This window comes from Pseudoduganella ginsengisoli, from assembly GCF_009720865.1.
Taxonomy (GTDB): Bacteria; Pseudomonadota; Gammaproteobacteria; order Burkholderiales; family Burkholderiaceae_D; genus Rugamonas; species Rugamonas ginsengisoli.
In genome coordinates this window covers 57672-113967 of sequence record NZ_WNLA01000006.1, presented here as the reverse complement: position 1 = coordinate 113967, position 56296 = coordinate 57672, and the positions used below count along the sequence as shown (strand labels likewise).

Sequence of the window (56296 nt, the reverse complement as noted above, 5' to 3'; positions counted from 1 at the left end):
TGGCGGCATCCACCACTGCTGGCACATGCACGGGCGCTTTAGGCACGGCGGCAGGCTTGTCGCCGCCGTCAAGGCTGGCACGGCCATGCGGCGGCGGGTCCGCGGGAATACTGTCCGGCGCCACGCGCGCCGTCACGGGCGGCGGATTGTTTGGCTGCTGCACATTGTCCGGCATGGGCGGCACCACGATGTCAGGCCGCACCAGCGGATCCATCGGCAATTCCACGTAATCCACCTTGGGCGGTGGCGGCGGTTCGCTTGGCAGGACGTCGACCGCCACTTCGGGCGCACGGAAGATGGTCACCTTGTTGTGGGTCGCCGCGTACAGGCCGAGCGCCAGGTGGACGGCGGCAACGAGCGTCAGGCCGGTGTAGTTTTTGCGGGTATTCATGGTCGCTCCTGGTGGTTGATGGAAGTCCGAATTGCTTTGGTGTAGAAGAAATATATTCCATTGAATGGAAATTTAAAAGTAATTTTGTTGGTAATGGTGCGTATGTTAAGATTCCATCCCATGGAAACGAATTTTGCTGACAGGTGGAATATGACTATCCGGGTAATGCTGGCCGACGACCATCCGATCGTCATGACGGGATTTGCAATGTCGCTGGAAGGGCAGGGCATGGACGTGGTGGCGCAAGTCAAGACGCCAGCCGACGCCATCGCCCAGTACCGGGCGCTGCAGCCGGACGTGCTGGTGCTGGATATGCGCTTTGGTGAAGAATTGACTGGCATGGATGTGGCGCGGCAAGTGCTGGCGCACGACCCTGCCGCGAAGATCATTTTCCTGAGCCAGTTCGATCAGGACAGCCTGATCAAGGAAACCTACCGGCTCGGCGCGCGCGCCTTCATGACCAAGGATTGCGATCCCGATGAACTGGCCGCTGCCGTGCGCCGCGCCTATGAGGGCGGGCTGTATTTCATGCCGCAGATTGCCCAGCGGCTGGCGCAGATTTCCGTGCAGGGCGAGTTGTCGCCGCAAGCGCAACTCGATGACCGTTCGCTGGCCATCTTCACGATGATGGCGGAAGGGCTGACCAACGCGGAAATCGCGGAAAAGCTCAACGTGTCGACCAAGACCATCAGCAATATCAGCCAGGCCGTGAAAGAAAAGCTGGGCGTGGAGCGGCCCGCGCTGATTACGCGGCTGGCCGTGCGGCATGGCTTGATTGAACCTTGAACGTGCCGGCCTGGATGGCGCCGTGGCGGCGCTGGAGCCTGCCGCATTGGAGTCTCCGGTTTCGGCTGCTGTCCATCATCATTGTTCCGCTGGCGTACATGTTCGCCACGTTTGTCGTTTACCTGTATGCGTCGGGGATTGCCGACGTGGGCGACGAACTGGCGGAGCGTGGGCCGCTGGTGGCAAAAGTGCTGGCCGACAGCAGCGAATACCACCTTGCCACGGGGCGCGTGGCGGAATTGCGGCAGGGTGTCGAGCGCGTGGTGCAGGCCGACAGGGGGATTTACCAGGTCGACGTGCTCGATACGGCGCGCAAGGCCGTGGTCACCGTGGCGGCGCGGCGCGGCGGCTCGCCGGACGTGCGTCCGTATGAGGCGCCTATTGTGCGGCGGCTGGTGTGGGTCCACACAGGACAGGCAACCGGACAGCCTGGCTTCAGCACGGAGACGGTCGGCTATGTGCGCGTGACGATGTCGCCCACGGCGGCCATGCGCCGCCACATGAACCAGTTTTACGTGGCGCTGCTGGTGGCAGCGCTGGGCCTGGTTGCGTGCGCCGCGCTGGCCTGGCAATTCGCCCGCCACTTCAACGATTCACTGCAATCGACCATGCGCGCATTGCGTACCGCCGATGCGGAAAAGCGGCTGTTGCTGCGCCGCGTGAATACTGCCGTGGAAGAAGAACGCAAAAGCATCGCGCTGGAAATCCACGATGAATTGAATGCGACCTTGATTGCCGTGCGGCTGGAATCGCAGCGCATTGCAGCGCTGGCGCACAAGGAGAATGCGGCGGATGAAATCAGCCAGCGTGCACAGGGCATCACGAAGCTGGCGCTGGGTTTGTACAACAGTGGCCGCTCGCTGGTGCGGCGCTTGCGGCCGGAAGTGCTGGACATGCTGGGCTTGCAGGGCGCGGTGGAGGAAATGGTGCGCCACCACGACAGCATGGGGCAAGGCTGCCGCTACCTGTTCCGCGCCGAAGGGGAGTTTTCCAAGCTCGATAGCGCCGTGGCGATTTCCGCTTACCGCATCGTGCAGGAAGCCTTGTCGAATGTGGCCAAGCATGCGCGCGCCACGGAAGTTACCGTGGCGCTGGCGCGGGAAAGCAAGGAGGGAGGAGACGCATTGCGCATCACCGTAACGGATAACGGCAAGGGCTTTGATCCCGCCCTGGCAGCGGGCGGGATCGGCATTGCCGGCATGCGCGAGCGCGTGGCAGCTTATGCCGGGACGTTCGATGTGGCCAGCATGCAGGGGGCGGGAACGTCCATTACGATCCGTTTGCCCCTGGCTGCTTCAGCAGACGCACCGTGAGGTAGGCCAGCGCGCCCACGCCCGCCAGCAGCACGCCCCACAGCAAGCCGTTGTCGGACAGGTTGACGATTTTGCCCGCAGCGTTGGCGGCTTTCCCGCCTGGTGAACGGGGCGGCGTTGCTGTGCCGGGGGCGCTGGATGCGGGGGCTGCAGCGGGGAGGCTTGCCGCAGGCGCCGCGATGGCAGGCCGTGCCGGTCCCGCTTCTGCCTGCGGCAGCGCGCGCAATTCCTTTTCCGAGTAGCCGGGAGCGATATGCCCCAGATCATGTTCCATGCCCGGCGCGCCCGCGCGGCCGTATGACAGCGTGTACGGACCGTTGCCGTTGGCGAGGAACAGCAGGGTGGCCGGGGTCCACGACAATTGCAGTTTGGGCGCCTGCGACAGCGGCAGCGCTGCTGCCTGCGGGCTATAGGGCCGCGCCACCCATTGCGCCAATTGCGTGGGGGCCAAGGGCAAGCCATCGGACCGTTTGCGCTTGCCGTCTTGCGTAATGTCGTAAAACGTTGCGCTGGTCATGGGAATGAAGGGATCGGCCGTGGCGGGATCCGGCGGCGCCGCTACTCCCGGATCTTCCCGGTAGTGCCGGTGCAGGTGCAGGTGGCCGTGCAAATGGTGGTGGCGGATCGGCTGGGGCGCCGGCTGGTATGGCGCAGGCGGTGCGGCTTCGCGGTAGCGGCCCAGCATGGCTGCATACACCGCGTTCGGGGTGGAAAATTGCATGCCGACCCTTTCCGCCGGAATGCCGATGCCTGCCGCATAGACCAGGTCTCCCGGCACGCGGCCCGCCGCGGGCGCCAGCACGGCGCTGTCCATGGCCGGCGCCATTTGCCGCCGGTTGAACGACAGCGCCGTGATCCCGGCAAAGATGGCCGGCGTGCCGCTGCGCCACGTCAGGCGCGCATAGCGGAATTGCGATGGCTCGAACGTGAGCAGGTCGCAGGCCAGCACGGCGCCATCGGTGGCGGACAGCCATTGCAAATCCGCCGCGCCCAGTGGCCGCCAGTTGCGCAGATCATCGCTGGCTTCCAGCCACACCTGCGCCGTATAGCCAGGCTTGCCGGCGGGCGGTGTGAAGCGCAGCGCCGTCACAGTGGGCGGCGTGGCGCGGGACGCCACGCCCAGGTCGAGGACCAGCGTTTCCACCTGTGACGCTGGCGCCTGCGGGCGCGGCGGCGGCCCTCCGCTGGTGACGGACAACAGCCTGCCATCGCTGTCCGTGCGCAATTCCAGCTTGAAGTCGCCTCCGGTGTTCACCGATGCGCGGGCGCCTTCTTGCCGGTACAGTGGAAAGATGCGCAGCGGCAGTTCCCGCGCATCCGTGTACGTATCGGTGGGGGGCTGGCGCAGCGCATAGGGTACCGGCAAGCCGCGCCGGTCGAACAGGCGGACGTCGGCCAGCCCGGCCGATTGCGCGTGCAGGTAGACCGCGGCCGGCATGCGCAGCGCGTGTACACCGTTGTCGTCCGCGACAGAAACGGGAATCGACCACGCATACGCGGACGGCGTGTCGGCATACAGCGCGCTGCCCGCCCGCGCAGGCCATGGCGCAGCCAGCAGCACGGCGCAGCCAAAGGCCATCAGGGTGCGCCGTTTCATGCGGCACCATTCGTGCGGCGTGGCAGGGGCGCCGCGTAGCCGATGATGACCATCAGCAGGCCGACGCCGATAAAGGCAGCAATACCGTCGGGGCCCGTGCGGTTATGCACGTCCAGCAGGAACAGCTTGGCCACCACGGCGGCTAGCAGCGCCGCGCCCACACCCCACTGGCGCGGGTGGATGCGCACGGCCGCATGCCGCATCAGCGCCAGCGCCGTGCCGGCCCACACCAGCGACAGCATGGCTTGCGTGAATTTCGACGCCATCAGCGCATCGAACGTATAGTCGATGCCCAGGTAATGCGATACGCTGCGCAACAGCACCAGGTTGAACCACAGCCACGCGCCGCCGGCGCCTGCCAGTTGCATGCGGCTGGCCCAGCGGGACCGTACTTCCGGCGCGGAAGCGCGCCAGTAGGCGATGGCCAGCAAGGCGGCAAAGCCGGTCGTCAAATCCAGCGGGTTCAGCAGCGGCACAAACGGCAGCGGCGCCATGCTGCCATCGAACGTGAAGTTCCACACCACTGCCACCGTCAGCGACCAGGCGACGGCAATGCGCAAGGTCACGCGGCGGTGCCACAGCGCCAGCGGCGCCAGCGGCCAGGCGCCAAGGCTGGCGCGGCGCAGCAGCCATGCCATGGCCGCCATCGTGCCCCACGCCGGAACATACAGCAGCCATTGCGAATCGCGCGGCAGCGTATCCGCCAGCAACAGGCGCAGTGCGGGCCAGATCATCAGCAGCGGCAGCGCCACCAGTTGCAAGTGCAGCAGGGTAGGCGTGGCGCCGTGCGTGATCCACCCAGTGCGCCGCCACAGCGCCAGCGCATAGCTTGCCGCCACCCACGCCAGCACGCCTGCCGCGCACAGCGCCGCATCCGGCAGCATATCGAACAGGTAGAGCCAGGCCAGCATTGCGCCGCCGGCAAACAATTGCGCGCCAAACGCTGGAGCGGACAGCCACATCAGCTGTGGCCATACGCGCCGCTGCGCAATGAACAGCACCACGGCCGATAGCGCGGCCACCAGCATCAGGTAGAGCGACCAGCTGAATGGCAGCGTTTCAAACGGCAATTGAACGGCCGCCACGCCGCTGCCCCACGCCGCCAGCGCAGGCAGCGCGACGATAAACCACGCGGCGCCGGCAATCGCCAGCAATGTGCGGTTGCCGCCGGCATCGGGATTGGCCGTGTGGCGGCGTTCACACACGTACGACAGGCTGACCGCCAGCATCAGCGCGGCGGGAATCGCGCTGTCGATGAACGAACCGGTATCGTATGCCCATGACAGGTTGGTCATCAGGAGGAACGTGACGCCAGACATGACCAGCGCCACTTGCGCCAGCCATGCGGCGCTGGGCCATTGCCAGCGCAGGTAAATCTGGTACAGCAGCGCCGCCACGGCCAGCGCGCTGGCCACCATCCAATTCAATTCCGCATAACCTTCCGCTTGCACGAACACTTCCAGCCACGCCCCGGCCAGCAGCCACACGGCAGCGATGGGCAACAGCATTTCAGCCAAGCCTTTGCCGGTGTCGGCGGAGCAGGGCTGCAAGGCCGCGGCGTCGGCAGCGCGCAATTGCAGCGCGATGAAAAATGCCGCAACGGCCAGCACGGCAAACCCGATCGCCATGTGCGTGCGCGCGATGTCTTCCTGGCTCATCAGGCTTACTGCGCGCAGGAATGAAACCCATGACGCCAGCTGTACCAGCAAGCCGAAGCCCCACGCCAGCGGACGGCGCTGGCGCAGACCGGTCCAGATCACGCCGGCTGCTTCCAGCGCCCACGCGGCCGACATCCAATGGTCGTCGACGCCGTAGGGAATGGCCAAGGTGGCGGACACGATGCCCAGGGCAAGGAATGCTTCGCCCAGCAGCCGGCAATTTTCTCCCATGCGGCGTTTCACGAAAATGGCCAGGCACAGATACAGCGCAGCCAGCGCCAGCGCGGAATACGCCATTCCGTATCGCATGTCGGCGACGAGGCCGTATTGCAGCCCCATGGCCGCCAACGGGGCGCCGAAGACCAGCGTGCCGTCAACGTAGTGCGTGAGGCGTGGCGCCTGCTGCCGCGCATAGAAAATCGCGACAGCGATATACATCAGCAGGAACAGGACGAGGAAGCTTTGCGACGCCGGGTAATCGCTGGGATCGTAGTGCAGCACGCCCCACGACGTGGCCAGCGTGAACGTGCAGATGAAACCCAGCACGTTCAGCGGCCGCCATGACTTCAGGGCCGCAATGGCGATAATGCCGGCATTCAGGACGGCGCACCACGTGAACAGTGCGATCTGGCTGCCGCCGCCGCTGGACAGGATCACCGGGGTGGCAAAACCGCCGATGATGCCGAACACGGCCAGCCAGACGGAATCCTGCAGCACTGCCAGCAGGCAGGTGAAGGCCACGAAGATACCCAGCAGCGCGATGGCCGTCAGGTCAGGGATCAGTTGAAACGTCTTGGAAGCGGCAAAGGTCACCACCATGAGCAGGGACAGCGCCGTGCCCTGTACCGGCAGGCTGATGGAAGGCCGCTTGGCGCGGATACTCCACCCCCACGCCAGCAGCGCCAGCGCGCCGGCCGCGACACCGGCCACCAGGTATTCATTAGGGATTACATACGTCCCCGCCAGGTATTTCAGCAGGAAGCACAACCCCATGAACAGGATCAGCAAGCCCAGTTTGGCCACCACATTGCCGCCGAATAGCCACTCGCGCAGCCGTTCATTGAAGTCCGCTGGCGGCGGACGGCCGCCGCCGGAACCGGTACTGAATGCGGGCTGCGTATTACCCTGTTCCATGATGCATCCTTTCAAAAAAGGGAAACTTCAGCGGACAACGAATTGACTGGCGCCAGGGTCCGCGCGGCGCACAAAACGCACCACCGCATCGACGGTGACGGTATCGATGTTGCCCGCCATGCGCTGGTCAAACGGATGGTCATCAAAGGCCACGTTGGCGCGGAACATGCGGGCGCCCAGGCGGGGGAGGGCGGGGATGTGAACCGTGACAGGGGTAAAACCGGCGCCTTTCAGCCACGCTTGCGCTTCATCGCGGGTTTCCACCTGGCCCGGCGTGGCGCCTGCCGCGGCCAGGGTTTCCAGCACCCACTGGTTGGAATTCTGGTAGCGCGTGCTGTACGCATACGACAGCATGTTGTATTGCGCCTGGTGCAGGCGGCGCGGCGTGTGCGACGCCAGCACTTGCACCAGGCGCTGCTGCACGGCTTCCGATGGAATGACGATCTGCGCTTCATACAGGAACATATCGTCGAGGAAGAAATTGCCCAGCCCTTCGTTGTACAGGCTTGAGCTGGCCGTGCCGCAGCCATTCAATTCATGCACGACCAGCCAGCGGCCTTTGGGGTGGTCGCGCCATGCGAAGGCCATGTGCGAGTAGCGCAAGCCGTAGGCGGATAAATCCTGCCCGGCGCGGGCCACCAGCGCCACCTGCGCGCCGCTGGCGTCGAGCGCGTCGCGCGTGCGCAGCGCCAGGTCCATTGCCTGCACGGCATTGCGCGCTTCCAGCGGGCGGTTTTCACAGCTGGCGCCGGCCCGTGCCGTCGAAACAACGCCGGTCAATGCGCAGGCCAGCAGTACGCCGGCAATCAGCGGGCGGGCGCGCATTATGCGTCCACCCGGCTGTGGTGCAGCAGCGACTTGCCCAGTTCATTCGGGATGAAGGCCAGCATCTTGCCCGACATGACCAGTATGTGGCCGGTCGACGTGGCCGTGACGGTAACGGCTTTGCCGGCCGCATCGGACAATCCCTGCGCAGCAGCGCCGCTCAACTGCACGGACGCTTCCACGCCGGCCGATGCGCCTTTCAGCACCACCACCACGCCGTCGGCCACGGTTTCCACGGCGGAGACGACCACGTAGCCGGACGCGGCCACGGCAGACATCGAGCCCAGTACTACGATGCCGCCCGCCATCGACAGTTCTTCCGACGCGTTCGACAGCCGCGAATCGCCTTGGCCTTTGGCCTGGGCAGGGGCAGTAAAAATAGTAAAGCAGAGCAACGAAATTAAGACGGGCAAGCGTTTCATGGCATCGATCTCCGGTGGTGAAAGTGCCTGCATCATTGTCTTAACTTACATGGCTGGCAACGAATATGCTACCGGTTACACAGATGATATGATCAGTATCAAATTCCGATACCCGATGATGGAAAACTGGCACCATGTCCCACACCAGCCTCATGATTGATGCACTGAAACGGCAGTTAAAGGCGAAGGCCGTCACGTATGCCGAATTAGGCCGGCGCATTGGTTTGTCCGAGCCCAGCGTGAAGCGCATGTTTGCGCAGCGCAGTTTTACGCTGGAGCGGCTGGAACAGGTGCTGGACGTGGTCGGCATGGATTTCGCGGAACTGGCGCTGGCGGCCACCAACGCGCCGCAGCTGATTTCGCAGCTGACCTATGCGCAGGAAGAGGAAATCATCGGCGACACGAAATTGCTGGTGGTGGCCGTGGCGGCGCTGAACCAGATCCCCGTCGAGGAAATCGTGGCGGTGTACCGGATCAGCGAAGCGGAAACCGTGAAGTATTTATTGAGGCTGGACCGCATTGGTTTTTTGACCCTGCTGCCGAATAACCGGGTCAAGCTGCTGGTATCGCGGACATTCAGCTGGATACCGAATGGCCCGATCCAGACTTGGTTCCGGCAAGAGGCTTCCGGCGATTACCTCGATACGCGGTTTGCCGGCAGCCATGAATTGATGCGGCTGGTGAGCGTGATGCTGTCGCCCCGTTCCACCAAGGCGCTGCTGGAACGCTTGAAGCAGGTGGCCGATGAATTCTCGCAGCAGCACCAGGACGATGCGCGGCTGCCGTATGACCAGCGGCACTCGATCACGTTCCTGCTGGCCGCACGGCCATGGCTGCCGGAAGCATTCAAGGCACTGATGCGCTGATACGTTAAATGGTTGAAGCAGTGTATATTTCGACAATTCCCAATCAGACTAAGCAATTATGAGCAAACCAAGCCAGTTCGCATTGATGTCCCAGCGGCGCTTCGCCCCGTTTTTCTGGGTGCAGTTCTTTGGCGCGTTCAACGACAACCTGTTCAAGACTGCGCTGGTGGTGGCGCTGGGCTTTGACGCCGCCAGCTGGACCACGATGTCCGCGTCCACCATCACCAACCTGATCCCCGGCCTGTTCATCTTGCCGTACGTGGTGTTTTCCGCCACGGCAGGCCAGATTGCCGACAAGTTTGAAAAGGCCGGCCTGTCGCGCCTCGTCAAATGGCTGGAAGTGGCGATCATGGCGATGACGGGCCTGGGCTGGATGACGCACACCCTGTGGCTGCTGATCCTCGGCGTGGTTGGCATGGGCGTGCATTCGACCTTGTTCGGCCCCGTCAAATATGCGTACTTGCCGCAGCAGCTGAAGCCCGAAGAACTGATGGGCGGGAATGGCATGATTGAAATGGGGACGTTTGTCGGCATCCTGCTGGGCCAGGTGCTGGGCGCCATCCTCGTGGCCACCAAGGGCATTGGCCTGGAACTGGTGGCAGGTGGGACGTTGCTGACAGCCGTAGTCGGCCTGGTGGCCAGCTATCGCGTGCCCAATACGCCGGCGCCTGCGCCGAATTTGCAAATCAACTGGAATTTCCTCACGGAGTCCATCCGCAATATCCGCCATTCAGCGGGCAACCGCACCGTGTTCCTGTCGATGCTGGGCAATTCGTGGTTCTGGTTTTACGGCGCGCTGGTGCTGGCGCAATTCCCCGTGTATGCGAAAGATTACCTGCATGGCGACTCCAGCGTCTTCGTACTGTTGCTGACGATGTTTTCCGTTGGCGTGGGCACGGGTTCGCTGCTGTGCGAACGCTTGTCCGGCCACAAGGTGGAAATCGGCCTGGTGCCGTTTGGCGCCATCGGCATGACGGTATTTGGCGCCGACCTGTATTTCGCCAGCACCGGCTATGCCAATACGGCGGCCGTCGTGTGGGACACGTTCCTGCAGCAGGACAGCGCGCTGCGCATCCTGTTTGACGTGGTGATGATCGGCGTGTTCGGCGGCTTCTTCATCGTGCCGTTGTTTGCGCTGATCCAGACCCGCTGCGATCCCGAACATTTGTCGCGCACCATCGCGGGCATGAACATCCTCAATGCGCTGTTCATGGTGGCGGCCACCGGCATGGCGATTGTGTTGCTGGGGCAGGGCTTGACGATCCCTGAACTGTTCTTGGCCACGGCCATCTTGAATGCCGTGGTGGCGATGTACATCTTCTCGCTGGTGCCGGAATTCCTCATGCGCTTCCTGGCATGGCTGCTGATTCACACCTTCCACCGCGTGAAGACGGTCGATGCGGACCGGATTCCTGAAGCCGGCCCGGCAGTCCTCGTGTGCAACCACGTCAGCTATGTCGATGCGATCGTCATCGGCGCGGCCAGCCCGCGTCCGATCCGCTTCGTAATGGACCACCGTATCTTCAAGATGCCGTTGCTGGGCTGGATTTTCCGTACCGCGAAAGCTATCCCTATTGCCCCGGCCAAGGAAGATCCATGGCTGATGGAAAAAGCGTTTGTCGATATCGCGCAGGCGCTGCATGAAGGGGACCTGGTGTGCATCTTCCCTGAAGGGAAACTGACGTCCACCGGCGAGATCAATGAATTCAAAGGCGGCATTGCGAAGATCGTCGAACGCAGCAAAGTGCCGGTCATTCCGATGGCGCTGCGCGGCTTGTGGGGGCATTTGCTGAGCCGCAGCCAGGACAATGTGTTCGAGCGGGCGTTCCGTAAAGGCTGGCGTTCCAGCCTGGCGCTGGCCGTGGGCCATCCGGTCGAGCCGCACAACGTGACGCCGGAGTTATTGCATACGCAAGTGGCGCAGTTGCGCGGCGACTGGAAATAACGCTATGCAGTTGTGTTGGCCATCCGTTCGGCGGCCAGGCGCAGCAATTCATTGAAATCCACGGGCTTCGTCAAATGGCAGTCGAAGCCCGCATCCAGCGTGCGCCGCCGCGCCTCGTTCTGCCCCCATCCCGTCAGCGCCACCATCACCATCCGCTCCGCACCCGGATGCTGCCGTATCAGGCGCGCTGCTTCATAGCCATCCATGCCCGGCATGCCCAGGTCCATGATGACCAGATCCGGCGACCGGCGGTTGACCGCCGCCACGGCGGCATACCCGTCATACGCCATCTCCACCTGGTAATTTTCCATCTCAAACAGCGCCGCCAGCGATTCCGCCGCATCGCGGTTATCGTCCACCACCAGTACCCGGGGCCGGGGCCCGGCAGCATCGATGCGCTGCGGCGCGGACGTTGGCGCCAGCACGGACGGCTGCTCCGGCAGCGGCAGCCGGATGACAAATTCACTGCCCTGGCCCACGCCCGGGCTGGATGCTTCCACCGTGCCGCCATGCATTTGCGCGAACTGCCGCGCCAGCGACAGGCCAATGCCCAGCCCACTGGAAATTTGCCCGCTGACGGTGCGGCTCTGTTCAAACAGGTTGAAGATTTTCGGAATCGCATCCGGATCCAGGCCGATGCCTGTATCGCGGATCGCCACGCAGATTTGCGCGGGCCTGGCCCCGGCGGCTTCCTCCTTCCATGCCCGCACACCGACACGTCCGCCTTGCGGGGTGAACTTGATGGCGTTCGACAGGATGTTGGAATAAATTTGCACCACGCGTGAATAATCAACGTCCAGCACGATGGGTTCCGTCGGCAAGTCCTGGTCCAGGTGGATGCGCTTGGCGATGGCGGACTGCATGCACAGTTCTATCACGTGGCGCATGATTTCACTGAATTTGAACGGGCGCCGCTGCAGCTGGATTTTACCGCTGGTGATGCGCGCCACGTCCAGCAAATCATCGACCAGCCGTGTCAGGTGCACGACCTGCCGCTCCACCACTTCCTTGATGCGGGCGGCTGGTTCCGACTGGGGGAATAAATGCGTCAGCAACGTGGCCGACGTGCGGATCGGGGCCAGCGGGTTGCGCAATTCGTGCCCCAGGCTGGCGAGGAATTCATCCTTGCGCTGGCTGGCTTCACGCATCTGGTATTGCTTGTCGCGGCCTCGCAGCAGTGCATGCACGGCCGTGATCAGGGTCACGGTGCGGACCGGCCGTTCCATCAAGGTCAGGTTGCCCAGGTTGGCGACAGCGCGCCGCACCAGCAGCGAATCCCCCCCTTTTTGCGCCAGCAGCAAGATGGGCAAGTCCGACCAGTGGGGCTGGTTTTGCACATAATCGCTGAGCACGCGAAAGCCGCTGGCCGACAGCGCTTCTTCCACGGTGACGACGGCGCCGACTCCCAGCTGCAACTGCTCGCGCAAGTCTGCCACGGTACGGCAGATGGCGGACTCGATGTGCGCCGTGGCCAGCACTTTTTCCGTCAGCGCGGCATTCTGGCCGCCGGGCGCATAGATCAGGATGCGCTTTTCCATGGCCGTTCAGTTGCCCGGGTTGTTGCCGGCCACCTGCGTCGGCACGCCTGTCAGGATGCCGTGGAAGCCGCTCAGTACAGTGCCCACACGGGGGCCCTGCGCCGTGATACAGAACCGCCGCAGCTTGCGCTCATGGCTGCTGCCCCGTTTCTTGAAGATGGAAATCGCCTGCAATACTTCGCCTGCCGATTCAAAGTAGCGCAGCATGACGACGTTGTCGGCAATGTAGCTGGCATCGGCGGATGACGACATATTGGTGCCAATAAGGCCGGGCTGGATACCCACCACGATGGTGACGACGCCGCGCTGGCCCAGGTAGGTCAGCAATTCGTGCAGGTAGGTGGCCATGAAGCGCTCATCCGGCACGGCGTTCATGTAGCCGTTCAGGCTGTCGATAACAATGACGCGCGCGCCCTGGTCCGCCGCATCGACGACGGCTTGCGTGAACTGGCCCGGCGTCAGTTCTGCGGGATCGACTTGCTGTACGGTCAGCAAGCCTTCTGCGATGGCATTGTTCAAGCCCAGCTGCATGCCTTCGCAGCGGTTCAGCATATTGTTGCGCGACTCTTCAAACAGGAACATGGCGCAGCGTTCGCCCCGTTTGGCGGCAGCGGAAATGCATTGCGCCGCCATGGTGGACTTGCCGGAACCTGGCGGTCCCGCCACCAGCGTACTGGTGCCTTCTTCAATGCCGCCGCCCAGCATGGCGTCAAGCTCCGGCAACCCGGTCGACAATTGCTGGCGGATTTTTCGTACGCGGCTGTCCGACGCCACCAGGCGGGGGAACACGCGCAAGCCGCCGTGGACGATGCGGTAATCATGGGCGCCGCCGCGGAACGCAATGCCCCGGTATTTCACGATGCGCAAGTGGCGCCGCTCATTGCCATAGGCCTGGTCGGCCACGCTCAACGTGATGACACCATGCGCCACGCTGCGCACTTGCAAATCCGTGTTGAGGGCAGTGCGGTCGTCAAGGAAGATGGTCGTGCAGTTGCGGCTGACCAGATACTGTTTCAGTGCCAGCACCTGGCGCCGGTAACGCAGTGCGCTTTCCGCCAGCAACTGCAGCTCGGACAGCGAATCCAGCACAGCACGCGTGGGCTGGTATTTTTCAATGGCCGCCAGGATGCGCTGTGTCGTCGTACCCAGTTCAATTTCCGACGGGTGGAAAATCGAATATTGCTGGTCGGGGTCGAGTGCGTTCTGGTCTGTGATGATTTCTTCCACGTGGATGCCGCTCAGGTCCCAGCCATGGGAATGGGCCACTGCCGCCAGTTCCGCCGATGATTCCGCCAGCGTGATGTACAGCACGGATTCACCCAGGCGCACGCCTTCCGTGAGAAATTGCAGGGCCAGCGTGGTCTTGCCGGTGCCGGGCTCGCCTTCCACGAGGTAGAGCCGGTCACGGGTAAAACCGCCTGACAAAATCGTATCCAGTCCGGGCACGCCGGATGACAAAAAGCGCCCGGTGTCGCTGTTCTGTTCCATGGTTGTTTTGCTGGGAATTGTGTCTTTACGATAATACCGCAACTCAAAAAACCGCCATGTCCGATACAAATGTTCAGAAAAATGTACTTAAATATCATGAACTTGTAGCGCTTTCCTACATATATGTGGTTACAAAACCACCGGTTTGACGGGGCCTGTGATTCTTACAATATGTGCTTTCCGGACAACTGGGGATTGAACCAACATGACTTACCTGATCAAGAGCGCCTTAGCCGTTTCCCTTCTCGCATCGCTGGCCGCCTGTGGCGGCGACAACGTTTCCACGCCGCCCCAGGGCGGACCCGTGCTGAAAGCCGTGCAAGTCACGGCGGACTTCAACCAGGGCATCGACGGCTGGAAGGGCGATTCCAGCGACTATTCGGCTGCCGACGCGCCGGAAAACGTCGTGTTTGAACAGCGCGCACTGGGCGCGCCGCTGAGCGGCAAGGGTTATTACGTGGCAGGCACCAACCGCAGCGATGACTTGTTCCTGTACGTGAAAAAACAGTTTGGCGGGTTCGTGCCATCGGCCAGCTACAAAGTCATGTTCACCGTGAAGTTCGCCACGGATGTGCCGACCGGCTGCATGGGCGTGGGCGGTTCGCCGGGCGAATCGGTGTGGGTGTTTGGCGCCGCATCGGATATTGAACCGAAAAATGTCGTCAACAATGGCCGCACTGCGTTGAATATCGACCGCGGCAACCAGGGCGGCGGCGGCAAGGCAGGGCAAATGCTGGGCACCATCGGCAACAGCGTGACGGATTGCGGCAAGCCCGTGATGGAATCGAAGACCCTGAAGAGCAAGGAACCGCTGACCGTAAAGGCCGATGCGGAAGGCAAGCTGTGGCTGCTGGTGGGGATCGACTCCGGCTTCGAGGCAGCGTCGAAGCTGACGTTCCAGTCGGTCGTGCTGGATGCGGAACCTGTCAAATAAGTTTCTTCAGCGGGGACGTCCGTTCCCTTACCCGTGGCCAGTCCCGACCACGGTTTCACCCGCCCCGTCACAGGGCGGGTTTTTTTTACGTTGACGCCGGTTTCCATTCCAGCGATGCGTGCCCGCCATCGATCCCCATAAACAGGAAATCACAGCGCTGGCACAGCCGCTGGCACGGGTTGCCCAGTGTGACTTGCAGCCTCACGGGCAGTCCCAGCCGTGCGCCATGCGCCTGCAAGCCGCGCAACAAGCCTTTGCCGATCCCCTGGCCCCGGAATTCCGGCAGCAGGCTCAAATCGACGAGGCGCACTTCATGTTCGCTGAAGTGCACATACAGGCGGCCGATGGGCTGGTCGTGCCGGACGATAATCGTGATCTCGGCGCCCGGATAGCGGCGCTGCCAATATGTTTGCTGCGCAAGGAATTGTGCACGCACCAGCAGCGCTTCGGCGTCCGTGTCGCAGCCGCGCAGGCTGGAGGGCGGACGGGTGCTGGTATATAAGCGGTGCAGGAAAGGCTGGTCGGCAGCGGTGGCCTGGCGCAGCTCTATGGTCTGGATGCTTGCGGTCTTGGCGATCATCTGGGCAGCCTCCTCGCATGAAACTGTCTTGTTTTTATGGTATCGCAAAAACGTGCGGAAAACCGGCTAAAATTGACAAATCGTGCCGCCTTGTCCACAGTGCGGGGAGGAAAGGGCACTCAGGTATGAGTCACAACGAAAAAAGACATAGCGACGCTGAGCGGGCGCAGGTGCGCCGCCAGCAGGTGCTCGATGCGGCGGCCATCTGCTTTAAACGCAGTGGTTTTCATGGCGCCAGCATGTCTGAAATTTCGAAAGCTGCCGGCATGAGCGCCGGCCATATCTATAACTATTTCGACAGCAAGGATGCGATCATCGCTGCGTTTGTCGAACAAAATGTGGAGCGCGTGACGGCAATCCTGCGCGACCTGGAACAGCGCGCCGACCCGTTAATGGGGCTGGTCGATGACACGGAAAACAGTGTAACGGATCACGTGGAATCGGACCGCATTGCACTGCGCCTGGAAATCTGGGCCGAAGCGTCGCGCAATCCCGCCATTGCCGCCGTCGTGCGCGATGCCGACCTGCGCTCGCGCACGCATTTCCGCGCGGTGCTGAAAAACGCACGCGAGCTGCGCCAGCTCGATGCCAGCGATGCCACCGTGGACGGCTTGATGGAAGCCGTGATTGCCCTGTTCCATGGCTTGCACGTGCGCGCTATTCATAACCCTGACGCCGCCCGTCCGGCGATTGTCGCTTCGGTCCGCAATGCGTTGCGGGCCATGCTGTTTTCCTGACTTAGGATGAAATGATGAGTTCCAGTTATGTCTTCCCGGTGCGCCATGTGGTGGGTTTGCCTGTCGCTGGCAGCGAAGCGCAATTCCCCGTGCGCCGCGTGTATTGCGTCGGCCGCAATTACGCGGGCCATGCGCGTGAAATGGGCTCGGATCCGGACCGCGAGCCGCCATTCTTCTTTTGCAAACCGGGTGATGACGCCGCTATCGTGCCATCGAAACCGGGCGCCGTGACGGAGCTGCCATACCCGCCGCAAACCAGCAATTACCACTTCGAGTGCGAGCTGGTGGTGGCGATCGGCAAGGGCGGGCGCGATATCCCGGTGGAAGAAGCGCGCCAGCATATCTTTGGCTATGCAGTGGGCTTTGACATGACGCGCCGTGATTTGCAGGGGCAGATGAAAGATGCGGGCCGCCCGTGGGAAGTGGGCAAGGCGTTCGATTATTCCGCACCGATCGGCATGTTGCACCGTGCGGAAGACGTGCCGGGCATCGAGCAGGCATCGATTGCGTTGTCGGTGGATGGGCAGGTGCGCCAGTCCAGCAGCATTTCGCACTTGATCTGGTCGCTGTCGGAAACCATCGCGAATTTGTCGACGCTGTGGGAATTGCAGCCGGGCGATTTGATTTTCAGCGGTACGCCGGAAGGCGTGGGTGCGGTGCAGCGCGGACAGACGCTGGTTGGCGAAATCGCGGGCTTGACGCCGCTGCTGGTGAAGATCGTTTGATCAGCGCGGCGGGTGCAGCAGCGCATCGATGGCCTGCAAACCCGCCAGCGCACCCAATGCAATGCCGCAGTCGCGCGGATCTGCCACACTTGGTTCGCGCGGGTTGACGCGCACCATGCGTCCGCCGCAGTCATGCAAGACGCGCTGGCCGAAATGGCGCACGGAAGGAATCGCCGTGCCCGCGCCCAGTTCCACCACGACAGGCCGGCGCGCACTGGCCAGCCAGCGCAGCAGCCGTCCCTGCTGGGCTTCCGACCGTTTTTCCAGCCATTCCCAGTCGCCAAACATCAAGATATTCGGCCGCGCCAGTCCGCCGCAATGGGGGCAGCAGGGCGGTTCGTTCGTCAGCCTGCACGCATCGGCATCGACTTGCGGCATGAAGGCATCGGCAGTCCAGATCTCGCTGGTGCACGGTTCCATGCATTGCAGGTGGTGGATGGAGCCATGGCATTCCGCGATGGCTTGCGTGTCGAAGCCGGCAGCGTGGAATTGGCCATCGACATTGCTGGTGAAGACGCCCAGTCCATGGTCCATGTGGTTGCCCCATTTGCGTAGTATTTGAAATCCCGCGTGAGGAACCGTGGCGCGGTACAGCGCCAGGCGGTGGCCATAAAAGCCCCAGGCCAGCGCCGGGTCGGTGCGGAAAGTGCTTGGCGACGCGACGCTGGAAAATTCCATCCGCGCCTTGCCCAGCGCCGGATAGGCTTTCCAGAAGCCTTGGTTGCCGCGGAAGTCGGGCAACCCGGAATCAACCCCCATGCCGGCGCCGGCGGTGACGAGGAGGGCGTCAGCATCGCGGATCAGTTCGGCAGCATGTTCGATGGTGGCGGTGGTCATCGCGGTAGGGGCGGTAGAAATGTCTTAAGGATAGCGGGAAAGCGTGACGCCATGCACTCCATGCAAGTACGCAGCTTGCAGGCGTGCTGTGCTCGTTCGGGCGCGCGTTCAGGCAGCGGGCGGCTATATCCGGAAAATCGGTTTTTACTAAAATTTACTATCGCATGCTACCTCCTGCTCTCCTGCGCTAACCTGCTCTGCGCGTCATGCCGGCATAACGGTGGCGCTGATTGGGATTTTAGTATTCGATAGTAGGGAATCGTGCGGGTGAGTAGGCGATAGCAGCCGGTAGTAAACTGCCGATTTATGAGGAACCGGTCCCCGATGTCCTGCCGCCATGGCCGTTCTGGGCTCACCATGCGATGCCGCGGCAAGGCGAAAAATTTGCAGCAATCTTGCCGTTCCCATTACATTTTTTGGGACGCCTGCTATAATGCGCCAGTCGTCGGGGCGTAGCGCAGCCTGGTAGCGTACTTGCATGGGGTGCAAGGGGTCGGAAGTTCGAATCTTCTCGCCCCGACCAATAGAATCAAAGACTTAGCGAAGGCCGGAGAAATCCGGCCTTTTCTATTTCCGGTCCGTGCCTTACCGGTGCCTTAAATATTGTCGGAACCAGCCGGCGTTTCCGGGACATTCCCGGACAATTGGCCGTCTCAAGAGAAGATGGTTTGGCTGCTCAATTCACAGTCATTGCCCGCCGAGTCGCCGGGTTCAATCGATCCTGGCAGCATGGGCAGGGTTTCTACTTTGCCGGCAATCTGATCGGCAAAAAAATCATCAGTCTGCCCGCGTATTTTTAATTTATCTCATTAAAATCATTGGCTTATGAGTGGCGCTGGACGGCAATTCGATCGGCAAATATGTCTAGTGAAACTCACCAATTCGAGCTCACGTTTTTGCGGTTTCTCGTATCGTTGCGGAGATGGGTTATGTTCGGATACACGGAGGCAGGAGTTCTCCGCGAGTTGGCGCCCGTATAGGTGGGGCCCAAGCCCGCATCAGCAGGCTTGGGGTTATCGGCGGCAATGCGCGTTCGGGCGCATATCGCTGGCAGCCATCACCGATTATCAGGCGCGTAATGGGCTACTTTGGACATACATTCTTGTTGCCATTTTGAGATCGATTCCGCATCCCAGGCGACCGCCCGTGCCCCGATGGGAATCGGGGGCGGAAACGTTCCGGCCTTGACTGCATCGTAGATCGTCGTCCGTGAACATCCCGTGGCTGCGATCACTTGCGGCAGACGCATGAATTTTCGTGGTTCGTTCATCATTTGCTCCTTGACGCTAGATTTCAGATTGAGAACAGCCACAGGCGCGCGCTGCGCTCGGCCGCATTCGCGTTGCCTTGGTTGCGCGGCCGTTGTGGCGGGATATCTGCCGACTGTAAGAACCAGTCCTTGGCGACTCAGGTGGGCGCCCCGTCATCGTGCAGCGGGCCGAAATTGCCGGCCCGACGAGATCAGGGCGAATCAAAAAATGAAGAATTCGAAAACGATGGCTGTTGCGTGCAGCTATCGCACACAATGCTCATGGAATGGCGACTGTATCCGCCGAGTTCCTAATCTAAGGCTTGCCTACTTCTGCAGGGCCAGCTGCTGCCCTTGCAATGTAGGTGGCGCGACGACTGTTGTCAAACGTTGTGCACCGGATTTCCGTGGATGTTACTGGGCAAGTCGGATTGGGCGGGGAACGCTTTCGTTCGGCCTTGGCATTGACTATCTGATGAGTTTTTATATGACCTGCAGCCCATCGTCCTTGTCATCGCGGCAGCGACGGTTTCCGTATGTGAGAAGGTATGAAATTTTCTACAGTGTAATTTGATATGCTGTAGCAATAACGGCATTCGACCAGAAGAAGGCGATCATTGGCGGTGAATTATGAATCGTTCAAGCTATCGGGAGTCCTCTAGGCGTTGTAAGGGATGCCAAATTGTTACGCAGCCTGCACATCCGCAGTGACAATTGCCAGAATTCAAGAAATGAATATCGATACTATAAAATCAATGGCTGATCGCACTAATCGACATGAACGGGCGTTGAAAGCGATTCTGAAGCGAAATAAGAAGTGGGGTTGCCTGTATCCCGGTTGTAATAGAAAAAGCATATTCTCCCATGCTATATCGAAGTCCATTTCGCTCGCGGCCATCGCAGAGGAAGGACATCTGTCGACCATCAGGTCTCTCAGGAAGGAAGACGTCAAGATGCTGCAGTTCGGTAGCATCAGTGTCCACGATGCTACGGCCTTCAATGGCTTCTGCGAAGCACATGACGCAATGTTCTTAACTCTGGATACCAAGGAAATTTCTGACGCGAAGAGCCTGTTCTTGCAAGCCTACAGGTCGGTCATATCCGAATGTGCCAACGAATCCAGAATCGCAGCATTGAGGCACGAGAACTTCAAGCAAATGGACATTGCTAGCATGCTGGACATGCACGTCGAAGAGTATCCATGGCTGGAAGAAGAGCGATTCAAAGCCCTCTTCATAATCGAATACCTGAAAATGGTTGAAGCCGAAAAACGACGTGCGAGCGAGTTGATGCAACTGCCAGGGCAGCTTTTGGAGAAGCTGGTGCTCTTAGAGGAAGTGCCGTTGGACGATTTCAGCGTTGTTTCCACAGAACAGCTCAGTCACTATATTCCCTTCAGACGCCTGAACTTTAAGATTCCGGTGGCATTGAACTGCATTCTGTCCGTTGTGGCAGACAACACTCGGTTGGACTTCTATTTCGCCGTCATTCCATACAAACAGTCCACACTGGTCATGGGCATCGTTCCGAAGTTGAGCAAACAGTGGTTGTTGGACAGACTGATGCAAAGTTTTTCCTGTGATATTGCAGCACTCAACCTTGTAGAGTCCATAATGGTTTGCAGTAACGAGTGGTATATGACCCCGTCGGTACTCGCCGAGATGTCCAGTGAAAAGCGCGACGTCTTCCTCCATGATTCTACTTTCATTAACGAACAGCGTTTCTACGAAGACTACGACATGACTCTGTTTGACAGTTTGCGAAGGGCAATTTCGCAACAATACCCGGACTGCGAAGCGCAACTGAAATTGGACATGATCGACGTGATCCCCCAGCGGGAAAGCTACCAGGTACGTCACAAGAGAATGATTGACAAACTGCTCTCAGAGTCGGTCAAGTTGCGCGACGTTGATTGAGCGCAACACCATGCCCGCGGGTTGCTCTGAACCTGCCAACGTGAAAAAAGACCGCTTCTGTTCTTGGCTAAGGCTATTGCGCATGCCCTCATTGGGGCGGTAGCGGCCACTCAACGGATAGTATTCGCCAAGCCGAAATCATTACTCTAAAGGTTCTGGCGATGTTACTCGTGGTGCTTGCGCTGGCGTCTCCACATCGGTGGAAGCGCCGGCTGTAGCGGCCGCCGACGCCGTGCCAGCATTGGCCTGACGCTGCAGCGTGGCCCGGGCAATGCGCACGGCCTTTGCCGCGCCGCGCACCATGTTCTTGAGCTTGGATTTCTCGATGACCAATTGGCTGGGCGTGATCGCCTCGTCGATACAGAGCGTTTCCAGCATCGGCATGAGCTGGTCCACCTTTTCAATGAGCTCCAGCAGCCGACGGTCCAGCATCGAGAAGACCTTGGTCTCAAGTAGTAATGGCTCCACATCGTAGGTCGCCAAACTGGCGACGTTCTGGGCCACGCATTGCGCTTCCATGTCCGCCAGTGCCTGGTTAACGCGGACCAGCCGATTTTCCAGCATGTTGCGAATTTCCTGTTCGATGCGCCCGACTTCCTGCTCGGACACCTTCATATGGGCGAACACTGTGATGTAGTGGAAGTTAACCTGCGTGATTTCAAAGCAGCGCAGATAGAGGCGCTTGCCTTCCGGGCTGCATAGGGTGATGGACACCTTGCGGCTGGCTGACTCGATATGGTCGGACTTCGCAATGACCTTGCGCGCGAGAAGTCTGCGGTTGGTGGCGTCATGGTTCGCATTGAAAACGGCGGTGGCTTCGGTAGGCGAGTTCATGGTGCACCTATAAAACAAGGCTATCGCCAGAGCGTAATCCAGTCCGGCACCAAGCTATACCCGAAAAACCGATAAAAAGCAGGCTGTTTCCGGGCCACCCCGCGTATTGCAGTGGTTCGACGACGAAAATTAATTTATATCGTTTGCTTGGCCGGTGGTTACTCGACCGGGTAACAGCCGACACACCCGCGGTAGTAATAGCTTGGATTTTCTTTTCCACGGAGCGGATAGCTGCTTCGAGGTTGCGTGCACGAACCACCATCGTGTAATGGTAGTTCCGTCCCCAGTTGCCATACTTGGAAAAGCACAAATGGAATTCGGTCATCACAGCCTCCCCCATCCAGAGCCAACACATCGTCGCCACCCACATATGATCGCGCCCTTTGGGGATAGTGCAAGCCGTCGCAACGCGGTGTTGCCGGTACTTGCTGGAGGCTTTGCGCCGCGCCTCAGGTTTTTGGGAGGGCACGCAAATGCGGTGAACGGCACTTGAAATTGCCGCCGGCGCCGCCTACAGTGCCTGTAGCGGATTTTCTGTGCATGCCTGCCGGAGCGGCTGGGCTTCCGAAGTCTGTGATGCAAACGAGCAGTTTTTTCCGATGGTAGCTGGCAGCCCATCGAAAGCGGTTCACACCGCCGCAGCATAGCCAGCCTGTCAATTAGGGGTATCCAACCCCGTCACCCCCCATGGGACAACCTCCCATGCGGGCGATTGTCCCGTCCATTTTTTGCACGGAGGCAATCGTGGAAGAGTTTTTCCTGATCGATATTTCCGACTCCACCGTCCAGTCTGCGGAATCCGACGACTGGTCCGATGATGAGCCGATTGAGGAGTTCACCGAGGAAGAAGTGGTGCGCCTGCATTGGTGGCTGCTTCAAAAGGTGCGGCTGCTGAGTATCGCCAGCACCCCGCTGGCGGAAAAGTTCGAGATCGTGCGCTGGGTCTTCACTGACCGCCAGCGCGATCTGCAGCCTTTCTCGTTCGTGAGTTGCATGCGCGTGGTTGCCTGCAGCCCGTTGTCCGGATTGCCCTTCATTGGGCGTTGCGATGCCGAAGAGGTACGCGACTGGATCGGCACGCATTTGCGGCGCTGGTTCGAGGCATCACTGGCGGCGTATCCGGAATGGGTACGGCGTACCGTATTCGCCAATCCTGGTTGGGTCGCGGATCGGCTGGCGGCCAATCCGCAATGGATCAACGAACAGATGCGCCGCGTCGAGGAGCGTGGCGATCTCTTCTCCCAGGCATGAGCCGTCCAACCTTTCGGAGGCGATATGACACCGGAACAAGAGGAGTTCGACCAGCGATTCCAGGCCGTGCGCGCCAGCGCGTATGGACGATGGACACCGTTGCTGCTCGCACTGGGCGTCGACGAGAAAGTACTGAACCGGCGTAACCAGCCATGCCCCATTGCGGCCTGTGGCGGGACGGACCGATTCCAGTACACCGACAAGTTTGGTGACGGCAACTATGTATGCCGCGCTTGTGGCGCCGGCGGCGGCTTCAAGCTGCTGATGGGCTACTTTGGTTGGAATGCCGGTACCGCGCTGCACCGGGTCGAGATGGCACTGGGCCTGCTGCCGGCGTCGCCGCGCGTTCCCGGCAAGGTGCAGGATGCCCGCAAGCTGATTTACCGCATCCTGTCCGAAACCCGGCCGATTACGCAGGGCGACGAAGTGGACCGTTATCTGCGCTTTCGTGGCCTTGGCATGGATGGCTATCCGGCCACCTTACGCTTCCACCCAGCGCTCGGGTACTACGAACCCGACCCGGGCACTGGCAAGTCAAAACTGGTGCGCAAGTACGCGGCGCTGGTGGCGGTGGTCCAGGACCAGGGCGGGCAGGTGGTGTCGTTGCATCGCACCTATTTGCAGGACGGCCGCAAGGCGCTGGGCGCGGAGTCGAAGAAGCTGCTATGCGGCGGCGTGAACGGCGCGGCCATCCGGTTGGGCGAACCTGCCGGTGAACTGTCGGTTTGCGAAGGTGTCGAGACAGCTCTGGCGATCTTCAAGCGCACCGGCCAGCCCGTTTGGGCAGGCATCTGCGCCGGCAACCTGGAGCGTATATGGGTGCCGGACGCGGTGACGCGACTGCGGATCTACGGCGACAACGACGCCGACGCGATGTACGACGGCCAGGCTGCCGCATATGGCCTGGCGCGGCGGTACATGAAATGTTGCCGTCACGGGGAGAACCGGCAGGCTGAAGTGTTCATTCCCCGGATTGCCGGCGCGGACTGGGCCAATGTGTTCGAACGCCATGCCGCCCAGGAGGAATTGGCAGCGTGAGTTGCCAAGTGCAGCGGTAGCAGTTAGGCGCAAGCCTTGATGTGGCGCGCAAGCGCCAGAGCGGTAGCAATACCTTGATTTTTAACCCTGCGGGGGCCTATCCCCGGCAGGGGCAGGCCGTCCGCGTTTTTTGACCGGAGGAAGCATCATGAAAACTGGACAGTCCTTGAATGCCCTGGCGGATGAAATCGCACGCCAGCATACGGCCAAGCACGACCTGATCGTGTCGGCCACGAAAATGCGCGGCGAAACCACGCCAGCGCACGAGTTTGGGTTGGTGATCGACGAACCCAAGGTCGGCGACGTGCGCTATCCGCTGAACGACTTCGTGTGCGGGCAGTTGGCGAAGAAGCTCGACATTCCGCTGACATACTTCAAGCGGATGCGCGAGTTCAACCCGGCCTTGCTGGACCTGAATGTCAACGGCTGGTTGAACCTCAACCATGCTGACAGTTACCTGGTCCGCACGCTCGATGGAAGGGCAAGGGCATTGCTGTCGACCCGTTATCGCCGGTTGGACAACTTCGACCTGGCGAAAAGCATCGTACCGGTCTTGCAGCAATTGCCGGGCGCGCGCTTCGAGTCGGTGGCGTTGACTGACAAGAAGCTGTACCTGAAGGTGGTCAGCTCGAAGATTGAATGCGAGGTGGCGCCGGGCGACATCGTGCATGCGGGCGTCGTGGTCAGCAATTCGGAAATCGGCTGCGGCACGCTGCGGGTGGAACCGTTGCTGTTTCGTCTCGTGTGCAGCAACGGCCTCATCGTCCAGGACCGCACCATGCGCAAGAATCACGCCGGGCGCAACCTGGTGTCCGACAACGACGAAGTGCTGGTCTACCAGAACGACACCCTTGAAGCGGATGACAAAGCCATCTTCCTCAAGGTTCGCGACCTGGTCCAGACCGCGGTGTCAGAGGCGACGTTCGATCTGATCTCGGAAAAGATGCGCAAGACCATGGGCATCAAGCTGACGGGCAATCCGGTCAGGGCGGTGGAAGTGCTGTCCAACCGCTATGCCTTGAACGAGGCCGAGTGCGCCGGCGTGCTGCGGCATCTGTTCCAGGAGCATGACCTGAGTGGCTATGGACTGCTCAACGCGGTCACTGGCTATGCCCAGGAAGTCGACGATTACGATCGTGCGACGGAGTTTGAGGAGTTGGGCGGCAAACTGCTGGAATTGTCAGCCGCTGACTGGCGGCCGATCGTCGAAGCGGTGTAATCCGCGGAGTTGAGGGGAGGGAGCCGTGACCGGTTGTGCCGAAGGGCAGCGGGAACGGACTCCCTTCTCCCCGACAGAGCAACGCTAGAGCGGGGTGACATGGAAGACCAGCAGCAAGCGTCCGTGCACGATCAGGGGGGCTGCGGCTTCGTCGGCATCCTTGAGCAGCGTGTCGGCATAGTCTTTGTTTGCGCAGCGCAGCAGCAGACCTTCGCCGATGCGCCGCTCCACTTGCCTGACCATCGTTTGTCCATTCTGGCCGAGCAGATAGACGCCGTTACAGGAGATTTGAGTTTGCGTGTCGTCGAAAAAGAAAGGTTCGCCGTCGCGTATCAGTGGGGCCATTTCTTGCCCGCGCATGATGCCGACCTTGAGCGAAGTATGTGCGTCGATGTGGCTCAGGAGCGCGCCTATCCAGTCGGCCGGTACCTTTCCGTCAGGATACAACGTATCGAGCAGGTGCTGAGGCAAGCGGGCGTAAGAGAAATTCGCGCGGTGGCGCTGTAAACCCAGCAGCCAGTTGGGGTCCAGGTTCAGTTGCATGCCAAGCAATGCCAGTGAAGCGAGATCCGGCAGTCCGGGGAGATTGGGCTTGAGCCAGCGCTTCACGGTTTGCGGTGCGCGGCCGGTGATTTTTGCGAGGTAGAGCGTGTATTGGCTTGGCGGGATGTCGCGTGCAGCCAACTCAGCGATTAGCCGGTTGCGTAGCCCCGGCACCAAGTTCGATTCAAGCTCGCGTGCAAGTTCGCGGGCAGGTGGGGCACTGCGCTGTTCTGGCTCCATGAGGCGCTTGAGTCCTGTTTACGGGGCATATTGGATTTGTTGGGAGCAGCTGCTCGGGCGGTGCTGGGTTTGGTATCAGGTTGCTACATGGCGCTAGCATCCATCGAACAGGACATTGTCGTCAAGAGGACAATGGTTTTGCGGTGAACAGGGGGAGCAGTTGCTCTTGACCGTGTAAATCGTGCGGTGTAGTTTCCGCAATTGGCAGTCGGTGCTTGTAAATGTAGCGATCGCGCATCGCTGTGCAGTGATATCACCCCGCACCATAGATGTAACCACGCCCCGCATCGGGGCAAAACGGAGTCACCCATCATGGACAGTGCCATTCACCTGACGGATGTGCAGCAACTGAACCTACAATTTCTGTTGACGATTCAGGCCGGACTCAGGCAGAACCGGATCGCCACCAGCTATAAGTTCCACCTCGATCCGGATTGCGCGGCCCTGCTCAGCACGATGTCGGTCAGCGATCTGGTCGCATTGGCGCCGAGTTTGCCGCATGAAAGCCTGTTCCTGCCAATCGGAAACTTGCCGGCTGTGCTGGCGGCGCCGGCGGGCCTGGCAGTCACCTTGTGCCGGGTAGGCGCCAGCCGGACGGTCGGCAAGGCCGATCAGCCGTTGCCGATCGTGCAGTCGAATTGATCCCAGCACCATGGCGGCCTCCGACGCCGATAGCTATATTCGCGCCCTGCAGATGGCCAGGGAATGCATCGCGCTGGGCGCGCGATTGGGCACGGTTGTGCATGTGACCGGCTTGCGCGCCTCGCTGCTGAAGGCCCATTTCTTTCGCAATAGCGCCTCTGTCAATGGTCGGCGGCCCGAATCCAGCGAGTGGCTCCATTGCGGGAACATTCTGACGCGTGCCGAGGCATCGGAATTTGCCAATATCTTTACCTCGCTGCGTGAGCAGCAGCGTTGCACGCCGGCCGAAGCGCTGGTGCTGGCGTACCGCATGTATGCGGACAGCAGTTCCGGCCGCCCCACGCTGTCGTTCGACCGGGCCTTTTCACTGGTATGCCAGTTGCTCGGCATCTGGCAGTGCCGCGAGCCGGCACTCGCCATGCACCGCTGTCCGCTATGCCGGGCACAATATCTAGGGGCGATAGGGACGCCGCCGCCCCTCACCGCCGGGTGCGTGTTCTGTCATCTGCTGCACCGCTATCCGCTCGACCCGCGCGTCAAGTCCCATTTCATGGGACGGCATGCCCAGTTGGCCGACATCCTCACCCCGAATAACGCCGAGGCGAAAAAACAGTCCTAATTGGCTTGTTTCCGCATGGACGCCGCGCCAGGACCACTCGACACTGGTAGCCCACAGAACTCCTGGGGTCTGCCATGTCTCTTGCGAACCTGTTGAAGCGGCTGCGCGCAGGCGCGACCGGTGACGTTGCCGCACCTGCGAGCCCGAAGGCCGCCCCGGCGACGGCGACGGCAGCCGGTATCCGCGCCAGCGGCGTCGAGGAATTACTGGCCAACCACCACGACGTGATTGCCCGCATCAAACTCTGCTATGGATGCGACAACGCCACGTTTACCGCTGATCTGCTGGAGCCCATCCGCAATTACGCTGGCTATGTCAACGCGCTGCCGGCGACCGCTGGCAGCTATCACTGCCAAGCGGGCGGCATGCTTCGTATCGGGCTGGAGGTGGCGTTCTATGCGCTCCAGGCCACCGATTCCCAGATCTTTGCCGGCCGGCAGACCATTTCAAACCGGGTGATCCTGGAGCCGCGCTGGCGCCGCGCCACCTTCATCGCCGGGCTGTGCAGCGAGCTTTACCGGTGTTTTGGCCAGGTACGGGTGCGCGATGTCCAGGGGCACTTGTGGCAGCCCTATGTCGCGCCTCTGAGCGCGTGGTTGCGGGAGCGGCGCTGCACGACCTTCCATGCGCAGTGGCTGGCGGGACCGGAACGGCGGGCGCCGGGACTGTTTGCCCTACCCATGATCGTTCCCGCAAAGACGTTGGCTGATCTTGCCTTAGGCAACGACGTGATCGTTCCCAACATGCTCGCCTCCATATCAGGGCTCGCCACCTACCACGAACATAACGTGATGGACCGCCTGGTCCGCCATGCTGCCGCGCTCGTGATCCATCGCCAGCGCAGCGCGGCGGGAGCGGCGGGAGCCGAGGAGTCGGTGCCGGTGCATCTCGCGCGTCACCTGGTCGAAGCCATGCGGGAACTGGTGCAGTCGGACCACAACTGGCTGCCGAATGCGCCCCGTTCGCGGTTGTGGTACGGCGCGGATGGCTTGTATCTGGTCTGGCCGAACGGCGCGTCGGACGTGATCCGGTTGCTTGCCGACGAACGTTTGCCCGGTGCACCCGACGATGCTTCCAAATCCCTGGAAATACTGGTTGCCGGCGGGATCGTGTCCGCCGGGAACAATGGCGCATGCGTGGTCCGGATACAACCGCCGGGCGCGCCTGAACCATTGGATGCGATCAGGATTGCACCGCCGAGCTTGCTGCTTGCCGACGTGGTGCCGCCGCCGGAGCCAATCCCGCAAGCGCTGGAGGTGGTGCAGGCAGAAAGGTGTAGTGAGCCGCGGCGCCCGGAGGACGGCGCCCATGTGCGAACAGAGAATGCTTCCCCACCGCAGGAGACTGCGCCCGTGCCAATGCCACAGCGTCGACGCCCGGCACGCACGCAGGCGCCCGAAGACGCGGACGCGGCGCAATTGCCGCTCCCTGAAGTGCCGCCACCGCCACCGGCCCGGTTGGACAAAAGTGGTGGCGTAAAGCCTGGCCAGGAGCTGGCCGCCCCCCAAGGCGCGCGGCCCCCTGATGACAGTGCCCGACAGGCCGAATCGCCGCGCCGCGCGGCCTTGCGTGCGCCGATGCGCTTGAACCGCACGGTGGCCCGGGCGCTGTCGGCCATCGTCAGTACGCTATGTGACGACAAGCCGCAATGTCATGTCATCGCTGGCGTGTTGTTCGTTCCGCTCGCTTCGCTGGATTGGCAGGGTGTCGACGCGCGCCAGGCGTGGCGCGCATTGTTTGACGCGGGCATGCTGGAGCCGGACGAGGACGGCGAGTGCGTGCAGTCGCAGGAGATCGACGGCGCGCGCGTTCCCGGAGTATTCATTGGTGCGCAGTTTGTCACCGGCCTGCCGGTTTCCGCTGCCAGTCCGGCTACGTAGTGGAGGGCCGTCATGCTGATGCGTAACTATGAAATGCCCTGGCGCAGCCCCCTGGAGCTGGTGGCGAGCACGACCTGGGCCGGCGCGGCGCTCGGGACGATTGCCGGGACCCCCGGTACGATTCCAGTGGCGCTGGGCGCCGCCATGCTGTCAGTGATGGTGCCGATGACGGTACTGCGCGCCCGGCAGGGGCTGCGCATCGTTGGCGTACGCGCAGCCTTGTCGGGGCGCGCCATGGAAATGATGACGACGAAACGCCTGGCGCGCCTGGCATCCGACCCGGACATGGTGGTGTTCGGGTTCGGTTTCGAATGGCAGCCGGTGCATTCGCAGCGGCTGTACGAGCTGGCCAAGGTGGATTACCGCGACCTGCGTATTCCGCCCACGGTGCTGAAATTGCTGGGCTATGTCGTCAATCCGCAGCCGGACGACGAAATCGGCCTGCCGTACATTCACGGGGTGGAGCAGCGTGAGAAGCTGCTGGCGCGGCCATTGCAGAATTTCGAGGGGGGCACCCTGGTGGTCGGGACCACCCAATCCGGCAAGGGCGTGTGCCTGGGCTGGCTGATCACCCAGGCGGTCAAGCGCGGCGACGTGGTGATCATCCTGGACCCGAAAAACTCCAAGCGCCTGAAGCGGCTGGTGGAGAAGGCCTGCGCCGATTACCGCGAGGATGACACCTTTCTATGGTTCCATCCGGCGTTTCCGGAGACCGGCGTGCGCCTGGACTTCACCTTCAACTGGCAAAAACCGACGGAGATCGCCTCGCGCATCCAGTCGATACTGCCGCCGGACACGGCCGGCGCGTTCTCGGCGTTCGGCTGGGATGCGGTGAACGTGGTCACGCAGGGCATGGTGCGCCTGGAGCGGCGTCCGAATTTGATGAAGCTGACCAAGTACATCGAGGCGGGCATCGATCCGATCCTGGAGGAAACGCTGAAACGTTTCTACGAGGAGCTGCTGGGACGGGGCTGGCGTACCGACCCGGACCTGGTTCGCCTGCTGGAAAAGGCCCGCAAAGGGACGCTGAAATCCCCATCGCCCGTGGCCAGCGCCGAACTGGTGGCCTTCGTCGAATACTATGAACGCCATGTGCACGAGTCGCGCCACGACAAGGTGATCGACTCGCAAGTGCGGGTGTTCCGGCACAATCGCGAGCACTACCAGAAAATCACGGCCAACCTGCTGCCGATCCTGTCCATGCTGACCTCGGGAGAGCTGGGCAAGACCCTCTCGCCGGAACCATTCGACGAGGCGGACGAACGCCCGATCATGAACCTGGAGAAAATCGAGCGCGGCGGCCACGTGCTGCTGATGTGTCTCGACTCGCTGCCCGATCCGGCGGTGGCGTCTGCCATCGGCGCGATGTGCCTGGCCGACCTGGCGGCGCGCTCGGGCATCCGCTACAACCTGGGTGGCCACCGGCGCATCTCGCTGTTCGTCGACGAGGTGTCCAATGTCATCAACCAGCCACTGATCGAAATCATGAACAAGGGCGCGGAAGGCGGCATCTACACCACCGTCGCGATGCAGACCATTGCCGACCTGGCCAAGCGCCTGGGCAGCCAGGAGGCGGCGCGCATGGCGCTGGGGAACCTGAACAACCTGATCGCGTTCCGCACCAAGGACCAGCCCACACAGGAATTCATCAACGAAACCTTTGGCCAGACCGCGATCCACAACATGAAGGTCGGCCGCAACACGGCAAGGGACGGCCACCTGGGCGACTTCACCATGGTGGAATCGACCCAGATCGCGGAGGAGTTCAATGAATTGGTGCCCACTTCGCTCTTGGGCAAGTTGCCGAACCTGCAGTTCTTTGCTTCGGTGTCCGGTGGCCGACTGTGTAAGGGACGCTTCACCTTACTTGACCCGGGTGCCGAATCGGACGCTGGCAAAGTCAAGGAGCCGGCATGACGATGATCCGGGCCGTCACTATCGCCTCGCTGGTGGGGCTGTTGCTGCTGGTGCTGTACCTGCCGGCGGTGGCGCCACCCTCGGCATTCTTTGGCCGTATCCGGGCCGAGCACGGCCAGCAGGGGGCGGCATGGGGGCAGGCGCATGCGCGGCAGGCGCTTGAACGCGCACTATCCATCGCCGAGCGGCCGGTGGCCGCGCCGATGATCGGCACCGATACTGGTGCGGGGAAGGGGATGGCCATGACGGCCGCGGGCCGGCAGTTCGATACCGTGGGTAGACGTCTCCTCGATAGTGATTACCTGCGCTCGGTGAACGCCTTGTTGCTGCTTGCTGCCTTCCGGCTGGCGGCGCTGGTGCAGTTGGCGCCGGGTTTCCTGCTGCTGGCGTGTGCGTGCGTTGCCGACGGGTTGGTGCGTCGACGCGTGAAAAGCCTGGAATTTTCCCGGCATCACCCGGAAGTGTGGACGGCCAGCGTCTGCGCCGGCTGTCTCGCGGTCTGTACGGTGGTTATTACGGCGGTGCTGCCGGCAGCGGTGCCTGTGGTGCTCGCGCCGTTGATGGTCGGATCGGCTTGTGTGTGTACCGCAATTGCGATTGCCAACTATCCTGCGGGGACCGACCGGGGCATTACTTTGGTTTGAATGCTTCCGAAGGCGCGTTGTACTACTAGACGGATCATCCCGCTTTTGCTAATAGCCCAAAGCGCCCATTCCCGTCGAGGCCAGTGAAGGTTTCGATATGCGCCAAATCTCGAATGGCATTCGGTGGGTCTGAGTTCTCGATAACGATAACTTGGACTTCACTTTTCAGACTAGCGAGATGCTTATAGAAGTGCTCTGCTACGCTGGTGGCCTTGAGCATTATTTCATCGTCCGAGAGCTCACCATGTCGCGAAGACATCGGCTCACGATAGGTCAAAAGAGGCGTATCGAGGACCAGGAAGCCAGGGTGCGGCAGTTTGTTCTCAATGCAATAAACGATTACCGCGACATTAAAGGCCGCATGTAGAATTGCGCGCACGCCTTTACCATTGGCCGCACGGCTCTTGCCGCCGACAGTAATGTCGTACGACCTTTCATCGAACTGAACCTTATTCGCATTAGGGAAATGCCACGCGGTTAAAACAGCCTTTACAGTTTCGCCGAACTTGAATGCTGTGGTGGAGTCCGGACCAGCAACGGGAGCCTTATCTTCGCGCTTCGTAGGTTCTGCCTCGATCGCAGCGCGGCGAGCGACCAGTTTCGCACGCTGCTGATAGAGGTCAATGAACTTGCTGACTTCTATTTTCTTGGTAGTGTACGCTTCGTAGCTTTCTCGCAACGAAGCTTCAAGTGGACGTTCTTCAAGAATAGTCTTGTCTAACCTGTCGATCTCGGTTTTTAGCTGGGTAAGAGTATGAGCGAGGTCGCTGGCATCAGCCTCGAGGGATGTGATCGTTTGATTAAGCTCTAGCTGTTCAAGTTCGATCTTGGCTGCTTCAGCTGACGCAGCCATGTGTGCCATTGAGATTTCCTCCGCAACATGAACGTGAGTTTGCGCTGCGGATGGTGCTCCACATACAGGACAATCCAACCCAGCCATAGCTAGTAGTACAAAGCCGCCTTCTTCAATGGACTGCAGGCGTTGCAGGTCCGAGTTGTAGACCGCTCTTAGTTTGGCGAAGCGTTGCAATGTTACGTCAAGCTCATTTGCCCGGCTTTGCAAATCACGGCGATGATCTGTAGCGTTGCGTCGTTCAATAACAAGGCTATCCAGCCGCGCTTGAGCATTCTGCAATTGCGTGGACAGATCTTCCGTACTTTGTTCGAGTCGGCGGAGCTGCTGTTCGGCTTCTTTCTCGTCGGGAGGATTTTCGCCTAGCTCACCGTCAAGCTGAGCTATTAGCTCGGTTACCAATTCAATTTTGGCCGTCTTAGCCACCTTTCGTTCGGCGAGCTTAGGGACAGTCACCGCGGCAGATCCGTCAGTTCCTGTGATCAAAAATTTGAAGAGATTTTGCTCGAATGTACGCTCGGCAGGGATGCCCGAGGCAAAAATCGGGCTCTTCTCAGCGATGATGTCCTCCTCGGATACGACGGCGTACGGTGACAGGAGAAAGATGGACAATACATCCTTTTTCCCGTTTCCATCACGGACGATCTGCTTGCCGGCAAACCCCATCACATCAAGTAGCATTTGCGAAACAGAATCGTTCCGTCTGGAGTCATGTTTTTGGCGGAGTACCACGCCATTCTCAATATCTACACTTACTACCAGTCCTTCAAGCAGCCTGAAGTGGCCGCCTTGGGTAGGGCGGTAAAGGGTTACATTACGACCATTGGGCAAAGTCAAGCCTAGCCAAGCGGCATCGTACGCCAGAATTTCCTCCGTCTCTGGCAAATTCTTGGATACGCCGAGCATAAACAGAATTGCTTTCGACGTGAACGATTTTCCTGTATTCGAAGCCCCATAGATAATGTTGAGCCCTTCATCGAACCACAGTTCAGCGGGTTTGATGTTGGGGCCGGAAAAGGCGAGATGTCGTAACCGTATACCGGTCATGTCGGAAATCCTACTGATGTCTTTGCTGCTCGGAATTCTGCAGTCCAGCGGCCGATTCTACTTTCGATTAGCGAGCGAATTTCAGCGGTAGTCTGCCCAGAAAAGTAGCCAGCCATCCAATTGGCTCGCTGCTTTAGGGCGAGTGAATATGGCGTTTGCAAGAGATCGAGATAGCTGGGCGCCGCATCACTTGCGCAGAACTCGATGCCAGTTTCGCACTCGAACACTTCGATGAGGTGCATCTGCTGCATCATACGCAAGCTTTGCTCAACCAGGGGACGGCGAATCAATAGCTCTCCAGTTCTGTTGGGTAGATCAGGGTGAAGGCTTTCGGGAACGTCGTGGCCATCAAGGTCCCCTGTGTGAACAACCAAGTGGTCAAACCAAGTCATCTCCGTCAGGTCACAACGGCGAGGATAGAACGCTTCAAGTACCACTAGCGCGCGAATACCTGTCTCAAGCTTGCTGTTGAATGGAGGAACTCGCCAATTTTTTTCCTCTAACGATGCCATGGTAAGCGCCCCTCGTTCGCAAATTGATGGCAAGTTCCCTGCTTGACTTGGGGGCCAGCATGTTTTCCTAAAATACCTGATGCTTGCAGGATGGCAGCCTGCCTCATTACTTGGCTAAGTCTTGTCAAACCGTCCGAATGATCGTCGCCATGAATTTCGACGACGCCATGGTAGACCTCATCTTTGAACGTACTCAAATATTCCTCGGGGGTAGAGTCGCGATAGAACCGATCAAATGCAACAGAGTCAAAGAAACGGGTGCGCTGGTCACGCAGATGCGTACCGTAATTTGCACTGGCCAATGCCGTCTCTGCATCAGGGTATGTGCCAGGCCCCTTTTCTGAATACAGCTTGAGCAGTTGTCCTATATACGCGGATTCATCAGCCTGTATTTCAGCGGGAACAACACCTCGGGGAGAAGGTCCAGGATCTTCATTGAACCATTTTACAAGCACGGGTTGGCAAGCCGGATCGTTTGCGAGTCGTGCAGCGTCAAGCCAATGGACCTGGGTGAAGTCGAACGCTTTGATTTTGGCCTCGATCTCTGGAGTAAATTGGATCATCTGCTTGTCGACGAGTCGACCAGCGATGCTGGTGTTCCAGCGGTCCAGAAAGGCTTGCCGGAACCGTTCAGGATGAGCGATAAACTGCTGTACTGCGCGGCCTACACCAAGGGGGGCGACAAAGATATATGCTCGTGGTAAGGAATAGGCACCGGACGCGGAGTGCATAAAAATCTTGCCAAGCTCAATAAAAGCGGAAGGCTCGGAAAGAGTCTTGTTGAGTTGCTTGCACTGGAAATTGTCCCAAGCGCCTTCCATGCGCCTATCCGTTACATAACCAGTTACGTCGCGCCCCATGTCTCCAGTGCCGCGCCAGAGTTCATGGCTATGGTAGTCCTTGCAACGCTGCGCCAACCAGTCGTTTACGAAGTCCTCCAGACGATCTGCAGGAAGGGCGCGGATTAGGATGGCGTGGTTAATGCGCAAGTCTAATTCTCCAGTTTACTAGCTGCAATTATGCCCCGGTATTGCTAGTACGGCAATTAAAGTTGCTGTTACTGATTTGACTGATTGGCGACAAACCATCAATGTTTTTGGCGTCTTACCCGGGCTGATCTTGAAACAGGCATGAAATTGGTGGCATTCCGAGGAGAGAAAAAATACAAGCGGTCCTACCATTGTCAAATCAAGCCGCCTTACCGGACTTCATGACGAGGTGCATAGAATGACTACCGCGCAAATTTCATTTCACCCCGCTCCAAAACTGGCGCAGTGTGAAACGGGCGTAATGCCACCGGCTGCGAACAACGCGGTGACGGTGGTCACACGCGTATGGCTGGACGAATATGCCTGGCTCGAAGCCTTGTACAACGACGTCGCCAACAGTTCGCCGAAGCTGCGCTACCCGGATCTGATCAGCGCCTGCGTGTCGCTGGTGTTCAACAGACCCGGCGCTGACCTGCGCATCTTCACCTTCCTGCATACGCGCCTCGTGCTGCGCGACCAGCATACCGCGCGCAGGCAGGAAGAAATGTGGCGTGAACAATATGAATTGCTGCTGGCATTGCAGAAGTCTGAGCAGAACCGGCACCCGCACCCGCAATTCAAGCTGGACCATTTTACGACCGCGTGCGTTGCGCTGGCGATGGAAGAGGATGGCGCAAAGAGCAAACTGTTCGAACACGCGCGCCGCAACATTGCCCGCCGCGCCGCAACGCAGTCTCGATAATTCGAAGTACGCGCCCTGAGGCGCACACCCGCAATCGACCCCGCCTGGCTACCGCCGGCTTACCCGAAGTCACCCAACTCCTCGCATGACGCGAGGGTGATTCCACATCGGGCTTAGCCGTGAGGTGCACATGCAACTCTCCATTCAATCATTCCTGCCGCTGCTGGCTGTCGTGCCGGGCGTCTCAAGCGCTTGCTGGGAGCAGGCGGCGGCGAAGCACAACGTTCCAGTCGTCTGGCTGCAAGCGATTGCCGACGTCGAGTCAGGCATGAACCCTGCGGCGATCAACGAAGACCACCGCCACCGCACCGGAACGGTCGATATCGGGCTCATGCAAATCAATTCCAGCGCGCGCATGTTGCGCAACCTGGGAGTCACGGAAAAAACGCTGCTGGACCCTTGCACGAATATCGACGCCGGCGCGCGCATCCTGGCCGAAAAGGTCACCCGCTACGGGCCAACTTGGGAGGCCATCGGCGCCTACAACGCTTCGTGCGTCACCTTGACCATGGAACAGTGTCTGCGCGTGCGCATCCGCTACGCATGGCGCTTCTATCGGGCGCTGTTGCGGCGCATGGGGCCAGCCAAGCCTGAACAATCCCCATCGCTCGTCGCAGCCCCGCTCATTGCAGTGAGGATGCGATGACGTCCGTGACATCGAATACGCGGCGGTATGCCGCGATGGCGGGCAGCCTGGCGCTGCCAGTGCTGCTTGCCGCCTGTTCAAGCCTGGACCGGCATGCGGTCGTGATGGAAGCGCGCCGCCACAGCCAAGTGTCAGGCTACCGTATTGCGCAGCTGGGCCATGGTGAGGGCAGTTATTACGGTTTTTGCCTGACTCCGGCCTGTCCGGGTGTGACAGCCAAGACTCCGGCCGATCAGGACAAGCCGATTGCGCAGATGCGCCAAAACGACAACACAAAAATACCGATGCCGGCCTTGGCTGCGCCGTCCACGCTGGTGGTGCATTTCCCTACCGGGTCTGCGGTCCTTGATACGCACGACGCGCAACGGATCTCGCAATGGTCCGTCCGCGCCGGGCGTCTTGGCACGATCGCAATAGCCGGACGTACGGACGATGTCGGCGCCGAAGCGCTGAACCATCGCCTGGCCGGCGCGCGAGCGCGCGCGGTTGCCGACTATCTTCGCGACCAATTGGGCGTCGCACCGGCGCGCCTGTCTTGGGAAGCGCGGGGCGTGTGCTGCTACGTGGGCGACAACACCACCGACTCCGGGCGCCAAGCTAACCGCCGCGCTGAAATCACCTTTCACTCATTGACGGAGGGACAGCCATGACAACTGGCGGCATTCGCCGGGAACAGCGCGTGAGGGCGCTCCCCTGGCCCTGGACACGGCCGCGCGGAAGCCGTCCGCCGCGCTGGAAGGCTCGCAGGCGGGCCGTGGCGCGAGGCCCGCCTGCGAGGCCAAGATGCCCCGGGAGCGCGTGGCGGGACGCGGACGAACAGCGCGCAATGGTTATCTTGAGGAGACTTGCATGAGTACGTTTAACACGTGGGCCCATGTGCCCACCGCGTGGCGCCTGCCACGGAAAGGCGGCGGCGCCCTCGCGCTGTTCACGGTAATGCTGCTGGGCCTGATATTGGCCGCGCCAGGCCAGGCGCTCGACCTGGTCACTTTTTCGGGCCTGACCGGCCCGTTGGTGTCGGCCCTGACGCAACTGGCCGACCTGGCGCCAGGCATCAAGGCGCTGGTGGGCTTTATCGGCTTCGTGGTGGCGCTGATCTCGCTCGCCGCGCTGCGCAACTTCGGTCCGGTGCTGTTCTATGTCGGGCTGGCCATCTTTGCCGCCGTCGGCCTCGTGATCGCGGGTGCGATCATGGGCGCGGTGATTTGAACAGGGTAGGGGAACGGGATGCTGGCCGATACCTACATTCCCCGCCGGCTGGACGACCAGTGGAAGATTGGCCTGTGGGATGTCGATGTGGCTGCCCCGTTCCTCTTCATGCTGTTCCTTGGTTACCTTGCCGGTTCGCTATGGGGATTTTGTGCAGCCAGTGCGCTGGGCATCTACCTGTCGCGCAAGATGGCGCGCGCCAAGGCCGACAAGCACGCGGCCTATCCCTTGCACTGGTTGTGCTGGCATTTGCCGACCAATCCGTTGAGTTCAATGCGGGCAACACCGCCTTCGCATATCCGCCGCATGGTGGGGTAAGGAGTGAACATGGACAACGTCCGGTACCAGGAAGACCTGCGTGAATTGCGTTTGCGCATCCGTCACAGAAGCATCGGCATGGGCATGCTGTGCGCATGCCTGTTCGTCGCGTTGCTGGTCATTTATAGATTGGTCGTCGAGGAGCGCGTCGTGGTGACACCGCCCCAAGTCACCAAGTCGTTCTGGGTTTCGGGGGAGCGCGTCTCGAGCGCCTATCTGGAACAGATGGGCGGCTACGTCGCTTGGCTGATGCTGGACCTCACACCTGCCTCGGCCGAATGGAAAAAGAACGCCTTGCTGAGCTTTGTCGCACCGGAAGACTACCAGGCGCTCAAGCTCCAGATGGAACTGGAGGCCGAGCGGCTGCGCAAGATGAACGGAAGTACCTACTTCCTGTTGCAACAACTTGAACCCGACGAGGATACTCAGACGGTCTTGTTGACCGGCAGGCTGCGCACGCTCGTCAACGGGCAGGAAACTTCGCTGTTGCAAAAACGCTTCCGGGCCGTCTTCCAGTATCGCGGCGGGCGCACCCAACTAAGAACATTTAAAGGGGTTGCGCCATGAGCGGCAAGCGCCTCATCTTGCCGCTTGGCCTCATGTGCTGGACGATATGCGCCTACGCAGGGCAGTCGCGCGACGTGCGCGATGGTGAAACCATGGAAGCGGCCATCGCCAGCGATGCCCCGACCCGCATCCGGCTGGTTGGGCAGCGGATCATCAATGTGGTCGGCAACATCCACTCGACCAGCAATTGCGATGGTACCGGGCAGGCCGCTGCGGGACCGCAGGCGACCGCGCAATTGGCCTCTCCCGCTGTGAACCCGCGCGGGGACGTCATGCTCAATTGTGACCTCGACAAGGGCGAGATCTACGTTCGCCCGGTAACGTCGAACCAATCCAAGCCGATCAACCTGTTTGTCTCCTCGCCGCGCGCGACCTACAACCTGCTGCTGCGTCCCGCGCAGATGACGTCCGAGACGCTGGTGCTGCGCGACCGCCGCCTGGACGCGGGCGAGGCGGCGCCGAAAGCGTCGCGGCAACGCGCGGCCGGCCATGTACGGGCCATGAAGGAGATGCTCGTCGCTATGGTGGGAGGCCGCGAGACCGCCAGCGTCCAGGTCGACCGCATGGACGTCGCGCGGCCGTTGTGGCAAGAGGCCGACCTGCGGCTGATCCGAAAACACCAGGGCAGCGCGCTGGTCGGAGAAACATACCGGCTGCGCAATACCGGCGCCACGACCATGGTGCTGGCCGAGCAGGAGTTTGACCGTGACGGCGTGATGGCGGTGGCCATCGAACAACATAACGTACGCCCGGGCGAATCCACGCTGGTGTACGTGATCCGTGGTGGGGAGGACACGCCATGAAGCTACAGGAAAAATGGCGCAAGCTAACCAGCCGCCTGGCGCCGCGCCAGCAGCAATTCCTCATGGCGGCGGGCATTCTAACTGGCGGGGTAGGCATCTTCTGGCTGGTCCTGGCATTGTCGGCAAGCGGCACGCCCCGGGCGGCGCCACGTCCCGACCGCGCCAAGGAAAAAACGGTGGTCAAGCCCGAGCAGGAAGGCATCACGCCCTTGCGCGTCGATCCGGTGGACCAGTGGGTGGGAACGGCGGGCAAGGCGCTGGCCCAGTACAAGGTGGACAAGGAAACGCAGGAGCGCATCAACGCCGAGCGCAAGGCCGGTGAACAGTCGCTCATGGAGCGTCTTGCCGAAGTCGAGCGCCGGCAGCAGGAACCACGGCAGGACGATTCTCCGGTGCCGCCTGTATCGATGGCGCAGGAGCGCGCACCGGCCGTGGCGCGATCACCGGTCGTGCCGCAGGCGGCGCAGGCCGCGCGCGTGCCGGTTTCCCCGTCGGACATGCAAGGCTTCCCTCCGGGGACGCCGGCTTCGCCGCTGCCCGCGCCAGGAATGGGAACAGCCCCGCAGGCCGAGCAGCCGCCAGCGCTGACCAGAGTCAACCTGGCCGCGCCGGGCGCCGCAGCCAAGGCGGCGAAAGGCGAGGATGGCAGCGATGGCGGGAGCGAGGGCGGACAAGACGATGACGGCACGCTGGAAACCTACCTGCCGGTGGGCTTCATCCGCGGCGAACTGCTCACTGGCCTTATGGCGCCGACCGGCGGGCAAGCGCAGGCCGATCCTCTGCCCGTGCAGATTCGGCTGCTGGATAACGCGATTTTGCCGAATCACTACCGCGCTGATGTCAAGGAATGCTTCGTGATCGCATCCGGTTACGGCAGGGTCAGCGATTCGCGGGCCTATATGCGCACCGTCAACCTGACCTGCATACGCCCCGGTGGCGTACCGCTGGAAGTGAAGATCGAGGGCAATGTACTTGGCGAGGACGGCATTCTCGGTGTGCGGGGTCAGTTGATCACCATGCAAGGACAGATGCTGGCGAATGCGCTGCGCGCCAGCATTGTGGGCGGCATTGGGCAAGGCTTTGCACAAGCCGGCTCAACCTTCACCGCGACGCCGTTCGGAACCTTGGCGACGAATCAGGAAGGATTGGGCGACCGGATGCAGCGCGGCATCGCAGGTGGTTTTGGGCGTTCACTTGATAACCTTGCCAATTATTACATCAAGCTGGCGGAGGCGACTTTCCCCGTGATCGAAGTGGGGGCCAAGCGCGAAGTGCACATCATCCTGACCAAGGGCGTCAAGTTGCCGCGGTTGCCGAGGGAGGCGCGCCATGCCGTCGATGATTAACTGGATGCCGCTCGTCTGGCTGGCACTGGCCCAACCCGCTTTGGCAGGCAGGACGGAAGATACGTTGCTTGCGCAGTTGCGCCAGGCGCATCCGGCCACCCGCTTTGACCGGGTGGCGGCAACACCGGTGCCGGGGCTGTACGAGGTATGGATGGGAGAGAACGTCGCCTACGTTGGCGGTGGCAACGTGCGCTACCTGCTGTTCGGCCACTTGTTCGATACACGCCAAATGCGGGACCTGACCGCGCTCAGCCAAGCCGGCGTGGCCAAGGCCAGCGCCAGTGCGGCGGAAGGAAACATACCTGGCCCTGTCGACTTGTCGGGATTGCCGGCCGGCGACGCCATTGCTGTGGTTCGCGGCAATGGTTCGCGCAAACTGGTGGTGTTCACCGATCCGGCTTGTGGCTTTTGCCGTCAGCTCGACACGACCTTGCGCCAATTGAACGATGTCACCGTATTGCATTTCCTGGTTCCGTTCCAGGGTACGCAATTACCGGAGGCGATCTGGTGCGATCAGGACCGCGGGACCGCCTATGCGCAGGTGATGGCCGGAAGTGCCTCGCCGGTAAACGACGCCAAAGCGTGCGCGAACCCGCTGGAGCGCAATCTCGCCCTGGCCGCCAGGCTGGGTGTGCAGGCCACGCCGACCCTATTTTTCGCCGACGGCAGTCGCGCAGCCGGTGCATTGAGCCGTGATGACGTCGAGGCCCGGTTGGCGCAAGCATCGACCAGCAAGACACCGGGCAAAAGCATCGCAAGGAGTGGACATGAAGCTGCCAAACACCGTTAAGCCGGCCGTCCTTGCGCTGTCAACCTGGGCTTCCAGCGTATTGCTGTTGTCCGCCTGCGGCAACCTTACCGGCCTGGATGGTTCGTCCAAGTTCAGTTGCAAGGCGCCGGAAGGCGTGCATTGCACGTCGGTGACGGCCAACTATTACAACCGTGGTCCTGTCGGCGCTGGTGAAGAGGCGCGCCGCCACGCTGCGGAGGGCAGCGCGCCCGCTTCCGCACCAAGGCCTGCCATGGCGCCTGGGCTTGATCCCGTCGCGTTGCGCTCCCCGGTGCGCGTGCTGCGCCTGTGGGTCAAGGCGTGGGAAGACAGCGACCGCGACCTGGTCGACCAGTCCTACGTGTACGTGCGGGTGGACGACGGGCGTTGGCAGGTGGCGCATGTGCAGCGCGAAGAGCGCGAGGTATACGCGCCGCTGCGCCCGCCTGCAGCCCCGTTATCCGGCCCGTCATCCGGCCCGTCCGTGGCGTCGCCGGGACCCGCTGCGGCAAAAGAGGGCGCCGACCTTGGCCATGGCGCCATGGGAATGCCGCCGGCCATCGAACCGCCGCGCCAATAACCGTCGAGGAGAAAACCGTGCTCGATATCGCAAGCGAGGAACTGCGCTCCGGTCCACGCCATATCCTGGACTGGCTCGGACTGCGTTCACCGGACGATGCGCCGGCCGAGCAGTTCGCGTCCTGGCTGCCGTACAGCGCCTACGTTCCTGATGAGCAGTTGTTCATCAACCGCAACGGCTGCCTTGGCTTCGTGCTGGAAGTGCTGCCGCAATGCGGCGCCGATGACCGCATGGTCGAGGTGCTGGCCAGCCTGTACACCAATTGCCCGGCGGGCACCGGTATCCAGTTCCACCTGTTTGGCTCGCCCCACGTGCGCGACGTGCTGCGCGACTACGCGAACCTGCGCACGGAGGACGCCGACCAATATGAGAAGGGCAGCGCCTACGGCCGCCCGGCACGTAACCGCAACCTGTACCGCGTGCTGGCGCGCCAGCGTGTCGAGCACCTGCTCGCTGGAACGCAGCGCTCTATGACGCCGGCGCACCATTTCACGCTGCGCGACTTTCGGCTGCTGGTATCGGTCACCCTGCCGGGGCGAGGCGGCGACGAGGCGCGGCTGAGCATGCTGTGCGCGCTGCGCGACTCGATGTCCGTCACGCTGGCGTCGGCGTCGCTGCCGAACCGGCGCTGTGACGCCGATGGCCTGATCAACTGGTGCGCCCAGTTCACCAATCCGGACCGCATGACCCGCACGGCCCTGTCTTCGCTGCACTACGACGAAGGGCGCGAGGTGCGCGACCAGATCGTCGACCTCGACACCATCCAGGACCAGGCGCCCGACGCGTTGCTGTTCTCCAAGCTCTCCGGCGGCGCGCCGCTTGCCGCCTACTTCCTGTCGATCAAGTCGTTCCCGAAGCATTTCCATTTGTCACAGATGGGTAGCCTGATCGGCGACCTGATGCAGCCGCCGCTGCAGTACAGCGCACCGTTCCTGCTGACCATGGGGGTGCACATCCTCGACCACGCGGACACGCGCAGCGCGTTGGCGGCCAACCATTTCCGCGCCAACCAGAACGCGGCGAGCAAACTGGCCGACGTGATGCCGGACGTGGAGCAAAAGCGGCAGGACTGGGAAGCGGCCGCCAGCGCCGCCGACGCCGGCGGCAGGCTGGTGTCGATGTACCACCAACTGGGCATTTTTTGTGCGAAGGAGCGTGGGGCGCAAGCCGTCGAGACCGCGCGTGCGATCTGGCGTGCACGCGGCTTCGAGCTGAACGTCGATATCTTCAAGCAGCGCCAGGCGCTGCTCGCCAGCCTGCCGATGACACTGTCGCCGACATTCCATGACGATTTGCGCAAGATGCGCCGGGTGACACGGAAAACCGACGCCAACGCGATCCACCTGGCGCCCCTGATCGCTGAATGGCGTGGCACCAGCACGCCGGCCCTGGTGCTGTCCGGGCGGCGCGGGCAGGTCACGACGCTTGACCTGTTCGACAACGACCTGGGCAACTACAACGGCGCCGTGGTCGGGGCGCCGGGCTCGGGCAAGTCGGTATGGCTCAATGAGCTGGCGTGGTCGTACCGCTCGGTTGGCGCGAAGGTCTGGATGATGGACCTGGGGCGTTCCTTTGAAAAACTGTGCCGCAAGGCCAACGGGGCCTATATCGAATTCGATGCGCGCAGCGCCATCAATATCAATCCGTTCTCGGTGATCAACGATATCTGCGAGGACATGGACATGCTGGTGCCCGCGATCGCCAAGATGTGCTCGATGAAGAGCCAGTTGGACGAAGTGCAGTACAAGGCGATCTCGGCGATCTTGCTGCGGCTGTGGCAGCAGTATGGCCGCGACATGACGATGACCGCCATGCGCGACGCCTTCAAGAGCGGCTCGATCCCGGACCTGGAGGTGCTGAATGACCAGCGTATCCGCGACCTGGCCATCATGCTCAATCCCTATTCGAAGGACGGACAATATGCGCGCTTCTTCGAAGGCCGCAACAACGTCGACTTTTCCAACGACCTGATCGTGCTGGAAAACGAGGAATTGAAGCGCCGCCCCGACCTGCACGCCGTGGTCAACATCCTGTTGATGTACCAGATCACGGCCGAGATGTATTTGACGCGCAACCGGCGTAAGTTGCTCATCATGGATGAGCTCAAGCAGCAACTGGGCGAGATCGGCAGCGACGATCCCGTCAAGGCGGCAGTGGTCGAAGAGGCGGCGCGCCGGGCGAGGAAGTATGGCGGGGCGCTGGTCACCGCCACGCAGGGCGCCGACGACTATTACGGTTCGGCGCAGATGGAGGCCGCCTTCAACTGCTCGGACTGGGTCTTCCTGCTGCGCCAGAAGCCCGAATCGATCGAACTGCTGGGCCGCAAGGGGCGGCTGCTGATGGACGAGAGTAAGAAACGCCTGCTCAACTCCCTGCGCACCGAGGCCGGCGCCTATGCCGAAATGTACGTGTCCTCGCCGGTGGGCGAAGGCGTGGTGCGCCTGGTGCTGGACCCCGCTACCCACCTGCTGTTTTCCAACAAGCTGGAGGACAACAAGCCGATCGATGCGCTGCGCGCCCAGGGCTACAGCATCGACGAGGCAATCAATCGCGTGCTAGCGGAAAGGGTCAAATCATGAAACCCATATTGGCTGGTATCGCGGTTGCGCTGTCAATCAACGCCGTCGCGCTGGCGGCGTATCACCACTGGGTGATCCAGCCCATCCCTGTCGTCGGGGTGGTCGATGCCTGGCTGGTTTTCCGGGAGGAGCAGACACGGCACCTGCAGGCCGTGTCAAGCGGCACCGACGACGTGGCGCGGAGCAAGGCGCTGGCGGCGGCGCGCGATTTCGCCGCCGGTTATCCCGCCCGCCTGGCCGAATTGCAACGCGATTGCGGTTGCCTGGTGGTGGACCGCTCCGCCATCGCGGCGCTGCCCGACGGCGTGCAGGACTTGACGCCGCTGTTGCGGCAGCGGGTGCGGCCATGAGGACGACGTTGATGCGTCACTTGCGCCGGATGTGGCGCGACTGGCCGTGCTATGCGCTGCTGGCGGTCGTCTGGCTGCTGGCGACGCTCCGGGTGCTGGTCGATCCCACCCCGAGATTGCCGATCCTCTTCAATGTCACGCCCAGCCTGCCGTATTGGGTCGCCATCGTGGACTATGGTGCACACGGCGTCGCGCGTGGTGACTACGTCATCTTCGCGTTCCGCGGCGACGCGGTAACGCACTTTCCAGGCCTGCGTGGCCAGCCGTTCTTCAAGCGGGTAGCCGGGGTGGCGGGGGACCTGGTGACAGTGCGCGAGCACAGGGTGTTCGTCAATGGCACCGATATGGGGATGGCCAAGCGCTTCGCCACCGTGTCGCGGCTGGCGCTGGAACCGATTGCGGCAACGGTGATCCCTGCCGGCTATCTGTACATGCAGGGCCTCAATGCGGACAGCTTCGATTCCCGCTATCGCCTGTGCGGCTTGGTGGCGCAGCGCGACGTCCTAGCCGTGGTGCGGCCGCTGTTTTGAGGGGCAAAAGATGAGCGAACGAACAATACAACTCCTGGCCCTGTGCCTGGCGCTGGCGATGGTGCCGGAAACACGCGCCGAATCGCTGGGAGTGATCGGGCCGGTCTACCGCATCGCGGAGGAGGATTTCCTGGCCATGGTTGAGCGGCGTTTGCGCGAGCGGGAAGCGAGCGGCGAGCTGGCCAGACTGCGCGGCCTGGCAATAGAGCGGGGGCGCATGGCGGTGCTGCAGCCCGCGCCGCTGCCGCTACAGGTGGCGCAAACGGCGCGCTCCTACCATTACGACCCGAGTTATGTGCTGGACCGCAACCTTCTGGACGCGTCCGGCAAGTTGCTGTTTCCGGCCGGGACACGGGCCAATCCACTCGACATCGTGTCCCTGTCGCGCCGCCTGCTCTTTCTCGACGCGCGCGACCCACGGCAGGTCGCCTTGGCCTCAAACCTGATTGGGAAGTACGCGGGGGCGGTCAAGCCCGTGCTGACGGGCGGCTCTTACCTCGACCTGATGCGCCGCTGGCGCATGCCCGTCTATTACGACCAGCACGGCCTGCTGGTGCGGCGCTTGGCGATCCGCCACGTGCCGGCGCTTGTGTCGCAAGAGGACAAGATGCTGCGCATCGATGAAATAGTGCCGCCTGCCATAACGTCACCCCGAGAGGAGGCAAGACGATGAATCCAATGGCGCAAAGGGCCAGGTCCGTGCGCAGGCATGCGCGGTTGGCCGTCGCATTCGTGCTGGCGGCGTTGCTGGCATGCCCCTGCACGATGGCCGCCAGCACGTGCACCGGGCGCTTTCCCAACCCGATCACCGACATCTGCTGGAGCTGCATCATGCCGATTTCCCTTGGCGGCCTGTCCCTGGCATCGATCGGCGGCCAGGAGGATATTCCGAATCCGGGTTCGCCACTGTGCTCGTGCGGCGTGAACCCGACGGTGGGCCTGTCGATCGGCTTTTGGGAGCCTGTACGCCACGTCGAGGTGGTCCGGCGTTCATTCTGCCTGGTGTCGCTGGGCGGCGTCGACCTCAATCCCGGCATCGCCGCGCCGGACGCCGGCCGTTCGGTGGACGCCGGTGGCGACCAGAACAGTTTTTACCAGGCCCACTTCTACGCCAACCCGGTGCTGTACTGGCTGAACGTGGTGGCCGACTTTCCCTGCCTCGAAAAAGGGTCGTTCGACCTGGCCTACCTGACCGAAGTCGATCCGCTTTGGAACGACGACGAATTGACGCTGATCTTGAATCCCGAGGCGACCCTGTTCGCCAATCCGGTGGCGCAGGCGGCCTGCGCGGCAGATTGTGTGGCGGCAACTACCGGCTTTCCGCGCCCTGAGCTGTTCTGGTGCGCCGGCTGCCAGGGGGCGATTCATCCGCTCGATGGCCATGTGCCGTACCACCTGGGTGGTGTGCGCACGGCCGAACTCCTGGCGCAGCGGCTGACCGCCAAGCTGCACCGTGAGCTGCTGGCCTGGGGCCGCCATGGCGCGCCCGGGCTGTGCGGTCCTTACTTCTTGCCAGTGATGGACAAGCGCGCCTACAAGAGCCAGTTGACCTATCCGATTCCTGCCACGGCCAAGGAGGCTGGCCGGTGCTGCCAGCCGCTGGGCCGCAGCACCGTGCTGTGGGGGGCCGGCAAGGAGTATCCCGTGCGTGGCGAAGATTTCGGGTTCATGTTGTTCCGGAAGGGGAATTGCTGTGTTGGCTACTAATTTTCGCATGTCATTGAGGCGCCTGGCCTGGCTGGGCGTGTTCGCCCCACTGGCGGTGGTGTGTGCCGGCGCAGTGGAACCTGCGGGAACCCATCACATCGAGCGGTTGCCGCAGCCATCGGCCGGCGCCGGGATTGACCTGGCGCAAGTGGCGCGCGGCTTTGATGCGGCCGGTGTGGGCGTTGCTCCGCCGTTGGCTGGCACGCGCCTGATCGTGTTCATCAGCCTTGCCATGCCGGAAGGCGCGCTGCGCCGCCTGCTCGCCGACGGGGCGCGTTCGGGCGCGGTACTGGTGCTGCGTGGACTGGAGGATGGCTCGATACGCAAGACGGTGGCGCACATCGGCCAGCTCGCTGGCGGCCGCACGGGGGCGATTCAGATCGATCCGCAGGCGTTTGCGCGCTATGGCGTTCAGCAGGTGCCGGTGGTCGTCCTGGCGCGCGGTGCGGGTACTACAACCGGTTGCGGGGAACCGGGTTGCGCCCCGGCGGACAGCTTCGTGTCGGTCGCGGGGGATGTCTCCATTGCCCATGCGCTGGACCATGTGGTGCGTAGCGCGCCGCAATTTCGCGCCGATGCCGAAAGGCTGCGCGCCCTGCTGGAGCCCTGACGTGCGCCGCGCCACCGCATGCCTGACGCTATGCGCACTGCTGACAGGGCAGGTGCGCATGGCCGTTGCGCAAGTGGACGACCTGGCGGCGGCGCGTGCCGCCAATACCGCCGCACGCGGTGCGGTCAACGCCACGTCGGCCGCCGCTGTGGTGCCGGGCTATGGCGTCAGCGCGCCGCAAAGCGCGCTGTATGGCCAGACCAACCTGGGAGCCCAGGCGCAATTGGCCGCGTGCGCGCTGGCGCTTGACCCTGCCGCCTGCGAAGCGGGGCGGCATGCGGTGTTATCGGCCGGCATCCCCCGGCCTGGCTTGTCGGCGGCCGATCCGCAAGTGGCGGGCGCGGCCGCCGTGGCGAGGGCGCCGCTTGCCGCCGCCCCCCTGCTGGCTGGCCTGTACGCTGGTTGTCCCGGCCCCGGTCCCTGCGCACCCAACACGTTTTGCGTAGGCGCCCAGTGCTTCAATACGGCGCAGGTGAATGATCCCGACTTCGCCCAGGCCATGAGCTACCTGGAAGCGGCGCGCGAGGCTGGTGTGTACCTGGACCCGGCCACCACGCAGGTGTTTGCGGGGGAGGACAACCGCTGCCGGCAACGCCTGCTGGCCAATTGTTGCAAGACCAACAGCGCCGGTGCCGGTTTCAGCAATGGCTCGATGTTCGGCACCGGGTCGCGGCTGGTGTTTGACGTCCTGATGAATTCGAACAACCGCAGTTTCATCGCCGCCGGCATCAAGTCCATGCTGACCAGCTACGGCTTCAGCGGCACCTTTACGACCTTTGGCGTGACGGTGGCCATCAACGGCGTGGCTTTGCCGGCCGGGTCCGTGACGGTCGCAACGGGAAGCAGCTACGCGGTGGCGTTCAATCCCTGGTCGCTGGCCATCACGGTGGTGTTCATGGTCGTGACGTCAATGATGTCTTGTAGTAGCGCGGAAGGCCAACTCTCTATGAAGGAAGGCGCACGTCTGTGCCGCAGCGTTGGCACCTGGTGCTCGAAGTGCATTAGGGTACTGGGACATTGCGTTTCCTGCATCGAGCACACGACGTCCAAGTGCTGCTTCAATTCGGTTCTGGCGCGGATCATCAATGAGCAGGGACGCGCGCAACTAGGAATGGACTGGGGGCAGCCGCAAAACCCCACCTGTGGCGGTTTCAGTATCGGCCAGTTGCAGGCGCTGGACTTTTCCAGGATGGACTTGTCGGAATTCTATGCATCCATTTCGCCTACGTTGCCCAACGTCCAGGCGCTCAAGGGGGCAGCGGCAGCCAAGGCGCCCCAATGTTATGCGGGGAGTGGAAAATGTTGAGAAACCGATTTTGGAAGGTCTGCCTGGCGGGCTTTGCTCTGGCCCACGCCATTGATGCCGGCGCGCAGACGGCGCGCAGGCCGGTGCAACAGTTCGCGCCGCTGCTGCTCGCCGCGCTGGACGCACCGGATGGCGCCGCGCATGGCGTATTGACGGGCGACATGGCGGAGGCGATCAGCAGGCAGTTCGGCACCAGTGCACCGATCGAGATCGACGTTGCCACCATCGTCCGCTATGCGCAGCCCGGCTGCGCACGCCTCGGTGTCGAAGTGTCGCAGCAGGGCGTGAAGTTCGGCGCCACGGCAATCCCGCTGCGGCAGGAAATCCGCTTCGAACTCAACTATTGCAGCGATGGATTGCCGCCGCGCAGCCTGGCGGTAAGGGGAACGCCGTGAAGCGGCCGATCCCGTTCCTGTTATGTCTGGCAATGGCAGCGGCCTGCCGGGCGGCTGGACCATCCGAGCCGGATGAAGGGGCCGATGCCTGGGCCGGACCGCCGTCCGATCCCCGAACCGGTTGGCACTTCTATGTCGATCCGCCGCCTGCGCCACGGCCCAGGGCCGCGCCGCATCCACGGAACGCGCAGGGCGACGAGCGCGATGCGCTGGCCCGGTTCCGGCAACTGCAAAAGGAAGTCGAGGAGCGCCGCGCGCTGGCCGTCATCCTGCCGACCGAGCCGAATGTCCGCCGATACATGGAACTGGAAGCGAAGGTGGTCAGGAACGCCTCCCTGTTTGCCGACATCGCGCAGCGTATCGCGTGGTCCCATCCTGAACTGGACCCGGCTACGCAGGGGCGGCCTGTCAACGCGACAGCGCTCGAAGTGTTCGAGCAGGAGCAGGCGCGTGCGCGCTCCGAAGTGCTGGCGCGGGCGGCACGCGAGCACGTGCTGATGTTTTTCTTTCGCGGCGACTGCGGCTACTGCCACGCGATGGCGCCGGTGCTGGACGCATTCCGCAGGCGCCACGGCATTCGCATCATTGCGGTCAGCGCCGACGGCGGCGCCCTGGCGGGTTTTCCGGATGCGCGTCGCGACAACGGCATCGTGCGCACGATGCACGTGCAGCAGTTTCCTGCGCTGTTCCTCGCGCAGCCGTTTTCCGGCCGGATTGACCCGGTCGGTGTTGGCGTGCTGTCCGAAGCTCAGTTGGCGGAGCGGATCGTCACGCTGTTCGATGGACGGGATGGCAAGGGCAGTCCGCAACCGGTATTCGGATTTGATCAACCGTAGGAGTCAAACATGATATTTACTCGCAAAACCATCGGCGCGGCATTCATGGCCTCCGCTTTGGCGGGGGCGGCGCAGGCGGGCGACCTGAACGCCGCTGTCGACTCCATGTTCAACGACCTGGGCACGATCGGCAACTACACGGCGCCTGGCGCCTTCAAGGGACAGGTCTTCAACACCTATAGCGGCGGCAGCCTGATGTTGCGCAGCCAGAACAAGACCTACCAGCTGATGGCGGTCAGCTTCCCCACCATGAAGGCTGGCTGTGGGGGGATTGATGCGTTCGGGGGATCGTTCTCGCATATTTCGGCGACCGAATTCAAGAACATGCTCAGGAACATTACCGCCGCGCTGCCGGGCGTGGCCTTCCAGTTGGCCCTGGAGTCGGTGTCGCCACTCCTCGGCGGTGTGACGAAATGGACCAAGAACCTGGAGAGCATGCTCACTAACGCCAACATCAGCACCTGCAACACCGCCAAGTCACTGGTCAATTCGGCCATGGAGGCGACCGGCGTCAGTACCGATAAGGTATGCGAAGACCTGGCCGTGACGCTCGGGCTGGAATCGGATTACGCGGCGGCCAGGGTCCGCTGCCAGACCGACAAGCCATCCGTGCTGGCGACGGCGCGCGGCTCGTCCGATCCGCTGGTGCGCAACAAGGCGCCGTTCGTGGGCAACCTGACGTGGAAAGCGCTGAAATTGGCGGGAACTAACCTGGATGACCAGGAACGCGAACTGATCATGAGCCTGGTAGGCACAGTGATCTTTCCTGAAGATGGGCGCGATCCGGAGCCATTTTCTCCTACGATAACTTCGATTGGTCGACTGCTTTACGGCAGCACTGATGCGCCCGGCGGAAAAGTAATTCAAGAGGTGTTACGTTGCAGCGACTACGTAGATTGTGCATCGGTCTCTATCGACCGGCACTACCAGCACACCCCGTTTACGCTGAAAGTCGAGGTGCTGATGCGTTCTATCGCGAACAAGATATTGACTCGTTCACCGATTCCCAATAATTCCGCTGAAATTGGGTTTGTAAATCAAACCACTGAGCCGGTGTTTCGCATGCTTTCTGTGGCGACAGCGGTTCCCTCCATCGATCTCAGTGAGCAAATGATTGGTCGTTTCCGCGATCTTATTGCAGCGGATTACGCCTACGTCTTCCTGGAAAGACATTTGCGTCAAGGAATTCACGCCTTGGACAAAGACTACATCCTTGATTCTCAGCAGCGGGAACGTGCCAAAGAATTGCGCCTGCGAGCTCAAGAGCTTCTCGCCCAGCTTTCGAGGGAAAAGTCGCTCATTCATCAGCGTGTGGGTTCCATCAACGCAATTGCAACGGCCGTCGAGCAGGTGGATCGGCAAATGCGTAGCAGCATGCCGCAGCATGTTCTTGATATGCTGGGCCGCCATGCGGCATGGATGAAGTAGAAGAAGACGTACGGGAGCGAGGCGATGTGGGAAATTTACGCTTACCAGAACAACGATAGCTTGTTCGGTATACTCAACGCGATCGCGGCGATTACGGGAGCTGCGTCATATGCCAGCGCCATTGGCCTCGTTGCAGTATGCGGCTTCTTTGCCGCGCTTCTTGCGTACGCGCTGGTGCCGCAGAAGCTGCAAGGCTGGTATTGGCTCGCTTCGGTGACGCTGGTGTTGTCGGTTCTGCTCGTGCCGAAGGTGACAGTCGGTATTGTCGACAAGACCGGCATGTCGGCGGTCACCGTTGTGGGCAACGTGCCTTTCGGGCTAGCCGTTTTTGGTTCGCTAACCAGTACGGTTGGGAACACCCTGACCGAGCTCTACGAAACGGCCATGCAGGCTCTGCCAGGAATCGCAGAGCTGCCGGCCGAACTGTCGTATCAGCGCAATGGCCTAATGTTCGGGAACCGCATGATCCGGGAAACCAGCAAGCTGGTCTTTCAGAATCCAGGATTCCGTTTGGACATGATCAACTTCATCAACAACTGCACCATGTATGACCTGGCGTCGGGGGACTTGTCACCGGAGGCGTTTGCCACATCGGATGATGTATGGTCCTTGATGGCGTCGCCTAATCCTGCACGGTTTACCCCGATTTCCGATTCGTCGGGCGCGATGACTGTCATGCCGTGCACTGATGCCTACGTCAATTTGAATGGAAGGCTTCCCACGCAACTGAACTTGTTGCAAGGGATATTGGCGCAGCGTATGAATCCGACGCTGCCGGGCACCGCCGCAGCCGCAGTGATCGCCGGGCAAATTCAGCAGGCGTACATCAAGAACGGCATTGCCGACGCGGCAGCAGATGCGGCCGGGATCATCCGTCAGAATGCAATGATCAATGCACTCAACGACACGTCGGTGGTAGTGGGGCAGAAAATCAATGATCCCGCTTCCATCCTACTGGCAGTGGGACGTGCGCAAGCGGTGGCACAGATCAATGCATCCTGGATCAATAACGGCAAAGTCGCGGAACAGGCGTTGCCGGTGCTGCGCAATTCCATCGAGGCCATCACGTATGCCATCTTCCCCGTCGTGATTCTCCTGCTGATGCTCACCAGCGGCCGCGAAACTATGGTCGGACTGAAAAACTATGTATCAGTGCTCATCTGGATTCAGCTCTGGCCGCCGCTATATGCCATCCTTAATTACATGGCCACGATCTACGCGGCGCGAGACCTCGCCGCCGCCGCTTCGGTAGGAGGAGGGGCGAGCGCATTGTCTATCTCCACCGCGTCGTCTATCTATTCCGGGGCCATATCCGGTGAGGCTGTGGTTGGCTGGATGACCATGAGTATTCCCATCATCGCCTGGGCCGCCCTGAAACGGATGGAAACGCTGGGAACCGCATTAATTTCGGGTGTTCAATCGTTGCAGTCTTCTATCAGCAGTACCTCGGCAGGGGCTGCACTAGGAAACCTCTCGATGGGCAACACCAGCATGGATCAGGTTTCGCTGGCGCCAATGCGAACCTCTGCGTTCTTCAAAAGCTGGCAGGATAATACAACCGGAACGAAGTACACCTCTAACGTCGCCAGCGGCCTCACTGCAGCCAAGGCGCTTGCCAATGAAGGCCCTGTATCCCGTGTCATCGATACGAAGGTAACCCAGCAGCATGTGGAGGCTGCCTCACGATCGATGGTTGCCGCGAAGGCAGAGTCATTAGCGGCATCTCGGGACAAGGCGGCTGCACTGAGCGATGCGTTGGTGTATGCGAACGGAAGGAGCAGTGCAAGAAATCGCACCGATGGTATAACGACTTCCAGCAGTGAAAGCGTCGGGGAGAAAATTGGCGAACTGATGCAAATTGCGAAGTCTGTGGCGGCTTCTACTGGTGCCAGTGAGCAGCAAGTGGCATCAGTAGCATTTGGTGGAAGTTCGACGTTAAGTGTCGGTCTGCCCGGCGCATTGAGAAAGCTATCTCCAGTCGATGTGAATGCCCAGATTTATGGAAGGAGTGGGAAGGAGTATTCCGCATCAGCACAAAAGCTCGACCAGCAAATTGACAGCGCCCTTAGCAGTGAAGATAAGGCCAAGTATAAGGCATTCTCAGATTCTGTTTCGCGCAATACAGGAGTGATTACTTCGATACTAAACGATGATCGGAATGGACGGGAAAAGGCCGCACGGCTCACTGAAAGTGTGACGCGAAGTGACCGCGCGGAAGCCAGCCTGCGTGAACAGGCTGAAGTCACCGAAAGCCTGGTTGCCGCCTATGCGCGAGGGGAATCCATTAGCAAGGATTTGGCCAAGGATCCACGTAATATTGAGCTGTTCGAGCAATTGCTTGCTGGCGGAAAAACGGGGAGCGCTGCAGAGTTGATACGCCTAGAATCATACCTCGGAAACATTGCACGGATGCCCGTCCATATCAATAGTCCAGGTGGTCTTCCAACGTCATTTATTGATGTGAAGGATGAGTATCTCCGGCTGAAATCCGAAAAGGATCTCAATCCAGATGTCGACAAGGTATGGAATTCCTATGGCGAGCGCATTAAGCCAACGCCTACACACAATCGATCTCCAATGGCCAGGCATGGAAGTCAGGCGAAAGGAACATCGGTCCGGCAAGAAATGGCTGAAAAGGGAGTTGAACTATCTCAACATATGAAGGAGTTGCAGGCTCGATTTGACGCGGAGCAAGTGCATCGCACCGCAGGAAACCATGTGGCGTCTGGGCAATCCCTATTTGGCAAAGTAAATGATCAAGTGAAAAATGACCCCGATGTTGTCGCCGAAAGGATGAAGGAATTGACGAAGAAGATCGAGAGCAAGTGGAAAAAATAAGTCTGTCTACTAATCACGTATTGGGTAGTCGCTTTCGATGCGTAGATCACCCCGTTCGTCAAAGCCGAAGAGTTTACTTTTCGGATAGTAATCTGATGTGTACTCCGTGTCGTAACTGAAATGTCGTGTGAGCCACACGAGCATTGCCAGCAGTAGGTACAGCAACATAAGGAATGCAGTCAATAATCCGGCCGCAATGTAGAGATCTGTTGCAAGTCCAGTTCGTACCATAGTCCAGCCGCTTGCAAAGCCAGCACTTGAAAGTAGGAGGAGGTGTCGTAGGATGTTCATGTCGCCTTTTCCTTGGGAGTGAAAAATGCCGATGCTATATGTCATGTTGATCGCGGCTTCTGTGATGTTCAGTGAGCGCGCGCAGGCTGTATCGCTTGCGGGGCGTGCGACTGATGAAAGTGTCTGTGATCTATCCCCGCTAACAAACTATCGGCTGACACGTAAAATATTTGTTCCCGCGCGAACTCGTGGGCTTTCGGAAATTTATGCGCGCCTCGCTTTGCAGTTTGTAACTACAGAGTGTAAGAACGGCCAACTGCTTATCCTGCACACTGAGTACGGCAATTCGGACGACGACGGCGCATTTCGGCTAGTCAGCCAGGAGCTCTGCAATGTCGCGGATATACAGCGCGAGGCCACGCCAACAGCCGATTACCCCAACTCGTTCCAGATTAAGTGCCGCATCCAGAAAATGCAAGCCGCCAAACAAAGGCTTGCAGCGGCTGAAGCCAAGGAGTCGACGGAAGAAATGATCAGGACCCGTTCGCCATGGATGACATCGAGCCAGCAGGCGCCGGACAGTAGCAGCGAACAGGACAAGAAGAAATGTCCCGCGACGATATCGTTCGGGCAGCTCCTCGGGATCGGTGGTGGAGGCTGCAGTCGAGATTAGTGCAAATGGAGGGGGAAATGGATGAGAAATCAGAGGCAAAAAACGTAGCCGATACGCAGGCGCTACTGGTGCAGATGTGCACCGACCTGCATGCGCAGCAGATCGCGTTACGCGAAGAGCAGCGCATCAGTGCGCGCGAACGGAAGTCGGAACGGCGATGGAATCTGGCAATCAAGGCCGTGCTGATTTTTGCACCGGTCGCGGCCGGGGCGGTGTTCATCGCCAACGCGTCCGGGTTCTCATTCGGGCCGTTTGGCGACGTGGTCGGCGTGGTGCACATCAAAGGCGAGATAGCGCAGGGAACGCTGGCCGGTGCGGAGAAGGTCGTGCCGGCCCTGGAAGACGCCTTTTCCAACCCGCACGTGAAGCAAGTGGTGCTAGCGATTGACAGTCCGGGCGGTGCACCGGCGGAGGCCGAGCGCATCACCAATGCGATCTCGCTGCTGAAGAAAAAATACCCCAAGCCGGTCACGGCGATCATCGGCAACCTGGGAGCGTCGGCCGCATACATGACCGCCATGTATGCGGATCGCATCGTGGCCGGAAAATACAGCCTGGTGGGATCGATCGGGGCCATCATCGCGCCATGGCAACTGGACAAGGCTATCGCCCAGTTTCATGTGTCGCAGCGGGTCTATGCATCCGGGAAATTGAAGGCATTCCT

55 protein-coding genes and 1 tRNA gene (2 of these 56 only partly in view) are annotated in these 56296 nt (G+C 61.1%); 40 read left to right on the top strand and 16 right to left on the bottom strand.

From position 1 onward, the window contains the following. On the bottom strand, positions 1-391 hold the 5' portion of the coding sequence (locus GM668_RS11835) for an energy transducer TonB (protein WP_155439164.1). It extends 251 nt beyond the left edge of the window; only the first 391 of its 642 coding nucleotides appear in the window; it begins with the start codon at positions 389-391; its stop codon lies off the left edge, out of view. Between the two features lie 150 nt (positions 392-541). Here GM668_RS11835 and GM668_RS11830 point away from each other — a divergent pair, with 150 nt between their 5' ends. Both GM668_RS11830 and GM668_RS11825 read left to right on the top strand, forming a co-directional pair. Continuing rightward, positions 542-1177, top strand: a complete 636-nt coding sequence (locus tag GM668_RS11830; RefSeq protein WP_229499216.1) for a response regulator — start codon at positions 542-544, stop codon at positions 1175-1177. A gap of 2 nt (positions 1178-1179) precedes the next feature. Continuing rightward, positions 1180-2490, top strand: a complete 1311-nt coding sequence (locus GM668_RS11825; RefSeq protein ID WP_371868689.1) for a sensor histidine kinase — start codon at positions 1180-1182, stop codon at positions 2488-2490. Here the strand turns inward: GM668_RS11825 and GM668_RS11820 are convergent. Genes GM668_RS11820 through GM668_RS11805 form a run of 4 tightly spaced genes read right to left on the bottom strand, consistent with a single transcriptional unit; the run spans position 2447 to position 8126 of the window. Next, positions 2447-4087, bottom strand: a complete 1641-nt coding sequence (locus GM668_RS11820) for a DUF3999 family protein (protein WP_155439161.1) — start codon at positions 4085-4087, stop codon at positions 2447-2449. The two genes, GM668_RS11825 and GM668_RS11820, sit on opposite strands and share 44 nt — an antisense overlap. Further along, on the bottom strand, positions 4084-6879 hold the full coding sequence (locus tag GM668_RS11815; RefSeq protein ID WP_155439160.1) for a DUF2339 domain-containing protein: 2796 nt from the start codon (positions 6877-6879) through the stop codon (positions 4084-4086). The genes GM668_RS11820 and GM668_RS11815 overlap by 4 nt, the downstream gene beginning before the upstream one ends. Before the next feature lie 27 nt (positions 6880-6906). Continuing rightward, positions 6907-7704 (bottom strand): DUF2145 domain-containing protein, encoded by a 798-nt coding sequence (locus GM668_RS11810; RefSeq protein WP_155439159.1) that lies wholly within the window; start codon positions 7702-7704, stop codon positions 6907-6909. Further along, on the bottom strand, positions 7704-8126 hold the full coding sequence (locus GM668_RS11805) for a hypothetical protein (protein WP_155439158.1): 423 nt from the start codon (positions 8124-8126) through the stop codon (positions 7704-7706). Before GM668_RS11805 ends, GM668_RS11810 begins: the two co-directional genes overlap by 1 nt. Positions 8127-8260: 134 nt before the next feature. Between GM668_RS11805 and GM668_RS11800 the strand changes: the two genes are divergently transcribed. Then, on the top strand, positions 8261-8992 hold the full coding sequence (locus tag GM668_RS11800) for a helix-turn-helix domain-containing protein (protein ID WP_155439157.1): 732 nt from the start codon (positions 8261-8263) through the stop codon (positions 8990-8992). 58 nt (positions 8993-9050) lie between these two features. Beyond that, positions 9051-10937, top strand: a complete 1887-nt coding sequence (locus GM668_RS11795) for an MFS transporter (protein ID WP_155439156.1) — start codon at positions 9051-9053, stop codon at positions 10935-10937. Between the two features lie 2 nt (positions 10938-10939). Here the strand turns inward: GM668_RS11795 and GM668_RS11790 are convergent, their stop codons facing one another. Continuing rightward, positions 10940-12475, bottom strand: a complete 1536-nt coding sequence (locus GM668_RS11790; RefSeq protein WP_155439155.1) for a hybrid sensor histidine kinase/response regulator — start codon at positions 12473-12475, stop codon at positions 10940-10942. 6 nt (positions 12476-12481) lie between these two features. Continuing rightward, positions 12482-13963, bottom strand: a complete 1482-nt coding sequence (locus GM668_RS11785; protein WP_155439154.1) for an ATPase domain-containing protein — start codon at positions 13961-13963, stop codon at positions 12482-12484. Positions 13964-14168: 205 nt separating this feature from the next. Between GM668_RS11785 and GM668_RS11780 the strand changes: the two genes are divergently transcribed. Further along, the gene (locus GM668_RS11780; protein ID WP_155439153.1) at positions 14169-14897 is read left to right on the top strand and encodes a hypothetical protein; all 729 of its coding nucleotides are present in this window, start codon (positions 14169-14171) and stop codon (positions 14895-14897) included. 85 nt (positions 14898-14982) lie between these two features. Here GM668_RS11780 and GM668_RS11775 read toward each other — a convergent pair whose 3' ends face one another. After that, positions 14983-15477 carry a GNAT family N-acetyltransferase gene (locus GM668_RS11775; protein WP_155439152.1) on the bottom strand — a complete coding sequence of 165 codons (495 nt, stop codon included), beginning with the start codon at positions 15475-15477 and terminating at the stop codon, positions 14983-14985. A gap of 125 nt (positions 15478-15602) precedes the next feature. Here GM668_RS11775 and GM668_RS11770 point away from each other — a divergent pair, with 125 nt between their 5' ends. Continuing rightward, positions 15603-16214, top strand: a complete 612-nt coding sequence (locus GM668_RS11770) for a TetR/AcrR family transcriptional regulator (protein WP_155439151.1) — start codon at positions 15603-15605, stop codon at positions 16212-16214. An 11-nt stretch (positions 16215-16225) separates the two neighbouring features. Further along, positions 16226-16939: a fumarylacetoacetate hydrolase family protein gene (locus GM668_RS11765; protein ID WP_371868686.1), complete on the top strand. Its 714-nt coding sequence runs from the start codon at positions 16226-16228 to the stop codon at positions 16937-16939. Here GM668_RS11765 and GM668_RS11760 read toward each other — a convergent pair whose 3' ends face one another. Then, positions 16940-17776: an SIR2 family NAD-dependent protein deacylase gene (locus GM668_RS11760; RefSeq protein ID WP_155439150.1), complete on the bottom strand. Its 837-nt coding sequence runs from the start codon at positions 17774-17776 to the stop codon at positions 16940-16942. Positions 17777-18222: 446 nt separating this feature from the next. Here GM668_RS11760 and GM668_RS11755 point away from each other — a divergent pair. Further along, positions 18223-18299, top strand: a tRNA-Pro gene (locus tag GM668_RS11755). Positions 18300-18833: 534 nt separating this feature from the next. Here GM668_RS11755 and GM668_RS11750 read toward each other — a convergent pair. After that, positions 18834-19025: a helix-turn-helix transcriptional regulator gene (locus GM668_RS11750; RefSeq protein WP_229499244.1), complete on the bottom strand. Its 192-nt coding sequence runs from the start codon at positions 19023-19025 to the stop codon at positions 18834-18836. Between the two features lie 731 nt (positions 19026-19756). Between GM668_RS11750 and GM668_RS11745 the strand changes: the two genes are divergently transcribed. Then, positions 19757-20941, top strand: coding sequence for a hypothetical protein (locus GM668_RS11745; protein WP_155439149.1), 1185 nt, complete (start codon positions 19757-19759; stop codon positions 20939-20941). A gap of 141 nt (positions 20942-21082) precedes the next feature. Here GM668_RS11745 and GM668_RS11740 read toward each other — a convergent pair whose 3' ends face one another. Beyond that, positions 21083-21775, bottom strand: a complete 693-nt coding sequence (locus tag GM668_RS11740; RefSeq protein ID WP_155439148.1) for a hypothetical protein — start codon at positions 21773-21775, stop codon at positions 21083-21085. A gap of 7 nt (positions 21776-21782) precedes the next feature. Next, positions 21783-22100 carry a hypothetical protein gene (locus tag GM668_RS11735; RefSeq protein WP_155439147.1) on the bottom strand — a complete coding sequence of 106 codons (318 nt, stop codon included), beginning with the start codon at positions 22098-22100 and terminating at the stop codon, positions 21783-21785. Between the two features lie 419 nt (positions 22101-22519). On the opposite strand from GM668_RS11735, the gene GM668_RS11730 reads away from it, so the two are divergent. The 3 genes from GM668_RS11730 to GM668_RS11720 all read left to right on the top strand — a co-directional run bounded on the left by GM668_RS11730 (position 22520) and on the right by GM668_RS11720 (position 25283). Further along, a complete protein-coding gene (locus GM668_RS11730) occupies positions 22520-23026 on the top strand; it encodes a hypothetical protein (RefSeq protein WP_155439146.1) in 507 nt (168 codons plus the stop codon). Between the two features lie 24 nt (positions 23027-23050). Beyond that, positions 23051-24064, top strand: coding sequence for a DUF7146 domain-containing protein (locus GM668_RS11725; RefSeq protein WP_155439145.1), 1014 nt, complete (start codon positions 23051-23053; stop codon positions 24062-24064). A 148-nt stretch (positions 24065-24212) separates the two neighbouring features. Further along, complete coding sequence (locus tag GM668_RS11720; RefSeq protein ID WP_155439144.1) at positions 24213-25283, top strand: DUF932 domain-containing protein; 1071 nt, start codon at positions 24213-24215, stop codon at positions 25281-25283. A gap of 84 nt (positions 25284-25367) precedes the next feature. On the opposite strand, the gene GM668_RS11715 is transcribed toward GM668_RS11720, so the two are convergent. Beyond that, positions 25368-26066: a S24 family peptidase gene (locus GM668_RS11715; protein WP_155439143.1), complete on the bottom strand. Its 699-nt coding sequence runs from the start codon at positions 26064-26066 to the stop codon at positions 25368-25370. 312 nt (positions 26067-26378) lie between these two features. Here GM668_RS11715 and GM668_RS11710 point away from each other — a divergent pair, with 312 nt between their 5' ends. The 5 genes from GM668_RS11710 to GM668_RS11690 all read left to right on the top strand — a co-directional run bounded on the left by GM668_RS11710 (position 26379) and on the right by GM668_RS11690 (position 31768). After that, positions 26379-26708: a flagellar transcriptional regulator FlhD gene (locus GM668_RS11710; protein ID WP_155439142.1), complete on the top strand. Its 330-nt coding sequence runs from the start codon at positions 26379-26381 to the stop codon at positions 26706-26708. A 10-nt stretch (positions 26709-26718) separates the two neighbouring features. Then, entirely contained in the window at positions 26719-27327 is a 609-nt protein-coding gene (locus GM668_RS11705; RefSeq protein ID WP_155439141.1) for a FlhC family transcriptional regulator, read from the top strand. Positions 27328-27401: 74 nt separating this feature from the next. Continuing rightward, positions 27402-29207 carry a MobH family relaxase gene (gene mobH / locus GM668_RS11700; protein ID WP_155439140.1) on the top strand — a complete coding sequence of 602 codons (1806 nt, stop codon included), beginning with the start codon at positions 27402-27404 and terminating at the stop codon, positions 29205-29207. A 12-nt stretch (positions 29208-29219) separates the two neighbouring features. Next, positions 29220-31124 (top strand): conjugative transfer system coupling protein TraD, encoded by a 1905-nt coding sequence (traD, locus tag GM668_RS11695; protein ID WP_155439139.1) that lies wholly within the window; start codon positions 29220-29222, stop codon positions 31122-31124. Continuing rightward, positions 31121-31768: an IncC plasmid conjugative DNA transfer DtrJ family protein gene (locus GM668_RS11690; protein ID WP_155439138.1), complete on the top strand. Its 648-nt coding sequence runs from the start codon at positions 31121-31123 to the stop codon at positions 31766-31768. The genes traD and GM668_RS11690 overlap by 4 nt, the downstream gene beginning before the upstream one ends. Positions 31769-31802: 34 nt before the next feature. Here GM668_RS11690 and GM668_RS11685 read toward each other — a convergent pair whose 3' ends face one another. From GM668_RS11685 to GM668_RS11675, 3 genes are read right to left on the bottom strand one after another with little or no spacing between them, the layout of a single operon-like run. Next, positions 31803-33668 (bottom strand): hypothetical protein, encoded by a 1866-nt coding sequence (locus tag GM668_RS11685; RefSeq protein ID WP_155439137.1) that lies wholly within the window; start codon positions 33666-33668, stop codon positions 31803-31805. Next, a complete protein-coding gene (locus GM668_RS11680) occupies positions 33665-34180 on the bottom strand; it encodes an ABC-three component system middle component 2 (protein ID WP_155439136.1) in 516 nt (171 codons plus the stop codon). Before GM668_RS11680 ends, GM668_RS11685 begins: the two co-directional genes overlap by 4 nt. Further along, positions 34168-35169 carry an ABC-three component system protein gene (locus tag GM668_RS11675; protein ID WP_155439135.1) on the bottom strand — a complete coding sequence of 334 codons (1002 nt, stop codon included), beginning with the start codon at positions 35167-35169 and terminating at the stop codon, positions 34168-34170. The genes GM668_RS11680 and GM668_RS11675 overlap by 13 nt, the downstream gene beginning before the upstream one ends. A gap of 238 nt (positions 35170-35407) precedes the next feature. Here GM668_RS11675 and GM668_RS11670 point away from each other — a divergent pair, with 238 nt between their 5' ends. The 23 genes from GM668_RS11670 to GM668_RS11560 all read left to right on the top strand — a co-directional run. Continuing rightward, a complete protein-coding gene (locus GM668_RS11670) occupies positions 35408-35911 on the top strand; it encodes a hypothetical protein (protein ID WP_229499214.1) in 504 nt (167 codons plus the stop codon). Positions 35912-36041: 130 nt separating this feature from the next. Further along, positions 36042-36557: a lytic transglycosylase domain-containing protein gene (locus GM668_RS11665; protein WP_155439134.1), complete on the top strand. Its 516-nt coding sequence runs from the start codon at positions 36042-36044 to the stop codon at positions 36555-36557. Beyond that, positions 36554-37207 carry an OmpA family protein gene (locus GM668_RS11660; RefSeq protein ID WP_155439133.1) on the top strand — a complete coding sequence of 218 codons (654 nt, stop codon included), beginning with the start codon at positions 36554-36556 and terminating at the stop codon, positions 37205-37207. Before GM668_RS11665 ends, GM668_RS11660 begins: the two co-directional genes overlap by 4 nt. A gap of 199 nt (positions 37208-37406) precedes the next feature. Then, positions 37407-37766: a hypothetical protein gene (locus GM668_RS11655; RefSeq protein WP_229499212.1), complete on the top strand. Its 360-nt coding sequence runs from the start codon at positions 37407-37409 to the stop codon at positions 37764-37766. An 18-nt stretch (positions 37767-37784) separates the two neighbouring features. Then, positions 37785-38084, top strand: coding sequence for a type IV conjugative transfer system protein TraL (gene traL, locus GM668_RS11650; RefSeq protein ID WP_155439132.1), 300 nt, complete (start codon positions 37785-37787; stop codon positions 38082-38084). 9 nt (positions 38085-38093) lie between these two features. Further along, positions 38094-38651 (top strand): type IV conjugative transfer system protein TraE, encoded by a 558-nt coding sequence (gene traE, locus GM668_RS11645; RefSeq protein ID WP_155439131.1) that lies wholly within the window; start codon positions 38094-38096, stop codon positions 38649-38651. After that, positions 38648-39454, top strand: a complete 807-nt coding sequence (locus GM668_RS11640) for a type-F conjugative transfer system secretin TraK (protein ID WP_155439130.1) — start codon at positions 38648-38650, stop codon at positions 39452-39454. Before traE ends, GM668_RS11640 begins: the two co-directional genes overlap by 4 nt. Further along, on the top strand, positions 39451-40800 hold the full coding sequence (locus GM668_RS11635; RefSeq protein WP_155439129.1) for a TraB/TrbI/VirB10 family type IV secretion system protein: 1350 nt from the start codon (positions 39451-39453) through the stop codon (positions 40798-40800). Before GM668_RS11640 ends, GM668_RS11635 begins: the two co-directional genes overlap by 4 nt. After that, entirely contained in the window at positions 40784-41590 is an 807-nt protein-coding gene (locus tag GM668_RS11630; RefSeq protein ID WP_155439128.1) for a DsbC family protein, read from the top strand. The genes GM668_RS11635 and GM668_RS11630 overlap by 17 nt, the downstream gene beginning before the upstream one ends. Beyond that, positions 41568-42149, top strand: coding sequence for a TraV family lipoprotein (locus GM668_RS11625; protein WP_170305606.1), 582 nt, complete (start codon positions 41568-41570; stop codon positions 42147-42149). The genes GM668_RS11630 and GM668_RS11625 overlap by 23 nt, the downstream gene beginning before the upstream one ends. A 17-nt stretch (positions 42150-42166) precedes the next feature. Then, complete coding sequence (gene traC, locus GM668_RS11620) at positions 42167-44728, top strand: type IV secretion system protein TraC (protein WP_371868685.1); 2562 nt, start codon at positions 42167-42169, stop codon at positions 44726-44728. Further along, positions 44725-45078, top strand: a complete 354-nt coding sequence (locus GM668_RS11615) for a hypothetical protein (protein ID WP_155439126.1) — start codon at positions 44725-44727, stop codon at positions 45076-45078. Before traC ends, GM668_RS11615 begins: the two co-directional genes overlap by 4 nt. A gap of 11 nt (positions 45079-45089) precedes the next feature. Then, the gene (gene traF / locus GM668_RS11610) at positions 45090-45608 is read left to right on the top strand and encodes a conjugative transfer signal peptidase TraF (protein ID WP_155439125.1); all 519 of its coding nucleotides are present in this window, start codon (positions 45090-45092) and stop codon (positions 45606-45608) included. 10 nt (positions 45609-45618) lie between these two features. Continuing rightward, a complete protein-coding gene (gene traW, locus GM668_RS11605; RefSeq protein ID WP_155439124.1) occupies positions 45619-46281 on the top strand; it encodes a type-F conjugative transfer system protein TraW in 663 nt (220 codons plus the stop codon). 5 nt (positions 46282-46286) lie between these two features. Further along, the gene (locus GM668_RS11600; protein ID WP_155439294.1) at positions 46287-47315 is read left to right on the top strand and encodes a TraU family protein; all 1029 of its coding nucleotides are present in this window, start codon (positions 46287-46289) and stop codon (positions 47313-47315) included. Between the two features lie 7 nt (positions 47316-47322). Next, complete coding sequence (gene trbC / locus GM668_RS11595; protein WP_155439123.1) at positions 47323-47925, top strand: type-F conjugative transfer system pilin assembly protein TrbC; 603 nt, start codon at positions 47323-47325, stop codon at positions 47923-47925. A gap of 1 nt (position 47926) precedes the next feature. After that, positions 47927-49231: a conjugal transfer protein TraN gene (gene traN, locus GM668_RS11590; RefSeq protein WP_371868684.1), complete on the top strand. Its 1305-nt coding sequence runs from the start codon at positions 47927-47929 to the stop codon at positions 49229-49231. Continuing rightward, on the top strand, positions 49225-49626 hold the full coding sequence (locus GM668_RS11585; protein WP_155439121.1) for a hypothetical protein: 402 nt from the start codon (positions 49225-49227) through the stop codon (positions 49624-49626). The genes traN and GM668_RS11585 overlap by 7 nt, the downstream gene beginning before the upstream one ends. After that, a complete protein-coding gene (locus tag GM668_RS11580) occupies positions 49623-50462 on the top strand; it encodes a conjugal transfer protein TraF (RefSeq protein ID WP_371868683.1) in 840 nt (279 codons plus the stop codon). Before GM668_RS11585 ends, GM668_RS11580 begins: the two co-directional genes overlap by 4 nt. A gap of 9 nt (positions 50463-50471) precedes the next feature. Beyond that, positions 50472-51890, top strand: coding sequence for a conjugal transfer protein TraH (locus GM668_RS11575; protein WP_155439120.1), 1419 nt, complete (start codon positions 50472-50474; stop codon positions 51888-51890). A 24-nt stretch (positions 51891-51914) separates the two neighbouring features. Further along, a complete protein-coding gene (locus GM668_RS11570) occupies positions 51915-54728 on the top strand; it encodes a conjugal transfer protein TraG N-terminal domain-containing protein (protein ID WP_155439119.1) in 2814 nt (937 codons plus the stop codon). A gap of 316 nt (positions 54729-55044) precedes the next feature. Beyond that, positions 55045-55632 (top strand): hypothetical protein, encoded by a 588-nt coding sequence (locus tag GM668_RS11565; RefSeq protein WP_155439118.1) that lies wholly within the window; start codon positions 55045-55047, stop codon positions 55630-55632. A 17-nt stretch (positions 55633-55649) separates the two neighbouring features. After that, a protein-coding gene (locus GM668_RS11560; protein WP_170305605.1) for a S49 family peptidase crosses the window boundary here: on the top strand, positions 55650-56296 show its 5' portion. 352 nt of this gene lie beyond the right edge of the window; the window shows 647 of its 999 coding nt (coding positions 1-647); the start codon lies at positions 55650-55652; the stop codon falls past the right edge of the window.

What these genes read in the sequence shown, in the direction of transcription:
- GM668_RS11830 (WP_229499216.1), top strand. Translation starts at nt 542, where the DNA reads ATGACTATCCGGGTAATGCTGGCCGACGACCATCCGATCGTCATGACG.
- GM668_RS11820 (WP_155439161.1), bottom strand. Translation starts at nt 4,087, where the DNA reads ATGAAACGGCGCACCCTGATGGCCTTTGGCTGCGCCGTGCTGCTGGCT.
- GM668_RS11815 (WP_155439160.1), bottom strand. Translation starts at nt 6,879, where the DNA reads ATGGAACAGGGTAATACGCAGCCCGCATTCAGTACCGGTTCCGGCGGC.
- GM668_RS11810 (WP_155439159.1), bottom strand. Translation starts at nt 7,704, where the DNA reads ATGCGCGCCCGCCCGCTGATTGCCGGCGTACTGCTGGCCTGCGCATTG.
- GM668_RS11805 (WP_155439158.1), bottom strand. Translation starts at nt 8,126, where the DNA reads ATGAAACGCTTGCCCGTCTTAATTTCGTTGCTCTGCTTTACTATTTTT.
- GM668_RS11800 (WP_155439157.1), top strand. Translation starts at nt 8,261, where the DNA reads ATGTCCCACACCAGCCTCATGATTGATGCACTGAAACGGCAGTTAAAG.
- GM668_RS11795 (WP_155439156.1), top strand. Translation starts at nt 9,051, where the DNA reads ATGAGCAAACCAAGCCAGTTCGCATTGATGTCCCAGCGGCGCTTCGCC.
- GM668_RS11790 (WP_155439155.1), bottom strand. Translation starts at nt 12,475, where the DNA reads ATGGAAAAGCGCATCCTGATCTATGCGCCCGGCGGCCAGAATGCCGCG.
- GM668_RS11785 (WP_155439154.1), bottom strand. Translation starts at nt 13,963, where the DNA reads ATGGAACAGAACAGCGACACCGGGCGCTTTTTGTCATCCGGCGTGCCC.
- GM668_RS11780 (WP_155439153.1), top strand. Translation starts at nt 14,169, where the DNA reads ATGACTTACCTGATCAAGAGCGCCTTAGCCGTTTCCCTTCTCGCATCG.
- GM668_RS11775 (WP_155439152.1), bottom strand. Translation starts at nt 15,477, where the DNA reads ATGATCGCCAAGACCGCAAGCATCCAGACCATAGAGCTGCGCCAGGCC.
- GM668_RS11770 (WP_155439151.1), top strand. Translation starts at nt 15,603, where the DNA reads ATGAGTCACAACGAAAAAAGACATAGCGACGCTGAGCGGGCGCAGGTG.
- GM668_RS11765 (WP_371868686.1), top strand. Translation starts at nt 16,226, where the DNA reads ATGATGAGTTCCAGTTATGTCTTCCCGGTGCGCCATGTGGTGGGTTTG.
- GM668_RS11760 (WP_155439150.1), bottom strand. Translation starts at nt 17,776, where the DNA reads ATGACCACCGCCACCATCGAACATGCTGCCGAACTGATCCGCGATGCT.
- GM668_RS11750 (WP_229499244.1), bottom strand. Translation starts at nt 19,025, where the DNA reads ATGCGTCTGCCGCAAGTGATCGCAGCCACGGGATGTTCACGGACGACG.
- GM668_RS11745 (WP_155439149.1), top strand. Translation starts at nt 19,757, where the DNA reads ATGAATATCGATACTATAAAATCAATGGCTGATCGCACTAATCGACAT.
- GM668_RS11740 (WP_155439148.1), bottom strand. Translation starts at nt 21,775, where the DNA reads ATGAACTCGCCTACCGAAGCCACCGCCGTTTTCAATGCGAACCATGAC.
- GM668_RS11735 (WP_155439147.1), bottom strand. Translation starts at nt 22,100, where the DNA reads ATGACCGAATTCCATTTGTGCTTTTCCAAGTATGGCAACTGGGGACGG.
- GM668_RS11725 (WP_155439145.1), top strand. Translation starts at nt 23,051, where the DNA reads ATGACACCGGAACAAGAGGAGTTCGACCAGCGATTCCAGGCCGTGCGC.
- GM668_RS11720 (WP_155439144.1), top strand. Translation starts at nt 24,213, where the DNA reads ATGAAAACTGGACAGTCCTTGAATGCCCTGGCGGATGAAATCGCACGC.
- GM668_RS11715 (WP_155439143.1), bottom strand. Translation starts at nt 26,066, where the DNA reads ATGGAGCCAGAACAGCGCAGTGCCCCACCTGCCCGCGAACTTGCACGC.
- GM668_RS11710 (WP_155439142.1), top strand. Translation starts at nt 26,379, where the DNA reads ATGGACAGTGCCATTCACCTGACGGATGTGCAGCAACTGAACCTACAA.
- GM668_RS11705 (WP_155439141.1), top strand. Translation starts at nt 26,719, where the DNA reads ATGGCGGCCTCCGACGCCGATAGCTATATTCGCGCCCTGCAGATGGCC.
- mobH (WP_155439140.1), top strand. Translation starts at nt 27,402, where the DNA reads ATGTCTCTTGCGAACCTGTTGAAGCGGCTGCGCGCAGGCGCGACCGGT.
- traD (WP_155439139.1), top strand. Translation starts at nt 29,220, where the DNA reads ATGCTGATGCGTAACTATGAAATGCCCTGGCGCAGCCCCCTGGAGCTG.
- GM668_RS11690 (WP_155439138.1), top strand. Translation starts at nt 31,121, where the DNA reads ATGACGATGATCCGGGCCGTCACTATCGCCTCGCTGGTGGGGCTGTTG.
- GM668_RS11685 (WP_155439137.1), bottom strand. Translation starts at nt 33,668, where the DNA reads ATGACCGGTATACGGTTACGACATCTCGCCTTTTCCGGCCCCAACATC.
- GM668_RS11680 (WP_155439136.1), bottom strand. Translation starts at nt 34,180, where the DNA reads ATGGCATCGTTAGAGGAAAAAAATTGGCGAGTTCCTCCATTCAACAGC.
- GM668_RS11670 (WP_229499214.1), top strand. Translation starts at nt 35,408, where the DNA reads ATGACTACCGCGCAAATTTCATTTCACCCCGCTCCAAAACTGGCGCAG.
- GM668_RS11665 (WP_155439134.1), top strand. Translation starts at nt 36,042, where the DNA reads ATGCAACTCTCCATTCAATCATTCCTGCCGCTGCTGGCTGTCGTGCCG.
- GM668_RS11660 (WP_155439133.1), top strand. Translation starts at nt 36,554, where the DNA reads ATGACGTCCGTGACATCGAATACGCGGCGGTATGCCGCGATGGCGGGC.
- GM668_RS11655 (WP_229499212.1), top strand. Translation starts at nt 37,407, where the DNA reads ATGAGTACGTTTAACACGTGGGCCCATGTGCCCACCGCGTGGCGCCTG.
- traL (WP_155439132.1), top strand. Translation starts at nt 37,785, where the DNA reads ATGCTGGCCGATACCTACATTCCCCGCCGGCTGGACGACCAGTGGAAG.
- traE (WP_155439131.1), top strand. Translation starts at nt 38,094, where the DNA reads ATGGACAACGTCCGGTACCAGGAAGACCTGCGTGAATTGCGTTTGCGC.
- GM668_RS11640 (WP_155439130.1), top strand. Translation starts at nt 38,648, where the DNA reads ATGAGCGGCAAGCGCCTCATCTTGCCGCTTGGCCTCATGTGCTGGACG.
- GM668_RS11635 (WP_155439129.1), top strand. Translation starts at nt 39,451, where the DNA reads ATGAAGCTACAGGAAAAATGGCGCAAGCTAACCAGCCGCCTGGCGCCG.
- GM668_RS11630 (WP_155439128.1), top strand. Translation starts at nt 40,784, where the DNA reads ATGCCGTCGATGATTAACTGGATGCCGCTCGTCTGGCTGGCACTGGCC.
- GM668_RS11625 (WP_170305606.1), top strand. Translation starts at nt 41,568, where the DNA reads ATGAAGCTGCCAAACACCGTTAAGCCGGCCGTCCTTGCGCTGTCAACC.
- GM668_RS11615 (WP_155439126.1), top strand. Translation starts at nt 44,725, where the DNA reads ATGAAACCCATATTGGCTGGTATCGCGGTTGCGCTGTCAATCAACGCC.
- traF (WP_155439125.1), top strand. Translation starts at nt 45,090, where the DNA reads ATGCGTCACTTGCGCCGGATGTGGCGCGACTGGCCGTGCTATGCGCTG.
- traW (WP_155439124.1), top strand. Translation starts at nt 45,619, where the DNA reads ATGAGCGAACGAACAATACAACTCCTGGCCCTGTGCCTGGCGCTGGCG.
- GM668_RS11600 (WP_155439294.1), top strand. Translation starts at nt 46,287, where the DNA reads ATGGCGCAAAGGGCCAGGTCCGTGCGCAGGCATGCGCGGTTGGCCGTC.
- trbC (WP_155439123.1), top strand. Translation starts at nt 47,323, where the DNA reads ATGTCATTGAGGCGCCTGGCCTGGCTGGGCGTGTTCGCCCCACTGGCG.
- GM668_RS11585 (WP_155439121.1), top strand. Translation starts at nt 49,225, where the DNA reads ATGTTGAGAAACCGATTTTGGAAGGTCTGCCTGGCGGGCTTTGCTCTG.
- GM668_RS11575 (WP_155439120.1), top strand. Translation starts at nt 50,472, where the DNA reads ATGATATTTACTCGCAAAACCATCGGCGCGGCATTCATGGCCTCCGCT.
- GM668_RS11570 (WP_155439119.1), top strand. Translation starts at nt 51,915, where the DNA reads ATGTGGGAAATTTACGCTTACCAGAACAACGATAGCTTGTTCGGTATA.
- GM668_RS11565 (WP_155439118.1), top strand. Translation starts at nt 55,045, where the DNA reads ATGCCGATGCTATATGTCATGTTGATCGCGGCTTCTGTGATGTTCAGT.